Source organism: Shewanella sp. 10N.286.51.B2 (assembly GCF_041469265.1).
In the GTDB taxonomy this organism is placed as follows: Bacteria; Pseudomonadota; Gammaproteobacteria; order Enterobacterales; family Shewanellaceae; genus Shewanella.
Map to the genome: position 1 here is coordinate 115,343 of NZ_JBFRKH010000009.1, position 57,671 is coordinate 173,013.

A 57,671-nucleotide genomic window follows, 5' to 3' on the forward strand; every position below is an offset into this window, starting at 1 on the left:
CAATAAAGCATAAGTTAGCGTCAGTAACCGTTTTGCACCCTAGTAGTATGACTGCAGACGCTTATGCAACTGCAATGATGGTATTAGGTACGGAAGAGTCTTTAGCGTTAGCTGAGCGTGAGAAACTGCCAGTTATGCTGATTGAAAAAGACGACGATGATTATGACGTATTTTATAGTGAGTCGTTTGCACCTTACATTCGTTAATGGCATTTAAAGATTTATTTGATGACCAATTTAGCTTGGAGAATATGATGAGTACTTTTATCGCAGCATTTGTGGTGTTGTTATTATTTTTTTTATTAATGTCCGTGGGCTATATCGTGAAGCGCAAGGCGGTTGAAGGCAGTTGTGGTGGTTTAGGTGTTTTGGGTATTGAGAAAGCTTGTGATTGTGATGACCCATGCGATAAACGCAAACGCCGCATGGCTGAAGCTGAAAGAGAAGCAAAACTGAATCAAAACCGGATTATCTAGTGCGCCAGCATTAACTTTAAGCCCACTTTCAAGTGGGCTTTTTTACGACTGTTACAAAATTTACAAAACTAATTACAGCTAACATTTACCCTTACTAGTGTGATTATTGTCACTATTAAAAACCAGCAAAATTAGCTAGAGATGTGATTCTATTAAGAAATATTCAAACGTGAAAATGCTGAAGCGAGATAAGAACCTAAGTTATAATGATAATAGTTATCAATGACTAAGCTTATGATAATAAAGGGGAATTGTTTTTTGAAGTCACATGTACTATGCTGGTCGAAATTGATCCAGATCAATCTAGCATTTAAGGACTAAATCATGAAAGGCCATCCAAAAGTAATTAGTCAGCTTAATCGTGTACTGACATGTGAGCTCACTGCCATTAATCAATATTTTCTTCACGCGCGTATGTTCAAGCATTGGGGACTCGAAAACCTCAATGAGAAAGAATATAAAAAATCTATTCAAGATATGAAACATGCAGACAAGTTAATTGAGCGGGTATTGTTTTTGGAAGGTTTACCTAACCTTCAACAATTAGACAAGTTACGCATTGGTGAGCATTGCGAAGAAATGTTTGATTGTGATCAGCAAGCGGTAGTCGAGCAGTTGGTCGTTTTACGAGAGGCGATTAAGCTTTGTGAAACAGAGCGCGATTACGTTACTCGTGATTTATTAGAAGATTTACTTGAAGATGAAGAAGAGCATCTAGACTGGATTGAAACCCAAAAAGAGCTGATTAACCAAACCGGTATTCAGAACTATCTTCAATCACAAATTAAAGATTAATAGGACATTATCATGAAAGGTAATCCAGAAGTTATTGCAGCTTTAAATGCATTATTAACCGGTGAGTTGTCAGCGATGGATCAATACTTTGTACATGCACACATGTACGAAGATTGGGGATTTGATGAGCTTTATACGCGCATCTTACATGAGTCAGATGACGAAAAAGCCCATGCTGCTAAGTTAGTTCAGCGCATTCTTTTCTTGGAAGGCACGCCAGATGTTGCAAGTCGTGAAGCATTAAACATCGGTAAAGACGTAGAAGAGATGCTTAAAAATGACTTGAGCTACGAATATCAAGTTGCTGATCATTTACGTGAAGTCATCGCTTTATGCGAAGTAAAAGGCGACTTCCAAACCCGTGAAATCTTAGAAGTACTACTTGATGATACTGAATCTGATCACATGTATTGGTTAGAAAAACAAATTCGATTAATTGATCGCGTTGGTTTACAAAATTATCTGCAAACCAAAATGTAATCATTGAGTTTGCTTCAAAACAAAATGTAATCATTGAGTTTGCTACAAAACAAAAGCCTAACTGAGTTAGGCTTTTTTTATGGGATTTTTAAGCGTTATATGTATTGGTAACGCTATAGTTTGAACTGATTAATCATATTGGTTAGCTCCACATTGATTGTGGCAATATTATCCGTTTCATTTCGCTGCATAATGCCTTCATCATTTAAGGTTTCAACCATATCGTGAATTTGGTGCATGCTTCGATTAATTTCCTGAATAACAATATTTTGCTCATTTGCTGAAGTGGATATCTGGCTATTGAGGGCATTGATTTGAGCAACAATAGTACTCATGGTTTGTAAATTATCAGAAGTATTACTGACCTCAGTAACCGTGTCTGAGCAGGCTCGTTCAGTACTGCCAATGGCCGACACCACCGCAGTGGCTTCAGCTTTTAATTTTGCCAGCGCGATTTCAATTTCACTGGTACTTGTTTGGGTGCGACTGGCAAGGGCGCGCACTTCATCTGCAACCACAGCAAAACCACGCCCTTGCTCTCCGGCCCTTGCAGCTTCAATCGAGGCATTAAGCGCTAACAGGTTGGTTTGCTCTGCAATACTCCCAATCACATCAACAATGCTTTGAATACTGCTGGTTTCATTATTCATGTGCTCGACATTACCAGCAGTTTGATGGATTTCAGCAGCTAAACCTTGGATACCCACTTGGGTTAAGTTAATGGTCTTCAGTGATTGCTCGCCAGTAATATTAGCCTCATTAGTATGCTTGGCTGCGGTTTCGGTATTCTCAACCACAGTGACAGCGGTATTTGATAGCTCTTCAATGGCGGTCACAATTTGGGTTGTTTCATTGGTATGGGCTGTCAAAATTTGTTCGCTGTTTTGGCTATAGTGCTGCAGCTTATCAATACCGGTAGATAATTTAATTGTCGATTTATTGATGGCTAACAACATCGTTTGTAGTTGTGAAATAAAGGCGTTAATTCCGAGGGAAATTTTTCCGATATCGTCATCATTTTTGACTTCCAAACGACGGGTTAAATCACCATTACCTTGAGATAAGCCAGTGACTAAGTCACGTAGTTCATTAATCGGTTGATAGAGCTTATTCAGTAGTATTAATAACGCCACAACAGATAAGCCAAGTACCAATAATATGATGCCGCTGAGTTTTAATGTGGCATTAACAAGCGGTGCGAAAGCTGTTGCTTCATCGAGGGTGACAATCACATACCATTGGTTGTTATCAATTAAAGGGATTTTTTGACTAGCAATAATCGTGCTAACGTCATTTATATCACTGAGCGCCCATGAGCTATCCTGACCGAGAATACTTTGATAGATCTCGCTTAGTTGGCTATTGCTGCTGATATTGTCTTTTTGATTAGTTAAGGCTGAATTAGAGGCTAACACTAAGCCATTTTTATCAATAATAAAGCCAGTGGCACCTTCAATATCTGCTAATGCTTGTAGTTGCAGTTGCAAGTAGTCAAAACGTAAATCCGCCATGATGATCCCGCCATCAATTGGGTGCATAACCCCGACCATAGGTATACCGTCTGTACGGGTAAAAAACACTTCGCTGAGGGACAAGGTATTTTTTTGTTTGCCGTTTTGGTACCAAGGACGAGTGCGGGGATCATATTTATCGACTACACCGACGCCGTCAGGAAAAGACTCTGAAGCAATAGAGGCAAAGGATTGGCCATCATCAAACCCCATAATGACTTTAGAGACGCCACCTAATTTCGCTGTGTATTGAGTCATGGCGACATGGCCGGCATCCACATTGTTATGACGGTATAGACTCGCGAGTTCAGTTACCGCGGAAGTGGTGCGATTAAATGAGCTTTCTATTTCACTGACTTTGGTTTTTATTTGGTGGTGGATGTCGGTTGTCAGCTTGTCTGTTATTTGTTGTTTTAATAATTGGTGAGTGACCAGCCCGCTAATGATCAAGGCGAAAGCTAATAGAATTGTTAACGCAAATAGTAAACTCGCTTTAAAGCCAAACTTGTTCATAACTCACCTAATTGTATTATTATTTTTGTTTGATTGTACCTGCTTATAAATCAAAATATACCCTAAGCTCATAAAAAAGTTAGTGATTTGCATCATGTAATGTTGATTTTGTTTTTGTGTTGTCTGATGTTTAGTGTTCTTACTGTTATTTATTTGTATTGCAAATTAGCGCTATTTTGTAATTTGAAGCTTTCAACGCGACTGGTGATAAAGGTTTAATTTGAACACTGTTTTTATATACAGTATCATGATGTCATTCAGTGACTTCTTTATGAAAACGCCATGCGTAAAATTATCCACATTGATATGGATTGCTATTATGCCGCAGTTGAAATGCGTGATTTTCCACAATTGCGTGGTAAACCTATTGCTGTAGGTGGGCGCAGCGATCGCCGTGGTGTTATCAGTACCTGTAGTTATGAGGCGCGTAAATATGGCGTTCGTTCTGCTATGTCGAGTTATCAGGCATTAAAACTCTGCCCAGATTTGATATTGGTGCCAGGCAGGATGGAGGTTTACAAAGCGGTTTCGCTGCAAATCCGTGAAATATTCCATCGTTATACAGAATTAGTTGAGCCGTTATCATTGGACGAGGCGTATCTTGATGTTACTGATTGTGATGCATGTAAAGGTAGCGCCACCTTAATTGCTGAGCAGATCAGAGCTGAAATCTTTACGGTAACCGGGCTTACTGCTTCCGCGGGAGTCGCACCGATTAAGTTTTTAGCTAAAATAGCTTCTGACTTAAATAAGCCTAATGGTCAATATGTGATCACGCCTGCTGAGATCCCTTCGTTTATAAAATCATTATCCTTAAGTAAAATCCCTGGGGTGGGAAAAGTAACCTCGGCTAAGCTTGCAGCGCTCGGGCTTGAAACCTGTGAAGACGTGCAGCGCTACCCGAGTGACAAGCTCATCAGCGGTTTTGGTAAATTTGGCCGCGTGTTAATTGAGCGCACTCAAGGTATCGATACACGTCAAATAAGCCCAAATCGTATCAGAAAGTCGGTTGGGGTTGAGACCACCCTAGCCCAAGATATTTTTACTATAGAGCAATGCAGCAATGTCATGCCGCAGTTAATTCAAGAGCTTATTAGCCGGGTGCATCGCAGTGCTAAAGACCGGCAAATTCATAAACAGGTAGTAAAACTTAAATTTAACGATTTCAAGCAAACTACCATTGAGCATCGCAGTGATGAAATGTCGCTTAACTTATTCCAGACATTGTTAACTCAAGCACTAGAGCGGGCCAATGGCCGAGGTATAAGATTAATCGGTGTCAGTGTTGGTTTAGCTGATAATAGCCAGCCAGAAGTGGTTACAGATGATAATAGCGAGCAATTAGATTTGCAGTTCTAGTGATTATCGCTAGAAACAAAAAGGCTGCCTTTTCTTATATCAAGAATAGAGCAGCCTTTTTATTAAGCGCGTAATTTAATAGAGAGTTAAAGCTCAGCCTTTTGCTGGAATACGCTCTAGTACCGCAAGCAGTAGTTCCCAATATTGGCCAACAGTGGTGATGTTCACCATTTCGTCTGGGCTATGTGGGAAACGAATGGTTGGGCCAATAGAGACCATATCCATGGTTGGGTATGGTTCTTTAAATAGTCCACATTCAAGACCGGCATGGATAACCATAATCGTCGGGTCTTTCTTATAAATATCATTATACGTTTCACGGACAATGGCCATCACTGGTGAGCTATTATCAGGCTTCCAACCAGGGTAAGCGCCTGATAGATCAATGCTAGCACCTGAAAGGTTTGCTAATGCCGTTAATTGCGATTCAATTTGCACTCGGCCTGAGTCAATCAATGAGCGGATAAGACATAGCACTTCAACAGATTCGTTGTCAGTGTTAATCACTCCGACGTTAAGCGATGTTTCAGTCACACCTTCAACTTCATCGCTCATACGCATTACGCCGTTAGGGCAGGCGTGCAGTAAATCGATTAAGGTATTTTGCGCATCTTCACTCATGACTTTTGCTGGAGCGTCAATGGCTGCAAGTGTTAGCAACATGTCAGGGTCAGCAATTGCCAGCTCTTCACGAACAATCGCTTGATATTGAGCAATGGCTTGCTCAAGCTTGGCTTTATTTTCGCTTGGCAGCATAAAGTTGATGCTAGCTTCACGGGGGATAGCATTACGTAAAGAGCCGCCAGTGAAGTTAACTAATTCAATTTGTAAATCATCACCATAACTAAATAAGAAACGGGCTAATAATTTATTGGCATTGCCGCGACCTAAATGAATGTTGACGCCTGAATGGCCGCCCTTTAAACCTGAAAGGGTTAAGCTAAAGCTGGCATTGCTTTGCTCAGGTGCTTGCCATGACATAGGAACGCTTAGCTGTGCATCAACACCGCCAGCGCAACCCATGTAGATTTCGCCTTCTTGCTCTGAGTCAGTATTAATTAAAATATCAGCATCAAGGTAACCTGCTTCAAGGCCGAAAGCGCCAGTCATGCCCGCTTCTTCATCAATGGTAAGCAGCACTTCTAATGGACCATGTTTAATGTCGTCAGCGCCAAGAATTGCTAACGCTGAAGCCATACCAATACCGTTATCAGCACCTAAGGTGGTGCCCTTGGCTTTTAGCCATTCGCCATCTACATAGGCTTCAATAGGATCTTTTTCAAAATCATGCACTTTATCGGCATTTTTTTGTGGAACCATATCAATGTGGGCTTGTAATACCACAGTCTTGCGTTCTTCCATTCCAGCATACGCTGGCTTTTTAATGATCAAGTTACCGACTTTATCTTCGACGACAGGCAAACCTTTCGATTTAGCCCATTGCTGGATATGTTCACTAAGTGCTTGTTCAAACTTGGATGGATGCGGAATCGCACAAATTTGTTCAAACCATTGCCATAATGGCTGGGGATATAATTGATTAATGGCGGTCACGAAGACTCCCTAAATGCTATGAATGTGGGAATAGATGCGCTGAAGTTTACCATATTGTCGTTACTAAGTAGTGACCTAGAGCAAGTAGAGAGGCTGGATTAAATTAATTTTTGTAAATATATTTTAACTCTATCGTAAAGCTAAGCTTATATACTTTAACCACCATTGGTCGTTATGATTTGTGATTCAGCACCTGAAATTACTGATTAGCAAGCAATAATAACAATCTATTTAAAAAGGATGCCCCATGTTTCAAGTCAATATCGTTGATGTAGCAAATGATCAAGCCATTTTTGAAGGCCATGGCTGGGACGCCGTAGTGGTAGTCGCCACCGATTTAGCCGCCATTGCCCAAGATGAAATAAAAATACTCGCCAAGCATGCGAAACAAATCGATCAGCGCATTGGTCAGTCGGCAACATTGTTACTGGCGCCCGGACTTGCGGGTGGCAGACTGATTGTCGCCCCAGTTGTTAATGCCACTAATGAATACAGTGATGTGAGTGTGTTTGCCAAAGCAGCTAGAGAAGGCATTGTTATTGCTAAGGCTGCGGGAGCAAAACAACCGCTGTTGGTGGTAGAAACCAGCCAAGATAAGCGCTATCAATTTGCTAAACAGGTTGCTGCACTTGCCTGTGGTCAGGAACTATGGCAATCACTGGAGCTGCGAGAAGCCACAGCAATTACCCCAGCATTTAGCGCCATTGGTTTGCTTGGCAGCGACAATTGCAGTGGCCTGCTCAATGCTGTCGAAGCCGGTAAGATTTTGGCAAGGGATCTATGCGGCACTGAGCCAGAAAGAATGGCGGCGCCAGCATTTGCTGATTATTGCGTTGAGGCGCTAAAAGACAGTGGTTTAGCAATCAGAGTCATTGAAGAACGTGAAGAGTTAGAGCGCGATTACCCGCTGCTTTGCGCAGTAGGGAGAGCCTCATTTAATGTGCCTCGGCATCAACCTCGCGTGGTTAAACTGGAATATGTGGCAGAGGGCGCCATTGATCGCACCTACTTGTTTGCTGGTAAAGGAGTTATTTACGATACTGGCGGCGCAGATATTAAAGTCGCCGGTGGCATGGCGGGTATGAGCCGAGATAAAGGCGGCGCTGCAGCGGTGGCAGGCTTAATGAAAACCTTATCTATCTTAAAGCCCAAAGGCATTAGAGTGATAGCAGAGTTAGGTTTGGTGCGAAACAGTATTGGCAGCGATGCCTTTGTTCCTGATGAAATCATTACCAGCCATGGCGGTGTTAGAGTGCGTATTGGTAATACTGATGCCGAAGGGCGCTTAGTGCTGGCAGACTTATTATCTCACTTAAGACTTCAGGCAATGACAGCAATTAAGCCGCAAGTATTTTCTGTGGCAACCTTAACCGGCCATGTGGTGCGCTGTTATGGCGGCTATACCGCACTAGTCGAGAACAAAGTGGCACAACAAGCTGGTATGGGTCACACCCTAGCTGGCATTGCTGAGCAATGGGGCGAACCATTTGAGTTATCTAGCTTGCGTCATGATGATTTTGCCAAGGTACATAATATCTCTGGCCAAGGGGAGTTATTGTCATCTAATAACGGCCCTTCTGCCATTACTGCCAGAGGCCATCAATATCCCGCAGCATTTTTAATTAATGCTTCAGGCTTGGGCCAACATGGCACAGGCTCTGCCATGCCATTGCCTTTTGCGCATCTTGATATTGCCGGTAGTGCCACAGAAGGCCATAGTTTGTATGGGAAACCCACAGCCTCGCCTTTGGTAACTTTATTACAAAGCGTTTTGGGCGGCAATGTGTAGTTTGTTTTTTGCTCAACCACTATATATTGTGCTATTTAGTGGTTGATTGTTTACTAATGAGAACTCTAAATTCTTAATTTGTCATACAAGTGTGCTTTTATTTCATTTTTTGATTGAAATATAAAATAATTAAATAAATACTTGTAATAAAATTACACTTTGGTATTATTCCTCTCGTTGGACAGCGACGGTGCTTTCCAATTCTAGTTAATCCAGGATGGATATAGTCTCCAAGGAATCGAGTGATGAGTTGTCTCAATGGATTGAGAAAAGTTTGTTCCAAGGAACCGAGCCAAGCAAGACTAGGTTTTCGCAACTTTATTTGGAGTATGATTATGTCTTCTACAGACAGCTATACTATTTATGGACAAGGCACTTGGTTAAATCCAGCTGTTCTGTCTTTTGGCATTTATGCCATGACGTTTAAGGGCTAACCCTCCTTATTCATTGATTTACCGTATCAACCCTTTTTTCTGTCGCCTTTGGGCGGTTTTAGACAACAAGTAAATTGGTTCTCTATTGCCAATTTACTTTTTAAGTTTTATCACTTAATTGTGATGCAGTTTTCCTCTCCCCATACGGAAAACTTTTAACTTGTCTGCCTACTCTTTTGAGTAGGCATTTTTTTTGCCTGAAATTTATCAACCACTGGCTTTTCATTGAGTTAAATTGTCTTTCATACGAATATAAGTGTTTAGTTATCTAACATGGCTATAAACCTTATAAGTACCTATAATCCGAACGAATTAATTCACCTCTGATTTTGACTGTAATTAGCCAGTAGCGGCTATAGCAGCCAATTACACCCCCTTTTCAAGGAACAAGGCTTCATGTTAGAGAAACTGTTTAAACTCAAAGATAATCAAACGAATTTAAAACAAGAAGTTGTCGCGGGTCTCACTACCTTTCTCACCATGGCTTACATTATTTTTGTTAACCCTATGATGTTAGCTGATGCCGGCATGGATCATGGTGCAGTGTTTGTGGCCACTTGTTTAGCCGCGGCAGTGGGCTGTTTAGTGATGGGCTTAGTGGCCAATTACCCCATCGCATTAGCGCCGGGTATGGGGCTTAATGCTTTCTTCACTTATACCGTTGTCGGCGAAATGGGCTATAGCTGGGAAACTGCACTTGGCGCAGTATTTATGTCTGGTATTTGTTTCTTAATTTTATCTTTGGTGAAAATTAGAGAATGGATAGTTAACAGTATTCCAATGAGTCTGCGATTAGGTATTGCCGCGGGTATCGGTTTGTTCTTGGCCTTTATTGGCCTTAAAAGCGCCGGTATTGTGGTGGCAAGTCCGGCAACATTAGTCACTATGGGGGATATCACTTCATTCTCAGCTGTGATGGCTGCGGTGGGGTTTTTCTTGATCATTGCTATGGTACAGCGTGGCTACAAAGCGGCGGTGATATTAAGTATTTTCATTGTCACAGCCATTGCATTGTTAGCTGGTGAAGTGAGTTATAACGGCGTTATGTCGATGCCACCATCGATAGCACCGACATTCATGAAAATGGATTTATCCGCAGTGCTTGAAATCAGTATGATTTCAGTGATATTTGCCTTCTTGTTTGTGGATTTATTTGATACCTCAGGCACCTTGGTTGCAGTCGCGCAGCGTGGCGGATTTTTAGATGAACAAGGGCGTTTACCAAGAGTGAAACGCGCCTTAAGTGCAGACAGCTTAGCCACCATCGCAGGGGCGACGTTAGGAACATCAACGACCACTAGTTATATTGAAAGCACGGCAGGCGTTAGCGCCGGTGGCCGTACTGGCTTAACCGCTGTTGTCGTCGGTTTGTTGTTTATTGCTGCATTATTTTTTGCCCCACTTGCCGGCATGGTACCCGCTTATGCTACCAGTGGCGCCTTGTTTTATGTGGCGATTTTGATGATGTCTGGCTTAGTCAATGTTGAGTGGGAAGACTTAACAGAAGCGGCGCCTGTGGTCATTGTGTGTTTATTGATGCCATTAACCTTTTCAATTGCTAATGCCATAGGGTTTGGTTTTATCTCTTATGCGGTGATTAAACTACTTACTGGCCGTTTTAAAGAGTTAAATCTTGGTATCTTGTTTATTGCGGCACTATTTTTAGCTAAGTTTATTTGGGGTTAACCTTGGCTTTGCTCGCCATAACACCTGCTGGGTAAGCTCATGTGTGGGTTATCAAGCTGTAATTAAGCAGCAATGATAAATTAGTGATTTTTGTTAAGGGTTATGCAATGCATAGCCCTTTTTTATGCTGTATAACAAATAAATATAGTATTTGTTTACTCAATTATGGGCTTTACTATGAATTATTCGCTGAATTAGGTATAAAAATATTTCAGTCAATATTTTTGAGTTTGAAAAGGCAGTCATGACTTACAAGCGGGTCGTCGTAAAATTAGGTACCAGTGTCTTAACTTCGGGCAGTAACAAGCTCGATAAAGCACATATGGTGGAACTGGCCAGACAAATGTCTGTGCTTGTGCGTTCAGGTATTGAAGTCGTGCTATGCACATCAGGGGCAATAGCTGCAGGCCGTGAACATCTGCAATACCCCGCATTACCCGATACTATGCCCAATAAACAATTATTAGCCGCAGTAGGTCAAAGCCAACTTATTTTGGCCTGGTCAGAATTGTTCAGTATTTATGGTTTGCACGTGGGCCAGTTATTGTTAACCCGCGCCGACTTACATGATCGTGAACGCTATCTAAATGCTCGAGATACACTCAATGCATTGTTAGATAATAATATTATTCCGATTATTAATGAAAATGATGCCGTTGCCACCAATGAAATTAAAGTGGGCGACAATGACAATTTATCAGCTAGGGCCGCATTATTATGTGATGCTGACTTATTAGTGTTATTGACTGATCAAATCGGCTTATTTGATGCCGATCCACGCAATAACCCCGATGCCAAGTTAATTACTTCAGTGGTCAATATTGATGATAACTTACGCTTGTTAGCGGGTGGCGCAGTTTCAGGTTTAGGCACTGGCGGCATGGCGACTAAGTTAGAAGCGGCCGATGTGGCTAGGCGAGCAGGTGTTGAAGTGGTCATTGCTTCAGGTCATTTGCCTAATGTGATTTCACAAGTAGTCAGTAAAGAATCGGTCGGCACTCATTTTAGTGTCACTAAAAATCCCCTTGAAAGCCGAAAACAATGGATTTTAGCTGGCCCTGCAACAGAAGGGCGGCTGATATTAGATGATGGCGCCTGTAAAGCGGTCGTTGAAAATGGTCGCAGCTTATTGCCTAAAGGGATTGTCAGCGTAGAAGGGCAATTTGAACGTGGCGCAACTGTGTTGATTGCCGATAAATCAGGTCACGTGCTTGCTAAAGGCATGAGCCGTTATTGTGCTAAAGCATTAACGATAATTGCAGGAAAGCACTCCAACGAGATTGAAACATTACTTGGCTATGATTACGGCGTAGCAGCAATACATCGTAATGACATGGTGGTACTAGATAGTGAATAAATTAAAGGACGAAAACATGTCACAGCAGCAATATTTAACCACGCTAGGTAAGCAAGCAAAAGCAGCAAGCTTTGCCCTTGCTAATTTATCGAGCCAAAACAAAAACGCTTTGCTTCGTTGTATTAGCGAGCAACTAACGCTAAATACCGAAGCGATTTTAGCGGCGAACGACCAAGACGTGCAGGCAGCAAGAGCCAATGGTTTAACCGATGCGATGATCGATAGATTATTGCTAGATAGCGAGCGATTAGCTGGCATTATTGCTGATATTGAAAATGTGATTAATCTTGCCGATCCTGTGGGCAGTGAATCAGCTAGCCAGTTATTAGATAACGGTTTACGTTTAACTCAACGCAAAGTGCCACTGGGAGTTGTTGGGGTGATTTACGAAGCACGCCCTAACGTCACTGTTGATATTGCCGTACTAGCACTAAAAACCGGTAATGCAGTGATCCTTCGTGGCGGTAAAGAAACCTTAACCTCAAATAAAGTTTTAAGTGAGGTGATCCGCACAGCGCTGACATTACAAGGTTTACCTGAAGATGCTGTGCAGCTGATTAACTCTACCGATCGCGACTTAGTGACTGGCTTACTGCGCCTTGACCAATATGTGGATATGATTATTCCTCGCGGCGGCCAAACCTTACAACGCCTTTGCGCTGAAAAAGCCACTATTCCGGTGATTTTAGGCGGCATTGGTATTTGTCATTTATACCTTGATAAATCAGCGGATTTATCTCGCAGTGCTGAGGTGATCATTAATGCAAAAGTGCAGCGTCCAACAGTGTGTAATGCCTTAGATACCTTACTGGTTCACGAAGCTGTTGCGGCTGAGTTTTTAGCAGATTTGTTTACGCAGATGTCGGCATTAGGCGTGAGTTTTTATACTTGTGAAAAAACGCAGCAGTTATTTGCAGCAAGTCAGTTTGATATTCATCCTGCAACGGATGAAACCTTCAGTACTGAGTGGTTGTCATTAACACTTGGGGTTAAGATTGTGACTGATATTGACCAAGCGATTACCCATATTCGTCAACACTCTAGCGGTCACTCTGAAGCGATTTTATCTGACGATATTAATGCGACCTGCCACTTTATGAATCAAGTAGACTCAGCAGCGGTATATGTCAATGCCAGCACCCGTTTTACGGATGGCTCGCAATTTGGTTTAGGGGCTGAAGTGGCGGTCAGTACCCAAAAGCTACATGCTCGCGGACCAATGGCTCTTGATGCACTAACGACTTATAAGTGGTTGGCAACTGGTGATTATACTTCTCGCAGCTAAAATAAACTAACCCAAGCCAGATTTGAAGCTGACGATGCTGTGAGTGACAAACTGACTTGATTTGCGCTTAAAACTTAAAAAGCACCTCGGTGCTTTTTTTGTTTTTTTGAGCACTGAAATAGCAGCAGCTTTGAAATGTGCCGCTAGAGGTTATTGTCGCCAGAGGTTATTGCCGTTATAGGATTATTGCAGGTATAGCCCATGGCTGGAAATCGCAGGAGTAGATAAACGTATATAAGTGGTGTAACACCAAATCAAAAAGCTGCTCAGCGTCATAAATATGCTTACAAGCCTAGCTGCTTGAACATACTCCATGATAAGCGGGAAGTACTTTTCTTGTATGCTATTAGTGAAGTAGACCGCAGGAAAAACAAAAATACATATATACATGGCGGGGTATTGGGTTGAGATATCACCGTTGAGATATTCATAAAGCATAATAGCCGCGGTAAGCATTAAGCTATAGCTGCGAATTTTATTTTCTGTGGTGTCACTTAAATTCCATCTCGGCATTCCCATTGCCAATCTCCTCCTTGAAGCATCCTTTGTATCTTGTACACCGTATTAACTGCACACCTTATTAATAGCAACTAACTGCCATGTTGACAATAAAGTTTAAATTTTAATCGTTTAAATATCGTAAAATGCTTTAACCACTGCTACTTATTATGCTTATGGCTGATCTTTAAACTGGATTTTCTCAACAGCTGTGGGATTACCTTTTGCAATATTAACCCCGTTAAAATAAAGCATAGACCAATATAGGTACTGCTGGCGATTTGCTCTTTTAAGATTAGCGCGATAAACCCAACAGACAGCACAGGGGTTAAAAATACAAGCGTGGTGATGTTAGAGGTTTTCTCGGTGCTTTTAAGTGCCATAAGCCATAAAACAAAGGTGATACCCATTTCAAATAGCCCCACATACACTCCAGCAGTTAGCGCTTGCCAACTAAAGTCGCTTATGGGTTGATGGATTAGCATGGCAATAGTCACTAAAGGTAAACCAATTAAAAAGCTAAGTAATAAGCTTACAGTGGCATCGCCGTCATCCTTGGTATTGGTTACCCAATATAAGCACCAAATCACCGTACTGCTTAATACAAAAGCAATCCCTTTAGGGCTATCAAAGTTAAATGCGGTGATATTGCCGCCGGTTGCGATAATGTAAACGCCGCTATAGGCAATCAGTGCGGCAATGACATCAACCTTTGTGAGCTTATGACCCAGCAAAGGGACAGCTAAAATGGGCAATAAAATCGCCCAAGTGTAATTAAGGGATAAGGCTTGTTGAGCTGGAAGCAAATCGTAAGCTTCAAACAGCACAAAGTAATAAAGAAACGGATTCAGAATACCGCTAAGCAAATAAAATCCTGGGCGACGTTTAAATTGTCGCAGCATTAATGTGTGCTTTCTTTGCCATAGGATAATCACACTCAATGCAATAATAGAGGTGAGCACTGCAACAAATACCAATTGTAAGGGTGTATAAAAACTTAGCGCGACTTTAAATGCAGTCGCGACTGTCGACCAAAGTAAAACGGCAACTAAACCATAGATATAGGCAAGAGAAGTGTTTGGCAAAATCATTCCTAATAATAGTAATTATGCATAATATCCAAGGGGTGGATTAGCAAAGCAAGCAAGTATGGACAGATTGTATGCAATATACAAAATGAGGTCACGGCATATTTACTTAAGATATTTTTAATAATTTTTTTGATCAGCCCTTGTATTTTAGTTAGCTGTCCCAATATATGCAGTAAGGCTGATATGAGAGGCAAAAATTAGGACTTGAAAAATCAATTCCTGACCCCATATCAACAAACATAATCAAATTAGTTACATTAAAATTTTATATTTCGGAGATCCTCATGGGCAAAATTATTGGTATTGACTTAGGCACAACTAACTCTTGTGTGGCTGTCCTTGATGGCGGTACTGCTCGCGTAATCGAGAATGCTGAAGGCGAACGTACAACAGCATCTATCATCGCATATACCGATGACGAAACATTAGTAGGCTCACCTGCTAAGCGTCAAGCAGTTACAAACCCAACAAATACTTTTTTCGCGATTAAGCGTTTAATCGGTCGTCGTTTTAAAGATGACGAAGTTCAACGTGATGTTGACATCATGCCTTTCAAAATCATTGGTACTGACAATGGTGACGCATGGGTTGAAGCTCACGGCAAGAAAATGGCACCACCACAAGTATCTGCTGAAATCTTGAAAAAGATGAAGAAAACAGCTGAAGATTTCTTGGGTGAAGAAGTAACAGAAGCGGTTATTACTGTTCCTGCATACTTTAATGATTCACAACGTCAAGCAACTAAAGATGCTGGTCGTATTGCTGGTCTTGATGTTAAACGTATCATCAACGAGCCAACTGCTGCTGCACTAGCTTACGGTATCGACAAAAAACAAGGCGACAACGTTGTTGCAGTATACGATTTAGGTGGTGGTACTTTTGATATCTCTATCATTGAAATTGATAGCAACGATGGTGACCAAACTTTCGAAGTACTTGCTACTAACGGTGATACTCATTTAGGTGGTGAAGATTTCGATAACCGCCTAATTAACTACTTAGCTGACGAGTTCAAAAAAGAGCAAGGTCTAGACTTACGTAACGACCCGCTAGCAATGCAACGTGTTAAAGAAGCTGCAGAAAAAGCGAAAATTGAACTTTCAAGCACAACACAAACTGAAGTTAACCTGCCTTACATCACTGCTGATGCAACAGGTCCTAAGCATTTAGTGGTTAAAATCACTCGTGCTAAGTTAGAGTCTTTAGTTGACGACTTAATCCAACGTTCTTTAGAGCCATTAAAAGTTGCGCTAGCTGATGCAGACTTATCTGTTTCAGACATCAACGAAGTGATTTTAGTTGGTGGTCAAACTCGTATGCCTAAAGTACAGGCTGCAGTAACTGACTTCTTCGGTAAAGAGCCACGTAAAGACGTTAACCCAGATGAAGCCGTAGCCGTAGGCGCAGCAATTCAAGCTGGTGTACTTTCTGGCGACGTGAAAGACGTATTGCTACTTGACGTTACACCACTATCATTTGGTATCGAAACCATGGGTAGCGTAATGACTAAGCTTATCGAGAAGAACACCACTATCCCGACTAAAGCGAGTCAAACGTTCTCAACTGCTGAAGATAACCAAAGTGCAGTAACAATTCACGTACTTCAAGGTGAGCGTAAGCAAGCTAGCTACAACAAATCTCTAGGTCAATTCAACCTAGAAGGTATTGAACCAGCGCCACGTGGCATGCCACAAGTTGAAGTATCTTTCGACATCGATGCTGATGGTATCTTAAACGTATCAGCAACTGATAAGAAAACCGGTAAAGCGCAAAACATCACTATTAAAGCTAACTCAGGTCTAAGTGACGAAGAAGTAGAGCAAATGGTTCGTGATGCAGAAGCTCACGCTGATGAAGATGCTAAATTCGAAGAGCTAGTGACTGCACGTAACCAAGCTGATGGCATGGTTCACGCAACTAAGAAGCAAATCGAAGAAGCGGGTGAAGCATTACCAGCTGAAGAAAAAGAGAAAATTGAAGCAGCAATGGCTGACGTTGATACCGCAACTAAAGGTAACGACAAAGAAGCAATTGATAAAGCGACTCAAGCATTAATGGAAGCGTCTGCTAAGTTAATGGAAATCGCTCAAGCGAAAGCACAAGCGCAACAAGGTGAAGCTCCAGCACAAGATACGCAAGAAGCTAAGCCTGAAGATGACGTTGTTGATGCTGAGTTTGAAGAAGTAAAAGACGACAAAAAGTAAGCTAAATTAGTTAGTTAACTTTCAGGCGGGCGTTGGGAGAAATCTCTAACGCCCGTTCGTACAATACCTGCTTGAGAAAACTGAGATTATGTCAAAGCGAGATTATTACGAAGTTCTAAGTGTCGGTCGCGATGCCAGTGAACGAGAAATCAAAAAAGCCTATAAGCGTCTAGCGATGAAATATCATCCTGACCGTAACCCAGGCGACAAAGAAGCTGAAGTTAACTTTAAAGAAGCTAAAGAAGCTTATGAAATTTTAACTGACGCGAATAAGAAAGCGGCTTATGACCAATTTGGTCATGCAGGCGTTGATCCTAATCGTGGCGGCGGTCAAGGTGGCGGCGGTGATTTCGGTGATATCTTTGGTGACGTGTTTGGCGATATCTTTGGCGGCGGTCGTCGTGGCGGTGGACAACGTCAAGCGGCTCGCGGTAGTGACTTACGTTACAACTTAGACTTATCACTTGAAGAAGCGGTTCGTGGCCTTACTAAAGAGTTACGTATTCCTACCTTAGCATCGTGTGATAGCTGTGATGGCAGCGGCGCTAAGAAAGGCTCGTCAGCAACCACTTGTGGTACCTGTCATGGTCAAGGCCAAGTACAAATGCGTCAAGGCTTCTTTGCTGTTCAGCAGGCGTGTCCGACTTGTCATGGCCGCGGCAAGATCATTAAAGATCCTTGTAAGAAGTGTCATGGCGAAGGCCGTGTTGAAAAGAGCAAAACCTTATCAGTTAAAATACCAGCTGGTGTTGATACTGGCGATCGTGTTCGCTTAACCGGTGAAGGTGAAGCGGGTGAGTTTGGCGCGCCTCCGGGTGACTTATATGTACAGGTGAGCGTTCGTGAACATAATATTTTTGTTCGTGATGGTAATAACCTCTACTGCGAAGTGCCAATTTCATTCAGCAAAGCTGCATTAGGTGGCGAGATTGAAGTGCCAACACTTGATGGTAAAGTGAATTTGAAAATACCTGCAGAAAGCCAAACTGGCCGTATGTTCCGCTTGCGCGGTAAAGGTGTTAAATCGGTTCGCAGCCACGCCGTTGGTGACTTACTTTGTAAAGTCGTCATGGAAACACCAGTTAAACTTAACGAAAAGCAAAAAGAGCTACTTCGTGAGTTTGAAGCGACCTTAACCGGTGAGTCAAAGAAGCACAGCCCTAAAGCTGAAGGGTTCTTTGATGGCGTAAAAAAGTTTTTTCACGATTTAAATAGCTAAATTTATTTATTAAATTTAGCTATTAGCGAGTCGATTAAAAGGTTAATTACTGCAAAGTAATTAGCCTTTTTTATTGGCAAGTTTTTAAAGCACTTTGCAGGCTATTAAACAAACACAGCTTAAGACAATGACGTCAGTGTGCGGTAGACTGCATCTCATTGCTTCTTTGGATCACTATTTCGATGTCTTTTTTACAGTTAAACCTCAATCCAAGCCTTATCTCAGCTTTACCTAAGCAATTAACAGCGGCCACTAAAATTCAAGCGCTGGCCATTCCTGCTGTGTTATCAGGTAAAGATGTATTGGCTTTAGCACAAACAGGGAGCGGTAAAACTTACGCCTTTGGTTTGCCTATGCTGCAAGCTATTGATCTAGATAAAGCTGACCCTGTTCAAGCGCTAGTAATTGCGCCGACTCGTGAGCTGGCTAATCAGGTTTATCAAACGCTTAATCAGGTTGCGAAGCCTTTAGGCATAAAGGTGCAGCTTTTATGTGGCGGCATTGATGTTGAAGCCCAAGTCGCTGATTTGAAGAGACCGCCGCAGATTATCATCGCCACCCCATCAAGGTTAGTGCAGTTTATAAAGCTGGAACATGTGTCTTTATCAGCGCTGAAGTTGTTAGTACTTGATGAAGCAGACCGGTTATTAGATATGGGCTTTTGGGCAGACATTAAAACCATAGTGCAGCAAACGCCGGTAAATAAGCAGACACTATTATTTTCAGCCACCATAGATGACACAGTAGCTAAACAAGTTAGTGTGATTTTGAAACATGATCTGATCCGTATTGAAGCTGATAAAGCCAATTCAGTGGTAGATCACATTGAAGAGCAGCTTTATTTGGTCAATAAAGGCAGTAAAGCACAAGCACTGATTGCGCTAATAAAGCAGCATCAATGGCAGCAAGTGTTGGTGTTTAGCAATACTAAAGATAGCGCAGATGCACTAACCAAAAAGCTGGTAAAAGCTGGAGTTAATGCGGCAGCATTGCATGGCGATAAAGAGCAAGCGATACGCACTAAAACCTTAAAGGACTTCAAATCAAAGGCGTTAACCGTATTAGTGGCAACTGATGTGTTAGCCCGCGGTATAGACATTGATGCATTACCTGTGATTATTAATGTGGATTTACCCGCAAGCGCAGCAGTGTATGTGCACCGCATTGGCCGCACGGCAAGGGCGGGTGCTAATGGTTTGGCGCTATCGTTAGTGTGTCATGGTGAATCTGATGCACTACAAGCTATCAGAACCTTAACTGAGCGCGCGCTGCCAACACTCGTCTTAGCAGATTTCCCAGTGACGGATAAACCGAGTTCGGGTAACAGTCAACGGCCAAAAAAAGATAAGCAAGCAAATCGCCGCAGTCAGAAAAAGCGCAGTATTAAGGACTTTAAAGGTAAATAAACACCAAGGTAAGCTGCTGTTTTTAGTGATTGCTGAGCTAAAAATGACTTACAATAGCGCGCAATAGGTTCATTTGTAATCAATCTATTGAGTACTAAATATATGATGAACTATTGCCAACGATCACAAAATAATAAAAGGATAATTATTATGAAAGCCGTTTTTTGGGGGCTATTTGCCACCATTATTATCTCAGGTTGCGCAACCCACAAATCCCCAACTGGCCGCAGCCAAATGCTGTTATTTGATGAGTCTCAAATGTCGCAAATGGGGGCGCAATCATTCGATGCGATGAAAAAAACGGAAAAAATCAGTACCGATAAACAGCAAACCGCCTATGTGAACTGTGTTGCCAATCGCATTACTGCAGTATTACCTGATCAAAGCTTAAACTGGGAAGTTGTGTTATTTGATTCAGATCAGATAAATGCTTTTGCACTGCCTGGTGGACATATTGGCGTGTACACAGGATTACTTAAGGTGGCGAGCGATCAAGACCAGTTAGCGACAGTAATAGGTCATGAAGTAGCCCATGTGCTAGCAAGGCATGGTAATGAGCAAGTTTCGCGTTCACAAATGACCAATGCAGGTATGCAAATGGCTGATATAGCCCTAGGTGCTGGCGGCGTGGCCAATAAAGATCTTTATATGGCGGGCTTAGGCTTAGGTGCGCAAGTCGGTATTTTATTACCCTTTGGCCGCGATCAAGAAAGTGAATCCGATGAGCTTGGTTTAGAGTTAATGGCTAAAGCGGGTTTTAATCCTGCTAAAAGCGTTACGCTTTGGCAAAATATGGCCAAAGCCGGTGGTGAACAAGGCCCTGAGCTATTTTCAACCCATCCATCTCATTCGACACGTATTGCCGATTTAAAAGCCCTTCAAGCTAAAGTGACACCAGTGTATCAAGCAGCTCTAAAGAAGACGCTTGCCAAGTGTCATTAAGGCTACTGAAAAATAGTCATAATCGAGGTAGATTAGCACCCATCAGCAACGAAAGTGTGGTAAACTGCCCCGCAAATTTTAACCGATGAATTAAGAGTAAATACGATATGTCAGAGTTCAACACAATGGAACAGCAAGCAAGTTACGGTGTAGGTCGTCAAATGGGTGAGCAATTAGCTGCTAACCCTTTCGAAGGCATCGATATCCCTGCTGTACAAGCTGGTCTAGCTGATGCATTCGCTGGTAAAGAAAGTGCTGTAGCTATGGAAGACTTACAAGTTGCTTTCACTGAAATCAGCCGTCGTTTACAAGCTGTTCAAGAAGAAGCTGCTGCTGCAGCATCTGCTGAAGGTGAAACATTCCTAGCTGAAAATGCTAAGCGTGAAGACATTATTGTTACTGAGTCAGGACTTCAATACGAAGTTATCACTCAAGGTGAAGGCGAAAAGCCAACGCTTGAATCAACTATTCGTGCACATTACCACGGTACTTTCATCAACGGTGAAGTATTCGATAGCTCTGTAGCTCGTGGCGAGCCTGCTGAATTCCCAGTTTCTGGTGTTATCGCTGGTTGGACTGAAGCATTACAACTAATGCCTGTTGGCACTAAGCTTAAACTATTCGTTCCACAACACTTAGCTTATGGCGAACGTGGTGCTGGCGCTTCTATCCCGCCATTCTCGGCGTTGGTATTTGAAGTCGAATTATTAGCAATCGTTTAATGAAAAGCGCCTAAGTTTACTTAGGCGTTTTTGTATCACTGGGAGAAGTAAATGACTGCAAAAGTAAGAGTCGCTGTTGTTGGTGCCAGTGGCCGTATGGGTCGCACACTGATTGAAGCTGCAAAGCAACATGAGGTCATATATTTGGGTGCTGCTATTGAGCGTACAGGTTCAACACTGATTGGTGTTGATGCTGGTGAGCTTGCTGGTGTTGGTACTATGAATGTCGCGATTACAGATTCATTAGATATTGCATCAGAACATTTTGATGTATTAATTGATTTTACCTCTCCAGAGTCGTCGTTAGTTCACCTTGATTGGTGCGCTAAAAACCATAAGGCGATTGTGATTGGTACTACTGGGTTCAATCATGCTCAAAAAGAGTTGATTGGTGCTTATGCTGAGCAAACACCGGTTGTGTTTGCACCGAATATGTCAGTAGGCGTTAACTTAACGCTGAAACTATTAGAGTTAACGGCAAAAGTAATGGGTGATTACACCGATATCGAAATCACCGAAGGCCATCATCGCTTTAAGAAAGACGCCCCTTCAGGGACGGCATTAAAGATGGGCGAAGTTATCGCTGAAACTTTAGGTCGTGATCTTGAAGAGTGCGCTGTATATGGTCGTGAAGGTATGACAGGCGAACGTGATAGAAATACCATTGGTTTTTCTACTATTCGTGCCGGTGATATTGTTGGCGACCATACGGTGATGTTTGCCGATATTGGTGAGCGAGTTGAAATAACGCATAAAGCCACCAGTCGCATGACCTTTGCAAATGGCGCAATGCGCGCCGCCTATTGGCTGTCCGATCAAGATGCTGGTCTTTATGACATGCAGCAAGTATTGGGACTCAATTAATATTTAAAGAAAACCACCGTTGGTGGTTTTTTTTTGGGAAAATATTGTTCCCAAAAAAACATAAATCAAGCATAGACGCTTATACATAATTCATATAGAATCGCCGGAATTTGCCAAATTTTCGTAATTTTGTAAATCTGTAGAAATTAAAAATAAATAATTTCAGTGGTTTGACTCTTATTTTTGGAGGTCACGTTGACACAGTCTGCCTTACTTGTACTCGAAGATGGAACCGTATTCTCTGGCACAGCAATTGGTGCCGATGGACTAACTGTTGGTGAAGTTGTATTTAATACTTCAATGACAGGTTATCAAGAGATTTTAACGGATCCGTCATATTCTCGCCAGATTGTCACTTTGACTTACCCGCACATTGGTAACACCGGAACAAACGATGAAGATACCGAATCTGATTCAGTTCATGCCTGTGGTCTAATCATCCGAGATCTCCCTCTATTAGCAAGCAACTTCCGTAATCAACAATCCTTAAGCGATTATTTAAAAGCGAATAATGTTGTTGGTATCGCTGATATCGATACCCGTAAATTAACTCGTATTTTACGTGAAAAGGGTGCCCAAGCCGGTTGTATTATGGTCGGCGATATCGATGAAGCTAAAGCATTAGCAGCAGCCAAAGCATTCCCTGGTTTGAAAGGCATGGATTTGGCTAAAGAAGTGACCACAGAGTCGACCTACCAATGGCGCAAAGGCACTTGGCGCTTAGTGGGTGGTTTACCGGACGAAACTCCAGCGTCAGAGCTTAAGTTTAAAATTGTTGCTTTTGATTATGGTATCAAGCGCAATATTTTACGCATGCTAGTTGACCGCGGTTGTGATGTTACAGTTGTCCCTGCACAAACACCGGCAGCTGAAGTATTAGCAATGAATCCTGATGGGATTTTCCTATCAAATGGCCCAGGCGACCCAGAGCCATGTGATTATGCGATTACGGCTATCCAAGAAATTTTAAAAACTGAAATCCCAGTATTTGGTATTTGTCTTGGTCACCAATTACTTGCATTAGCATCTGGGGCAAAAACTTTGAAAATGAAGTTTGGTCATCATGGCGCTAACCACCCGGTAAGTAATATTGAAAAAGGTAATGTGATGATCACCAGTCAAAACCACGGTTTTGCTGCTGATGAAGCGACGTTGCCTGCGAACATCAAAGTGACTCACAAATCGTTATTTGATGGGTCTTTGCAAGGTATTCACCTTACTGATAAACCAGCGTTTAGTTTCCAAGGTCACCCAGAAGCAAGCCCTGGACCGACCGATGCGTCACCACTGTTTGATCACTTTATTGAGTTGATTGAACAATATCGTCAAAACGCTAAATAGTTAGGTCATTCGGAGAATAGATAAGCAATGCCAAAACGTACTGATATTAAAAGTATTCTGATCCTAGGCGCTGGCCCAATTGTGATTGGTCAAGCCTGTGAATTTGACTATTCTGGCGCACAAGCGTGTAAAGCGCTGCGTGAAGAAGGTTATCGAGTTATCTTAGTTAACTCTAACCCTGCAACCATTATGACTGATCCAGAAATGGCTGATGCGACATACATCGAGCCAATTCACTGGGAAGTTGTGCGTAACATTATCGCTAAAGAAAAACCTGATGCGATTTTGCCAACTATGGGTGGCCAAACCGCACTTAACTGTGCACTGCAGCTAGAAGCTGAAGGTGTACTAGAAGAGTTTAACGTTGAAATGATTGGCGCGACAGCTGACGCAATTGATAAAGCTGAAGACCGTAGTCGTTTTGATACAGCAATGAAGTCAATTGGACTTGACTGTCCTCGTGCTGGTATTGCCCATACAATGGAAGAAGCTTACGGTGTTTTAGACCAAGTTGGCTTTCCGTGTATTATTCGTCCATCTTTCACCATGGGTGGCAGTGGCGGTGGTATTGCGTATAACAAAGAAGAGTTTGAAGACATTTGTTCTCAAGGCCTTGAGTTATCGCCAACTAGCGAGCTGCTAATCGATGAGTCACTAATCGGTTGGAAAGAGTACGAAATGGAAGTGGTTCGTGACCGCAATGATAACTGCATCATTGTGTGTGCCATTGAAAACTTCGATGCCATGGGCGTGCATACCGGTGATTCAATCACTGTTGCACCAGCGCAAACACTGACCGATAAAGAATACCAATTAATGCGTAACGCTTCTTTAGCGGTACTGCGTGAAATTGGTGTTGAAACCGGTGGTTCAAACGTTCAGTTTGGTATTTGTCCAAACACTGGCCGTATGGTCATTATTGAAATGAACCCGCGTGTTTCTCGCTCTTCTGCGTTAGCTTCTAAAGCAACCGGTTTCCCGATTGCTAAAATCGCCGCGAAATTAGCGGTAGGTTTCACCTTAGATGAGCTAATGAATGATATTACTGGTGGTCGCACCCCAGCATCATTCGAGCCTGCAATTGATTACGTTGTGACTAAAGTACCGCGCTTTAACTTTGAAAAATTTGCTGGCGCTAATGACCGTTTGACGACGCAAATGAAGTCAGTGGGTGAAGTCATGGCCATTGGCCGTACTTTCCAAGAGTCATTACAAAAAGCATTACGTGGACTTGAAGTTAACCGTAACGGTTTTGACCCGATTGTTGACCTTGCATCGCCTGAAGCAATGCAAACAATTCGTCATGAGTTAAAAGAGCCTGGTTGTGACCGTATTTGGTACATTGCTGATGCCTTCCGCGCTGGTCTAAGTCGTGATGATATCTTCAAGCTAACTAATGTTGATCATTGGTTCTTAGTCCAAATTGAAGATCTTATCGCCCAAGAAGCTAAAGTGGCTGAAGTGGGGATGTCAGGTCTTAACGAAGCCTTCTTACTGCAACTTAAGCGTAAAGGTTTCTCTGATGCACGTTTAGCACACATCTTAGGTGTCAGTGATAGCGAAGTGCGTAAAATTCGTGACCGCTTTGATATGCACCCAGTGTATAAGCGTGTCGATACCTGTGCGGCAGAATTTGCCACAGACACTGCTTACATGTACTCAACTTACGAAGAAGAATGTGAAGCCGCGCCATCAACCCGTGAAAAAATCATGATTCTTGGTGGCGGCCCTAACCGTATTGGTCAAGGTATTGAGTTTGATTACTGTTGTGTTCATGCGGCATTAGCATTGCGTGAAGACGGTTACGAGACCATTATGGTTAACTGTAACCCTGAGACAGTTTCGACCGATTATGACACCTCAGATCGCTTGTACTTTGAGCCAGTGACCTTTGAAGATGTGCTTGAAATCGTTCGTATTGAGAAGCCAAAAGGCGTTATCGTACAGTACGGTGGTCAAACACCGCTAAAACTGGCACGTGAACTAGAAGCGGCAGGTGTACCGATTATTGGTACAAGCCCCGATGCCATTGACCGCGCTGAAGACCGTGAGCGTTTCCAGCAAGCGATTCAACGTCTTGAAATGAAGCAACCTGAAAACGATACCGTAACAACGGTTGAAGGTGCGGTACTTTCTGCTGCCCGTATCGGTTACCCGTTAGTGGTTCGTCCATCTTATGTATTAGGTGGACGCGCAATGGAAATCGTTTATGACGAGCAAGACTTACGTCGCTACTTCAATGAAGCAGTAAGCGTATCTAACTCATCACCAGTATTGCTTGACCGTTTCCTCGATAATGCCATTGAAATCGATATCGATGCAGTTTGTGACGGCGAAATCGTGGTTGTGGGTTCTATCATGGAGCACATTGAACAAGCGGGGGTTCACTCAGGTGACTCAGGTTGTTCGTTGCCGCCATACAGCTTAAGCGAAGATGTTCAAAACCGTATGCGTGAGCAAGTGGCTAAATTAGCCATGGAGCTGGGCGTAATTGGTTTGATGAACGTTCAGTTTGCGGTTAAAGATGACGAAATCTACATGATTGAAGTCAATCCACGTGCTGCGCGTACAGTGCCATTTGTCTCTAAAGCAACCGGTATCCCGCTAGCGAAGATTGCTGCACGTGTAATGGCTGGTCAAAGCTTAGCATCGCAGAACTTCACTAAAGAAGTGATCCCACCATACTTCTCAGTAAAAGAAGTGGTATTGCCGTTTAACAAGTTCCCAGGTGTTGACCCAATGCTTGGCCCTGAAATGCGCTCTACAGGTGAAGTTATGGGTGTGGGTGAAACCTTTGCTGAAGCTTATGCTAAAGCCCAGCTTGGCGCCACAGCTGAAGTACCTAAGTCTGGCCGTGCATTAATTTCTGTGCGTAACAGTGATAAAGCGCGTGTGGCTGAACTTGCAGCTGAACTGATTGAGCTAGGTTATCAAATTGATGCAACTCATGGCACTGCAGTTATTCTAGGTGAAGCAGGTATTAATCCGCGCCTAGTTAACAAGGTACATGAAGGCCGTCCACATATTCTCGACCGTATTAAAAATGGTGAATACACTTACATCATTAATACCACTGAGGGGCGTCAAGCGATTGAAGATTCTCGTCAAATTCGTCGTGGTGCACTGCGTTATAAAGTGAACTACACCACAACATTGAATGCTGCATTTGCTACCTGTATGGCGCATTCAGCAGATGACCGTAATAACGTCAATTCAGTACAAGAATTGCATGAACGAATCGCTAAAAGTTAATAATATTTAATTTAACGTCGATTCGGTTAAAAAGGCTGCAGTCATGCAGCCTTTTTTATTACTATTTTTTGACACTCACTAGTAACTACTCGCAAGCTTATGTAAGCTTAGCTATCATCATTTGCTAGCCCTTCAGCGCGCGAGACTGTTTTGTTGCCACATGTCGCTATAAGTGAATGTGAGCATGACGACTCGACGTTTAATAATATAGATTTTACTGTGTTGATATGCGTGTCGACACGGGGTGCTTTTGTTTTTAAAGGAGACATAAGACATTATGAATACCGTCCCTATGACGATCATCGGAGCTGAACAGCTGCGTAAAGAATTAGATGAATTAAAATTTGTGCGTCGTCCAAGCATTACTGAAGCTATTGCTTCTGCACGTGAATTAGGCGACTTGAAAGAAAATGCTGAATATCATGCAGCCCGTGAAGAACAAGGTATTTGTGAAGCACGTATTCGTGATATTGAAGGCAAGTTATCAAATGCACAAATCATTGATGTGACATCAATGCCAAACAATGGCCGAGTGATTTTTGGCACAACAGTGACCATTGTCAATGTTGATACCGATGCAGAGTCAACTTACCGTATCGTCGGTGATGATGAAGCAAACATTAAAGAAAATCTTATTTCAGTGAATTCACCGATAGCGCGGGGATTAATTGGTAAGAACCTTGATGATGAAGTTGCCATTACCACACCTGGTGGCACCGCAGAATATGAAATTATCGCTGTAGAATACGTTTAATAAGTTACGACTTAAGACTGGTTTGCTATAGCGATAAAAAAACCACTGCATGGCAGTGGTTTTTTTAGGTCATATTCAATACCAGTTAATCAACAATCGACTAATATTAAGTAACCAGATGTTTGACGAAATTATTTTGCTTTTGGAACGGCAATTTTCATTTCAGCAGACTGACGGAAAATAACTAAGGTGTGACCGATAAGCTGTACTTTGGTAGATTGAGTTTCGCGAATAATCGCGTCAACTACAGCATTTTTAAGCTCTCTATCAGAAGAGCCTACTTTCACTTTAATTAGTTCATGATGAGTGAGTGCACTATCAATTTCAGCCAGTACACCTTCGGTCAAACCATTAGCACCAAGCAGCACTACAGGCTTTAAATTATGCGCCAGGCCTTTTAAATGCTGTTTTTGTTTGGTTGTTAAGTTCATTTGTACCAACTTTTTAAATGTTACTGTTGAAAAACGGCTATTCTACCCTTATATAAGCATGATGTAACTCCAAATCGTTACGGAATTTAAATGGCAACGAAGAAACGCTCGGCAAGTTCAAGCCGATGGATGCAAGAACATTTTGATGATCACTATGTAAAACTGTCTCAAAAGCGAGGTTTACGCTCTCGAGCTGCATTCAAGTTGGAAGAAATCCAACAAAAAGACAAATTAATTAAACCTGGTATGACAGTAGTAGACTTAGGCGCAGCGCCTGGCGGTTGGTCTCAAATTGCAGTTAAACTAGTGGGAGAAAAAGGTAAATTAGTCGCATGTGATATTTTACCTATGGACCCCATCGTGGGCGTCGACTTTTTACAGGGCGATTTCCGTGAAGAAAAAGTACTTGATGCTTTACTTGACCGCGTTGGTGAAGATAAAGTTGATGTAGTACTATCAGATATGGCGCCTAATATGAGTGGTTCAGATGGTGTGGATCAACCAAGGGCAATGTATTTAGTAGAATTAGCATTAGATATGTGCCATCAAGTTTTGGCATCTAATGGTAGTTTTGCAGTCAAAGTTTTTCAGGGGGAAGGCTTTGATGAATATATGAAAGCAGTGCGACAAGCTTTTACAACAGTGAAAACACGCAAACCAGATTCATCACGACCACGTTCACGTGAAGTTTATATAGTGGCGACTGGTTACAAGTTATAGTAGTCTAACGATTAATTATCGTGGGTCTTCAAGAGGTCTAACAATTTGAGTGACATGGCAAAAAATTTAATTCTCTGGGTTGTCATCGCCGTCGTGTTGATGTCAGTGTTTCAGGGCTATTCCCCCTCTTCTTCGTCAACGCAGAAGATGGATTATTCCGTATTCTTAGATAGTGTCCGAAACGGCAATATCAATTCGGTAGAAATTAAAAGTGATCAACGTACCATTGAAGGAGTAAGACGCTCTGGAGAGAAGTTCACTACAATCATGCCAATGTATGACCAAGATTTAATCAATGATCTTGATCGTAAAGGGATTTCAATGAAGGGCCAAGAAGCTGAAGAGTCAGGCTTCCTAACCCAAATCTTTATCTCTTGGTTCCCGATGCTGTTATTAATTGGTGTGTGGATATTCTTCATGCGCCAAATGCAAGGCGGTGGCGGTAAAGGCGCGATGTCATTTGGTAAGAGTAAAGCCAAATTGATGAGCGAAGACCAAATTAAAACCACTTTTGGTGATGTTGCAGGTTGTGACGAAGCAAAAGAAGACGTAAAAGAATTGGTTGATTACCTAAAAGAGCCAACCCGTTTCCAAAAGCTTGGTGGCCGCATTCCTACCGGTGTTCTTTTAGTTGGCCCACCGGGTACGGGTAAAACCTTACTTGCAAAAGCCATTGCTGGTGAAGCTAAAGTTCCGTTTTTCACTATTTCTGGTTCTGACTTTGTTGAAATGTTTGTCGGTGTCGGTGCATCACGTGTACGTGACATGTTTGAGCAAGCTAAAAAGTCTGCACCATGTATCATCTTTATCGATGAAATTGATGCTGTAGGTCGCCAACGTGGCGCTGGTGTTGGTGGCGGTCACGATGAGCGTGAGCAAACCTTGAACCAAATGCTGGTTGAAATGGATGGTTTTGAAGGTAACGAAGGTATTATTGTTATTGCTGCGACCAACAGACCAGATGTGTTGGATGCTGCATTGCTACGTCCAGGTCGTTTTGACCGTCAAGTGGTTGTTGGCTTACCGGATGTTCGTGGTCGTGAACAAATTTTAAAAGTTCATATGCGTAAAGTACCGTTAGCAGATGGTGTCAAAGCCAGCGTTATTGCTCGTGGTACCCCAGGGTTCTCAGGTGCTGATTTAGCAAACTTGGTGAATGAAGCTGCGCTATTTGCTGCTCGGGGTAATCGCCGCGTAGTGAGCATGGAAGAGTTTGAAAGTGCTAAAGACAAAATCATGATGGGTGCTGAGCGCCGCACTATGGTGATGTCTGAAGATGAAAAAGAAATGACCGCATACCATGAAGCAGGTCATGCGATTGTTGGTTGTTTAGTGCCTGAGCATGATCCTGTGCATAAGGTTACTATTATTCCACGTGGCCGTGCATTAGGTGTGACTTTCTTCTTACCTGAAGCTGATGCAATTAGTCAAAGTCGCCGTAAACTTGAAAGCCAAATTTCAGTTGCCTACGGCGGACGTTTAGCGGAAGAGATGATCTACGGTACAGAGCGCGTATCGACAGGTGCTTCACAAGACATTAAATATGCAACGTCAATTGCACGCAACATGGTGACCCAGTGGGGCTTCTCTGAAAAATTAGGCCCGGTACTTTATGCTGAAGATGAAAACGAAGTATTCCTAGGACGCAGTATGGGTAAAACCCAACATATGTCCGACGATACCGCCCGTATCATCGATGCCGAAGTAAAACACTTAATTGATTCAAATTACGATCGTGCGCATACTTACTTAAATGACAACATGGATATCCTCCATGCCATGAAAGATGCGTTAATGAAATTTGAAACCATCGATGCCGATCAAATTGATGATTTAATGAATCGTCGCGAAGTTCGTCAGCCAGCCGATTGGGATGCTGATGACTCAATTGATGATAAAGATAAAGGCACGCCTGCAAACACGACAGAGACTAAAGCTGACTCTGAAGCAGCAGACGCAGATAAAGCAGATGATAAATCAGAATCGACACCAGATACTGATGCGCCTGCTAAATAACGCTGAGTTAAATTAACGTAAAAAACCCCGAAAGGGGTTTTTTTATATTTATTGCTTTGTGAACAAAAGTATTTTAATTCAGCTAATAGAGTTAAATATTATCTAACTCATTAAATTGAGTATAAGTGAGGTTGTGTGTTTGAACTTAAATCGGGAGATAAAACCCTCTCGCTAGCCAGTCCGATTGTTATGGCTATCATTAATGTAACCCCAGATTCTTTTTCTGATGGCGGTCAACATGCCACGTTTGAAAGTGCTTGTCAGCAAGTTGATAAAGTCATCAGTCAAGGGGCTAAAATAGTTGATATTGGCGGCGAGTCAACCAGACCAGGTGCTACAGCAGTTACTTTAGAAGAAGAGCTCGCTAGAGTTATTCCTGTCATCGAATATACTGCCCAAAACCATGATGTGTGGATTTCAATCGATACCAGTAAGCCGCAAGTCATGGAAAAAGCAGTTGCTGCAGGCGCCCATATTATTAATGATGTTCGTGCGCTACAAGAGCCCGGCGCGCTGGCAATGGCAACTATGCTCGATGTGCCCGTATGTTTAATGCATATGCAAGGGCAACCAAAAGATATGCAAGACTCACCAGAATACGACGATGTTATCCAACAAGTTAATGACTTTTTGTCGCTAAGGGTAGATTATTGTTTAGCAGCAGGTATGTCTCGAGAAAATATCATTTTAGATCCAGGCTTTGGCTTTGGTAAAACTCTTGAGCATAATTATCAGCTGTTAGCCAAGTTACCGGAACTACATAGTTTGCATTTTCCCGTGCTGGTAGGTTTATCAAGAAAAAGCATGATCGGGGATTTATTACAGCGTGATATTAATAATCGCTTAGCGGGTAGTCTTGCTGGGGCGATGATTGCGGCGCAGCAAGGGGCGCAAATTATACGGGTACATGATGTTGAAGAAACCGTGGATGCACTCACTGTGATGTCAGCGACAATGGCAAGTTTACATAACTAACCTTTTCAGTCATTTTAAACATGCATTTTTTGCCTAGGTTACGTTATCAAGTGGTATGAATTCACTTTGAGAGGTACACATGCAGCAAAGACAATTTTTTGGAACTGATGGTATTAGGGGCAAGGTCGGCGCGGGTAAAATGACCCCCGAGCTTGCTCTTAAGCTTGGCTGGGCAGCGGGAAGGGTGCTTTCACGCAGTGGCACCAAGAAAGTGATTATCGGTAAAGACACACGGATTTCGGGTTACCTGTTTGAATCCGTACTGGAAGCCGGCTTATCTGCCGCTGGCTTAAATGTATTATTGGTTGGGCCTATGCCGACGCCAGCTATTGCTTATTTAACCCGAACTTTTAGGGCCGAAGCTGGCATTGTTATTAGTGCCTCCCATAATCCCTATTACGATAATGGTATTAAGTTTTTTTCAGCTGACGGCAGTAAGTTAGATGATGCGCTTGAATTAGAAATAGAGCATGAACTTACCAAAGACTTAGTTTGTGTTGAGTCTCATTTATTGGGCAAAGCGGCAAGAATTGATGATGCAGCAGGGCGCTACATTGAATATTGTAAAGGTCATTTCCCTGCTGAGCTGACTTTAGCTGGGCTTAAAATTGTGGTTGATTGCGCTCACGGCGCAACATATCACATTGCTCCTAGTGTTTTTAAAGAGCTTGGCGCAGAAGTGATCACCATTGGTGATAAACCTAATGGATTAAATATTAATGACAATGTTGGCGCGACATCCATGGCGTCAATATGCGAGCAAGTGCTGCTAGAACAGGCTGATGTCGGCATTGCCTTAGATGGCGATGGTGATAGGATCATGATGGTGGATCACCAAGGTAATGTGATTGATGGCGATCAAATTCTTTATGTGCTTGCCGCTAATGCACTTAATAATGGCACTTTGAAGGGCGGGGTTGTTGGCACCTTGATGTCAAATTTAGGCTTGGAGTTGGCATTTAAGAGATTGAATATCCCCTTTATGCGCTCAAAAGTAGGTGACCGTTATGTCATGGCGTTGATGCGTCAACACCACTGGCGTATTGGCGGCGAAAGCTCTGGACATATACTCGATTTAGATCACGGCACGACAGGGGACGGTATCGTGGCGGGAATTTTAGTGTTAGCGGCAATGCAGCAGCAACAATTATCGTTAGCACAGTTGGTTAAACCGCTAAAAATGTTGCCTCAAGTATTAATTAATGTCACTTTTAATAGTGAGACTGATCCATTATCAGCGTCAGCGGTCATCACTACCCTGCAGCATGTAGAGCAGCTATTAGGTAAAACCGGTCGAGTTTTACTTAGAAAATCCGGCACTGAGCCCTTAATAAGGGTGATGGTTGAAGGTGAAGATGTGGCATTGGTCACATCTTTTGCACAACAGATTGCTGATGCAGTGCAACGCGTTAGTAAATCCTAAATGTTATATATTAATTGTTTATTTATTAATACTTAATCGTACCGAGCAAAAAAACAACACTCTGACACGTTATAGTAATTATTCCTAACTTAGGTATTGTAACTTGTTTGGTGGTTCGTTATTATTCACGCCGCTTTGAAAGGAGACAGTAATGGCACTCAGACGTCCTATGGTAGCTGGCAACTGGAAAATGAATGGCAGTTCGGCTTTAGCCCAAGAGTTATTCAGCAAGTTCGCTACAAAGCTCCAAAATGATTCTGCTGAAGTAGTTTTGTGTCCACCTTCAATTTACCTTGAAAGTGTAAGACAACTACTTGAAGCAAATAAGCAAACCTTAGATGGCGCGCTTGTAAGAATGGGCGCACAAAACCTTAGTCAGCATGACTTTGGAGCCTACACTGGTGAAGTTTCCGGTAAAATGCTAAAAGATTCAGGATGTCGATATGTGATTATCGGCCATTCCGAACGCCGTCGTATGTATGGCGAAACAAGTAATATCGTTGCAGAGAAATTTGCTGCAGCACAGAAACATGGTTTAACGCCGATTCTTTGTGTTGGTGAATCTGGTCCAGCTCGTGAAGCAAGACGTACTTTTGAAGTGATTGCCGAAGAGTTAGACATTGTGATTGAAAAGAATGGCACCATGGCTTTTGATAATGCCATTATTGCTTACGAGCCTTTATGGGCTGTAGGTACTGGTAAGAGTGCAACTCCAGAGCAGGCACAAGAAGTCCATGCGTTTATTCGTCAAAGACTTTCTGAAGTGTCGCCGTTCATCGGAGAAAATATTCGTATTTTGTACGGTGGTAGTGTTACGCCTTCAAATGCAGCCGATATTTTTGCACAGCCAGATGTTGATGGTGGACTGATTGGCGGTGCTAGCTTAAACTCTAGCGAGTTTTTAAGTTTATGTTCCATAGCGATGAGCGCTTAATATTATGTATGAAGTTTTAATTGTAGTTTACTTGGTTGTTGCGATTGGTCTTGTTGGCCTAATCCTTCTTCAGCAAGGTAAAGGTGCTGATATGGGGTCTTCTTTTGGTGCTGGTGCATCAGGAACTCTATTTGGCTCAGGCGGTTCAGGTAATTTCCTGACACGTAGCACAGCTGTGCTAGCGATTGGTTTTTTCACTTTAAGCCTAGTATTAGGTAACTTAAGTGCTAACCATTCAAAGCAAGATGATGCATGGAATGATTTAGGTTCTGCAGTAGAGCAAGTTGAACAAGCTCCTACTCAAACTGAAACAAAGATTCCAGACTAAACAACAAATTGAGGCAACATAGTTTTTTGCTTCGATTAAGTCTTGTCTCTATTAGCTAAGTTAAGTTTCCCTCTCTCAAACTTAACCTCAGATTAGCTAATAGAAAATAGTAACAGTTACATATGCGGATGTGGCGGAATTGGTAGACGCGCCATCTTGAGGGGGTGGTGAGCTATGCTCGTGTGGGTTCAAGTCCCACCATCCGCACCAAATTTGATTAATCAAAGTTAATTGGATTAATCATTGCAAGAGAAGACGTAAGTTAATATAATTGCGCAAGTTGACGCGGGGTGGAGCAGTTTGGTAGCTCGTCGGGCTCATAACCCGAAGGTCGTCGGTTCAAATCCGGCCCCCGCAACCAGCTTATTGTCGATTGATTTTACGAAATTGCGTAAAACATTCTTCAATTAAAAGGTTCTATATTAAGACCTCGTCATTACGGGGTTTTTTGTTATATGGAGCTTGGTAACTCCGTGATTATACGGACTTTTTTGGGGCTTATGCCCTTTTTTTCGTTTTTGGGGGTCATTTTTGGCAACATTAGAAACTAAACTGACAGAAATGCTGACAGTACCTGTTGAGGCTATTGGTTTTCAACTTTGGGGTATTGAGTTTGTCCATGCTGGGCGTCATTCAATATTACGTGTATTTATTGATGGTGAAAGTGGTGTCAATATCGAAGATTGTGCCGAAGCCAGCCGTCAAGTTAGTGCTGTTCTAGATGTTGAAGACCCAATCTCGACAGAATACACATTAGAAGTTTCTTCGCCTGGGGTTGATAGACCTTTATTTACTGCAGCGCAATACGCTGCATATATTGGCGAAGATGCAAAAGTACAATTGACGATGCCAGTAGCGGGTAGTCGTAATTTAAAAGGTGTCATCACGGCAATCGAAGGGCAAATGCTAACGATAAACGTAGATGGTGAAGATTTGATAGTGGCTTTAGATAATGTACGCAAAGGCAACATTATTGCGAAGTTTTGATAGTTTCAAGGTGAACGAGGCAAGACATAATGAATAAAGAGATTCTGCTAGTCGCAGAGGCGGTATCAAATGAAAAAGCCGTCCCGCGTGAAAAAATATTCGAAGCGCTAGAAATTGCTCTAGCCACTGCAACTAAGAAAAAGTATGAAGGCGAAATTGAAGTTCGCGTTGCTATCGACCGTAAAACTGGCCACTACGACACTTTCCGTCGTTGGATGGTTGTCGATGATCAAGGTGAAGCTTTAGAAAACCCTTACAGCGAAATCACACTTGAAGCTGCGCGATATGAAAATCCAGAAATTCAACCTGGTGAGTTCATCGAAGATGAAATCGATTCAGTTGTGTTTGACCGTATTACGACGCAAACCGCGAAGCAAGTTATCGTACAAAAAGTACGTGAAGCTGAACGCGCTCAAATCGTTGAACAGTTCATTGAACGTGAAGGCGAGATTGTTACTGGTGTCGTTAAGAAAAGCACCCGTGAAAGCGTTGTTGTTGATCTAGGTAATAATGCTGATGGTGTTATTTACAAAGAAGACATCATTAGCCGTGAATCATTCCGTCCTGGTGACCGTGTACGTGCTTTACTTTATGCAGTTCGCCCAGAAGCTCGCGGTGCGCAGTTATTTTTAACGCGTAGCAAGCCTGAAATGATCATTGAGTTATTCAGAGTAGAAGTACCTGAAATCTTAGATGAAGTGATTGAAATCATGGGTGCAGCACGTGACCCAGGCGCTCGCGCTAAAATCGCCGTGAAAACCAATGACAAACGTATCGATCCTATCGGTGCTTGTGTTGGTATGCGTGGCGCACGTGTTCAAGCTGTTTCAAATGAGTTAAGTGGTGAGCGTGTTGATATCGTTATGTGGGATGACAATCCAGCACAATACGTTATTAACGCAATGGCACCTGCTGATGTTGCTTCAATTATTGTTGATGAAGACAACCACTCAATGGACATTGCTGTTGAAGCAGACAGCCTAGCACAAGCGATTGGTCGTAATGGTCAAAACGTACGTTTAGCGACTCAGTTAACAGGCTGGGAATTAAACGTAATGACTGTTGAAGACCTTAACAAGAAGCATCAGGCTGAAAGCGCTAAAATCGTTAACTTATTTGTTGAAACACTTGAAGTTGACGAAGATTTTGCAACAGTACTTGCAGAAGAAGGCTTTACGTCTTTAGAAGAAATTGTTTACGTACCTGAAACAGAATTATTAGACATTGATGGTTTTGACGAAGACATCGTAACTGCGCTACGCGAACGTGCAAAAGCGGCGATTTCAACTAGAGCATTAGCGTCAGAAGAAGCACTTGATGGTGCTGAACCGGCTGCAGATTTATTAGCGTTAGATGGTTTAGAAAAGCATTTAGCATATGTTCTTGCAAGTAAGGGTGTAATTACCTTAGAAGACTTAGCGGAACAAGGCATTGACGATTTAATTGATATTGAAGAATTGACAGAAGAAAAAGCAGGTGAGCTCATCATGGCTGCCCGTAATATCTGTTGGTTTGGCGAAGAAGCATAAGTCGATCAACAGGGGGATTTAATTGATGGCAGATACAAGTATAGATAAATTGGCCGCGGAAGTGGGCAAAAATGTAGACAGACTGATTGAACAGTTTGCCGACGCAGGGATCAAGAAAACCAAAGCTGATTCAGTTTCAGAAGCTGAAAAGCAAACATTGCTTGATCACTTGAAAAAGCAACACGGTGGCGATCAAGCGCCGCAAAAAATGACATTACAACGCAAAACCGTTTCAACACTCAGTGTTAATGCCGGTGGCGGGCAATCTAAAGACGTTAAAGTTGAAGTACGTAAAAAACGTACTTTTGTTAAACGTGACGATAGCGATGCAGCGAAAGAAGCTGAACTAGCAGCGCAAAAGCAGCAAGAAGCAGAAGCTGCGGCGAAAGCTGCTGCAGAAGCTAAGGCTAAAGCGGACGCAGAAGCGAAAGCGAAAAAAGATGCAGAAGCTAAAGCGAAGAAAGAAGCTGAAGCGGCTAAAGCCAAAGCAGCTAAAGCTGAAGATCCTGAGTCTGCTGCTGCGCAAGTAGAAGCTGATCGCCTTAAAGCGGTTCAAGAAGCGACATTAAAGAAAAAGCAAGAAGAAGAAGCGGCATTAGCTGCTGAAACTGCTCGCAAGTTAGCTGAAGAAAACTCAAAGCGTTGGGCTGAAGAAGAGCGTCAACGTATTGAAGCTGAAAAGAACGGTGATCACCATGTGACTACCTCTAAAGCGGCGCGTGCTGCTGAAGATACTTCAGATGCTAACGATGAAAAACGTGGCCGTCGTGCACGTAACAAGAATGCTAACAAGAAACGTGGTGGCAAAGGCGGTCGTGATAACCGTAGCAATGCTGCACGTAACAAGAGCACTGCTCCTGAATCTATGGCACATGGTTTCAACAAACCTGTTGCTGTGGTTAAAGGCGAAGTACGTATCGGTGAAACAGTATCTGTTGCTGAACTTGCTCAACGTATGTCTCTTAAAGCCACTGAAATCATCAAGCAGATGATGAAAATGGGCTCTATGGTTACCATTAACCAAATCTTAGACCAAGAAACAGCACAAATGGTTGCTGAAGAAATGGGTCATAAGGTTATTCTTCTTCGTGAAAACGAATTAGAGCATCAAGTACTTGGTGATCGTGATGAAGAAAATGTGGTACTAGAGACTCGTGCTCCAGTCGTTACCATCATGGGTCACGTTGACCACGGTAAGACTTCATTACTTGATTACATTCGTCGTGCCAAAGTTGCTGACGGTGAAGCCGGTGGTATTACCCAGCATATTGGTGCATACCATGTAGAAACTGAAAATGGCATGATCACTTTCTTAGATACTCCTGGTCACGCGGCGTTTACGTCAATGCGTGCTCGTGGTGCTAAAGCAACTGATATTGTTATTTTGGTTGTGGCTGCAGACGATGGTGCTATGCCGCAAACTATCGAAGCGATTCAACATGCTAAAGCTGGTAACGTGCCGTTAATCGTTGCAGTGAACAAAATGGATAAGCCAGAAGCTGACCCAGAGCGTGTTAAGAGTGAATTAGCTCAACACGGTGTTATGTCTGAAGATTGGGGCGGCGAACACATGTTCGTAAACGTTTCGGCTAAAGCGGGTACCGGTATTGACGAATTACTTGAAGGCATTTTACTTCAGTCTGAAGTATTAGAGCTTAAAGCTGACCGTTCAGGTATGGCTGCTGGTGTTGTTATTGAATCTAAATTGGATAAAGGTCGTGGCCCAGTTGCTACTGTACTTGTTCAAGAAGGTACTTTACGCCAAGGCGATATCGTTCTATGTGGTCTTGAGTACGGTAAAATCCGTGCAATGAAAGACGAGAACGGTAAAGCAATTACTGAAGCTGGTCCATCAATCCCTGTAGAGATCTTAGGTCTTTCAGGTGTACCTTCAGCTGGTGATGAAGCAACAGTTGTTCGTGATGAGCGTAAAGCACGTGAAGTTGCACTTTATCGTCAAGGTAAATTCCGTGATGTTAAACTAGCACGTCAGCAAAAATCTAAGCTTGAAAACATGTTCGCGAACATGACCGAAGGCGAAGTGCAAGAACTTAACATCGTTCTTAAAGCAGACGTTCAAGGCTCACTTGAAGCAATTTGTGAATCATTAGCTAAACTGTCTACTGATGAAGTTAAAGTTAATATCATCGCTCGTGGCGTTGGTGCATTAACTGAAACTGATGCTACGCTAGCTGCAGCTTCAAATGCCATCATGGTTGGTTTCAACGTGCGTGCAGATGCACAAGCGCGTAAGACTATCGATTCTGAAAGTGTTGATTTACGCTACTACAGCGTTATCTACGACTTGATTGATGAAGTTAAAGCGGCGATGACGGGCATGCTTGCTCCTGAATTCAAGCAACAAATCATTGGTCTGGCAGAAGTTCGTGATGTATTTAAGTCGCCTAAGATTGGTGCAATTGCCGGTTGTATGGTTACCGAAGGTACCATCAAGCGTAGCGCTCCTATCCGTGTACTACGTGACAACGTGGTTATATACGAAGGTGAGCTTGAATCATTACGACGCTTTAAAGATGACGTTGCTGATGTTCGTAACGGCATGGAATGTGGTATCGGTGTGAAGAACTACAATGACGTCCGAGTGGGCGATCAGATTGAAGTCTTCGAGACGGTCGAAGTGGCCCGAACGCTGTAACACAGAAAGGGCGGCGTAAGCCGCCTTTTTTATTTATATAAGGCTATGGTAACAATATTATGGCAAAAGAATTTAGTCGTACTCGTCGAATCGCGCAGCAGCTGCAACAAGAGCTTGCTATGGTGTTACAGCGCGATATGAAAGACCCTCGCATCGGTTTTGTTACAGTAAACGATGTTGATGTGTCACGAGATTTAAGCTACGCAAAAGTATTTGTGACCTTCTTTGAAGAAGATCGTGAATTAGTCGATCAAAAAGTCGAAGCACTTGCTGCAGCAGCTCCTTACATCAGAACACTAATTGCTGGCCGCATGAAGCTACGTGTTATGCCTGAACTACGTTTTGTCTATGACAGTTCATTAGTTGAAGGTATGCGTATGTCTAACTTAGTAAGCCAAGTGATTACGAGTGATAAGGCAAAGCAAGAAAAGTTTGGTTCTGAAGAATCAACTGACGCTGAAGAAAATACAGAAGGAAAAGACTAATGGCTCGTCGTCGCAAAGGGCGTTTTATTGATGGCATAGTGCTATTAGATAAAGGAACTGGCATCAGTTCTAACCATGCTTTGCAACGTGTCAAACGTCTCTACCAAGCTAACAAAGCCGGCCATACTGGCGCTTTGGATCCATTGGCAACCGGGATGCTACCTATTTGTTTAGGTGAAGCAACCAAGTTTTCTCAACATTTACTTGATGCTGATAAACGTTATTTAGTGACGGCCAAGTTAGGTGAAAGAACTGATACCAGTGATTCTGACGGTGAAGTTGTGCAGATAAGACCTGTCAATTTTACCCAAGAAAAGCTTGAAGTGTCACTTGAACACTTTCGTGGTAAAACCATGCAAGTTCCTTCTATGTATTCGGCATTAAAGTATCAAGGTCAGCCTTTATACAAATATGCACGTGAAGGCATTGAAGTCCCCCGTGAAGCCCGACCAATTAATGTGTTTGAGTTGCTATACGTCGGCTTAGAAGGTGATGAGTTAACCTTAGACATTCATTGTTCTAAAGGTACTTATATTCGCACCATCGTTGATGATTTAGGGGAAATGCTAGGCTGTGGGGCTCATGTCATTATGCTTAGACGTACTCAAGTTGCTGACTATCCATATGAAAAAATGGTGACCTTAGAGCAATTGATGGCGATGGTAGATGAGGCTGAAAAGTCTGAAATACCTTCAAGTGATGTATTAGACCCATTACTATTACCAATGGATACCGCGGTCGCGAACTTTGCTGAAGTAAATTTACCTGAGACCAGTGCTCAGTATATTTTACAAGGCCAACCTGTTCAGGCTGAAGGTGTGCTAGATGATCAACTTCTACGGATCACTTTAGGTGAGTCAAGAAAGTTTATTGGCATTGGCTTTAAAAATGATGATGGCTTACTCGCACCCAAAAGATTAGTGGTTGACCACAGTCAAGAGTAGTGGCTCTAACTTGTTAGTTTAATCTATATCAATCTGTATATTTTACTGTGGCAAGATTGCCGCAGTCGGATATGCAGATTTTTTATTGCGGTAAGCTGCGCTTTCGGTTAATATATTGCGCCCTCAGGCTGAGTTAGTGATCGGCTTGAGATAATTTAATTTTTTCTGGAGATATTTATGTCACTAAGTAATGAACAAAAAGCTAAAATCGTAGCTGAATTCGCACGTTGTGAAAACGACACTGGTTCAACTGAAGTACAAGTAGCTTTATTGACTGCACAGATTAACCATCTACAAGGTCATTTCAAAGAGCACATCCATGATCACCATTCACGTCGTGGTCTACTACGTATGGTTAGCGCACGTCGTAAGCTTACTGCTTACCTTAAGCGTACTGACGTAGCTCGTTATACTGCTCTAATCCAGAAGTTAGGTTTACGTCGTTAATAACGACGTTTAATTTGCTTATTGCTTGCGGTAAGTAGATCAAACCGTAAAAAAGGAGGCTATGCCTCCTTTTTTATTGGCTAAAATAAATGTAGTTTAACTAGCATTCTTGTTTACGCCTGCTCTACCTTTACCTGCTGCTCACCAAAATAGCGCGCTTCAAACTCGTCTTGTGGTAAAGGTTTACTAAATAGAAACCCCTGACCAACTTGGCAATGATGTTGTTGTAGCCATGCCAGCTGCGCTTGGTTTTCAATCCCTTCTGCAACAATATCCAGATTTAGCTGTTGCCCTAGCATTAGAATAGTGGAGGCGATGGCGCCATCATGGGGTAAGTCAGAGACAAAGCAGCGGTCGATTTTCATTGTGGTAATAGGCAAACGGCGTAAATAAGACAAAGATGAATAGCCGGTACCAAAATCATCCACGGCAATACCAAAACCGGCACTTTTAAGTTGTTCGAGTTTAGCGATGGCTTGAGTGATATCATTCATCAGTGATGTTTCGGTTATTTCGATTTCCAATAACTCGGGGCGAATTTGATAACGTAGCGCCAATTGTTTGATATCGGATACCAAGCTTGCATCAGCAAACTGCTGTGAAGCGACATTTACCGCAATGGGAATGACGCGGTTGTATTTTTTCTCCCACTCACGGAGCAGCTTACAACTTTGCTCAATAACCCATCTGCCGATGGGAATGATAATGCCAGTTTCTTCAGCGATAGGAATAAACGCCATGGGTGGCACAAGTTTGCCGTCTTTTTGCCAGCGGATTAAGGCTTCACAGCCGACAATTTCATTAGTTTTAAGATCTAATTTGGGCTGAAAATAAAGCCTAAATTCATTTCGCTTAAGCGCATTGTGTAAAGAGGCCTCGGTTTTTAATCTAAGTGCGGCATGTTCGGTCATTTGCTGCTTGAAAAAGGCCCACTGGTTTGAACCCGCGGCTTTAGCGCTATACATGGCAATATCGGCGTGCCGGATAAGCTCCTCAGCGCCTTGGCCATCTTCAGGGTATATCGCAATACCAATCGAGGCCGCAGGGTGAATCGTATGCTCATTCAGCTGTATTGGCATATTGAGTTGCTTTAACAGCTGTTCAACGAAATCAGCGGCGTGTTGCGGGGTTTTTATATCATCTGCAACGATAACAAACTCATCACCTCCTAGGCGGGCCACGCTGCCTTTATCAGCGATGCCCGATTCTAAAATTCGGGCTATTCTTACAAGGAATTGATCACCGATAGTATGCCCTAAAGAGTCATTTACATTTTTAAATCTATCGAGGTCAATAAATAATAGTGCGAATTGGCGTTTGTGAACGCGCGCACGTTGTATGGTGACACTTAATGTTTCAAGTAGTAGGGTTCTATTGGGCAAATTAGTGAGAGGATCTCGGGTGGCCATTTTTCGTAATTTGTTTTGAGCCTGACTGAACTGCAATAAGATTTGATTTAATTTTGTGGAGACAAGTCCAAGCTCGTCATCTTTATGGGCACAGGTTATGGGAATGAGGTTTTCATGCGGTAATTCAGGATCAATGTTATCAATGGCTTCGCTGATCTGCGCGATTGGCTGAGTGAGGAATCGGTGAAACACAATCGTGAGCACTAAAGTGAGCAATAAGGCTCTGGCTAAGGTGGCGATAAAACTTAACTGAAGTCGGTTAAACAAATTATTGGTCATTGCTTGAATATCGTAATGGATAGATAAGGTGCCAATTTGTTGCTGTTTTTTATCGCCCTCAAAATAGTGCGGTCGATACAAAGGTCGTGAGATTTCCTTTAACTCATCAAAGAGCAAGTAACTCAAACTGTCATAGTAAGTTGGATATCGTTTGGCCTGATGACTTGCTTCAACATACAAGGAATTGTCATCTAAGGTGATGATAGCAGAACGAATATCATCAATTTTTACAATACCTTCTAAGTTTTGCTGGGTCTGTTTGTCATCTAAAGCCCACACCACATTAGATATGGTTTGTTCAACAGAATTGACGAGTTCTTGCTGGGAGGCCTGGATTTGCTGTTTGGTGGTAATAACAACCAGTGCAAGCTCGACAATAAAAATAGCAATAGCAAAAAATAATGCTGTGAACACCACTAAATTTGTTTGCTTCCATGTCAAAGACTTAAACTGTGGCGGCATTATTTTATTTCCATTTGCAATAACGTTGAGCTTACTTTTGTTGGCGGGCTAACAAAATCTTAAATTACCTAAAAAACCTGCTTGTTATTGTTAGGTATTTTCTACCTTTCACTGTAGATAAATTTGTTCAAAAAGTCATTAAGTATAGCGTTTAGCCCAAGGATTAAAGCCTATTTTTCGGCCAGGGCATTGTTATTATCATTTTATATTGCCATGAGATATGAATTCATATAACCATATCGACCTTAAAAGGCAAAATATAAATTATTTTTTAGACTGATATGGCGATGACCTTTAACTATTATAAAAAATTGAAGTATACTTGTGCGCGTAATTTAAAGGTCAATAATTAAGGAATGGGTCACGTGAATCCAATTGTAAAGAGTTTTGAGTATGGTCAACATACTGTCACCTTAGAAACAGGTGTTATTGCACGTCAAGCTGATGCTGCAGTACTAGCGAGCATGGGCGATACAACTGTCCTTGTTACTGTAGTTGGTAAAAAAGTTGCGGATTTAAGCCGTGATTTCTTCCCACTAACAGTTAACTACCAAGAGAAGACTTACGCTGCTGGTAAGATCCCTGGTGGTTTCTTTAAGCGTGAAGGTCGTCCAAATGAAGACGAAACGCTTATTGCTCGTTTAATCGACCGTCCAATTCGTCCTTTATTTCCTAACGGTTTTAAAAACGAAGTCCAAGTCATTATTACTGTTGTTTCTGTAGACCAACAAATTGAGCCAGACATTGTGGCTATGATTGGTACTTCAGCAGCGCTGGCTATTTCTGGTATTCCATTCAATGGACCATTAGGTGCTGCACGTGTTGGTTATATCAACGGTGAATACTTACTTAACCCATCAGTAGATCAAGTTGCTGAAAGCGACTTAAATCTTGTTGTTGCAGGTACTAAAAGCGCTGTATTGATGGTTGAATCTGAAGCTAAGTCACTTGCTGAAGAAATCATGCTAGGCGCGGTAACTTACGGTCACGATCAACAACAAGTTGTGGTTGATGCGATTGCTGAGTTTAAAGCTGAAGCGGGCAAGCCTACTTGGGATTGGACTGCTCCTGTTCAAGATCAAGACTTAGTTGCTAAAATTAAAGATTTAGCTGAAGTTGGCATGACTGAAGCTTACCAAATTGAAGTTAAGCAAGATCGTTATGCGCAAGTTGGTGTTGTTAAAGCAGCAGCAAAAGCGGCATTAGTTGCTGAAAACGCAGATGTTGATCAACGTGAAGTTGATAACTTACTTGGTAGCTTAGAGAAGAACATTGTTCGTGGTCGTATTATCAGTGGCAAGCCACGTATCGACGGTCGTGAACCAGATATGATCCGCGCATTGAATGTACTTGCTGGTGTACTTCCACGTACTCACGGTAGCTCATTATTCACTCGTGGTGAAACTCAAGCGTTAGTTACTTGTACTTTAGGTACAGAACGTGATGCACAGAAAATTGATAGCATCATGGGCGAGCGTACTAACCGCTTCATGCTTCATTACAACTTCCCTCCATACTCAGTTGGTGAAACTGGCATGGTAGGTTCACCTAAGCGTCGCGAAATCGGTCACGGTAAGCTAGCTTGGCGTGGTATGAATGCCGTTATGCCTTCAGCTGAAGAATTCCCATACAGCATCCGCGTTGTTTCAGAAATTACTGAATCAAACGGCTCAAGCTCTATGGCTTCTGTTTGTGGTACTTCATTAGCATTAATGGATGCGGGTGTACCAATCAAGAGTTCAGTTGCTGGTATCGCAATGGGTCTAGTTAAAGAAGGCGACGACTTTGTTGTTCTTTCTGACATTTTAGGTGATGAAGATCACTTAGGTGACATGGACTTTAAAGTAGCTGGTACCCGTGATGGTATTACTGCTCTGCAGATGGATATCAAGATTGAAGGTATCACTCAAGAGATCATGGATATCGCTCTGCAACAAGCATACGGCGCTCGTGTTCATATTCTTAACGTGATGGACCAAGCAATTGGTGGCGCACGTGAAGATATCTCTGATCACGCTCCACGTATTACGACTATCAAGATTAATCCTGAAAAAATTCGTGACGTTATCGGTAAAGGTGGTGCAACTATTCGTGCACTTACTGAAGAAACCGGTACAACAATTGAATTAGATGACAACGGTACTGTTAAAATTGCTTCTTCAAATGGTGAAGCAACTAAAGAAGCTATCCGTCGCATCGAAGAGATTACTGCTGAAGTTGAAGTCGGCCGTATCTACAAAGGTAAAGTTATCCGTATCGTTGATTTTGGCGCATTCGTTAACATCTTACCTGGTAAAGATGGCTTAGTTCATATTTCTCAAATCAGTGAAGAGCGTGTTGCTAACGTTTCTGACCACCTTGAGATGAACCAAGAAGTTGACGTTAAAGTGATGGAAGTTGACCGTCAAGGTCGTGTAAGACTTTCTATCAAAGAAGCTGTTACTAAAGCAGAACCTGCTGCAGAATAGTTGTTAGATTAACTCAGTTAATCTAATCGATAAAGGAGAGCTAAGGCTCTCCTTTTTTATTGGCAAAATTTAGCCAATGATAAATTTATCTTTAACTGCGTAGCCCTTGGCGCTATTGGTTGATATGATGCAAACTAACTATAGAACCTGATAAGGTATTTAAATGGAACATAAATTACGGACCACTGTGGTAGCATTATGTGTCGGTGCCAGTATGTTATTGTCAGGTTGTGCTTCACTTTCAGGCAATGATAATAGCGCAGCGTCAGGCAAAGTGATGGTTTCTCCCAAAGTGCCTGATTACAAGTTAGAAGTCACTTTAGCTAAGCTCAATGACATTTTAGCCTCTATGGAATTAACCACTGAGCAACGAGCACGCTTTCATTATGACCGTGGTGTTATCTACGATAGTGTTGGCCTACGACTACTAGCTAAAATTGATTTTCACCAAGCGATAAAATTACAACCTAATCTTGCTGATGCATATAATTTCTTAGGGATTTATTACACCCAAGAAGGCGAGTTTGAACCTGCTTATGAGTCTTTTGATGGGGTCTTAGAGTTATCACCCCAATATGATTATGCTTATCTCAACCGTGGTATTGCTTTGTATTACGGTGAACGCTATGAGTTAGCCACTGAAGATATGCGCACATTTTTGGCCCAAGCACCTGCTGATGGTTATCGTGCTTTGTGGTTATACCTAGTGCAAGTGCCGACAGATCAGCAAGCAGCGCAAGCCGAGCTATTAACTAACCGCCAATCGCTTAACGATCAGGCGTGGTCTTCAGTCATCATTGATTATTACCTTGGTAAGCTGACTAAAGAGCAAGTTTTTGATGCAGCTAAAGTCAACCTGACTCAACCTCAGGAGTATGCTGAGCGTCTGTGTGAAGCCTATTTCTACCTAGCTAAAAAAGCGGTGGAGCAAAAAGATTATCAACTGGCAGCGGATTATTATCGCTTAAGCTTGGCAACAAATATTTATGATTTTGTTGAACATCGTTATGCCAGAATAGAGCTAGCCCAAGCGCTGCAAATACTTGAACAATCTACAGTCGCTAATTAATAATAATTGTTAGCTCAGCACAAAGGCTAATGCATCGGCATTAGCCTTTTGGGTTTTTGGGTTTTTGGGTTTTTTAAACCATCACCATTTGGGTTTAAGTGAGTTTACCTAGCCAACCTAGATGGGAAACGCTATAATTTGCGCCTTTTTATTATGCTAGGGCAAGTAAACCATGTCAGTTCAAACAGTAGAGGTCGATAAACGTCGTACCTTCGCGATTATTTCGCATCCTGATGCCGGTAAGACCACTATTACTGAGAAAGTACTTTTATTCGGACAAGCAATTCAAACTGCAGGTACCGTTAAAGGTCGTGGCTCTAAACAGCATGCAAAATCTGACTGGATGGAAATGGAAAAAGACCGTGGTATTTCTATTACTACTTCGGTAATGCAATTTCCTTACAGTGATTGCCTAGTAAACCTACTTGATACTCCAGGTCACGAAGACTTCTCTGAAGATACTTACCGTACCTTAACCGCTGTTGACTCATGTCTTATGGTGATCGACGCGGCCAAAGGTGTCGAAGACCGAACCCGTAAACTAATGGAAGTTACCCGTTTACGTGACACACCAATCGTGACATTCATGAATAAATGTGACCGTGATATTCGCGATCCTATGGAAGTGATGGACGAAGTTGAAACTGAGCTAAAAATCGCATGTGCGCCAATCACTTGGCCGATTGGCTGTGGTAAGTCGTTTAAAGGGGTTTATCATATCCATCGCGACGAAGCAATTTTATACCAGTCAGGTTTAGGGCATAAAATTCAAGAAGTGCGTACAGTGAAAGGCCTTGATAATCCTGAACTTGATGTAGCAATTGGTGCTGAACTTGCTGAGTTATTACGTGAAGAATTAGAACTTGTGATCGGTGCATCACATGAGTTCGATTTAGAGGCGTTTCTAGCCGGTAAACTTTCACCTGTCTATTTTGGTACCGCATTAGGTAACTTTGGTGTTGATCATATACTTGACGGTTTAACTGAGTGGGCACCTAAGCCTCAACCTCGCGCCACTGAAGTACGTGATATTCATGCTGAAGAAGAAAAGTTCTCTGGCTTTATCTTCAAAATCCAAGCGAACATGGATCCTAAGCATCGTGACCGCGTCGCATTTATGCGTATTGTGTCTGGTAAGTACGAGAAAGGCATGAAAATGCATCATGTACGTGTCGGTAAAGATGTGCGTATTTCTGATGCGTTAACCTTCGTTGCTGGTGATCGTGAGCAAGTTGAAGAAGCCTACCCAGGTGATATTATCGGTTTACATAACCATGGCACCATTCAAATTGGTGATACTTTCAGCCAAGGTGAAAAAGTTAAGTTTACTGGTATTCCTAACTTTGCCCCTGAAATGTTCCGCCGTATTCGCTTAAAAGATCCGTTAAAGCAAAAGCAATTGCTTAAAGGTCTCGTACAGCTTGCCGAAGAAGGCGCTGTTCAAGTCTTTAGACCGCTAGATACCAACGACTTAATTGTGGGCGCAGTTGGCGTACTGCAGTTTGAAGTGGTTGTTGGACGCCTTAAGAGTGAATATAACGTCGAAGCGATTTATGAAGGCATTAGTGTTTCAACCGCCCGCTGGGTTTACTGTAAAGATGAGCGTAAACTCGAAGAGTTCCGTCGTAAGTGCAGCAGCAATTTAGCCTTAGATGGTGGTAATAACCTAACTTATATTGCACCGACTATGGTAAATCTGAATTTATCCATGGAACGTTACCCTGATGTAGAGTTCGCTAAAACTCGCGAAAACTAATCACTGGGGTGTTTGATGTTAAAAGGCGGTCTAACCGCCTTTTTTATTGGCTGTGATTTAAGCTTGAGGCTAATTTTATTCTATAGTGGCAAGATGAGTAACGTAAAAAGTGCTAAGCAGGTTTGCTGCATTAGCTGTGATTTGCAGTAAAGTTATTTGTTTGAGGGAAAGTGATGATAGATACCCATGCCCACCTTGATCTTGTGGATTTTGACCACGATAGAGCTGCTTTGTTTGCAAAGATGCGCGCAAACGGGATCGACAACGTCATTATTCCAGGGGTGAGTGAGTCATCTTGGGCTAAACAGCTAGAGGTTACCAGCGAGTTTGACTGCTATTTTGCCTTAGGTATCCACCCTTGGTATGTACCTGCTGACATTTCTCAAGCAGTGGCGGCGTTAAATAATCTCATCGCTAAACATAGGCCTAATCCAAGGTTTGTTGCCCTGGGGGAATGTGGTTTAGATAAGCTTCGACATTGGTCTAAATCACAGTTGGATTTACTCGAGGCTCAATTAGCATCAGCAATTGATTGGCAATTACCGGTGATTTTACATGCCGTAAAAGCTCATCCACAGCTATTAGCCATGTTGAAAAAATACCCTAACCCTAAAGGTGGGGTTATTCATGGCTTTTATGGCGCCCCAGAGTTGGCAAAATCTTATATTGAACTGGGCTATAAACTGGGAATAGGTGGGTTAATCATGAACCCTAGCGCCAAAAAGTTACAAAAAACGGTTACAGAAGTTGATATTAAACACTTCCTAATAGAAACCGACTCTCCCAGCATGGCGCCCTATAATTCACCAGATAAACGAAATACTCCGCTTCAGATAATAAGTTTTGTTGAACAGATAGCAAAATTACAAAAAAAAACCACTGTTTTAATTGTGGAACAGTTGGGGGTAAATGCTCGACAACTGTTTGAGCTGTAATTCTTTTTTTTTAAACACCGTAGTTGATGGGCGTTGCTGTGGGATAAGATCCTGAAATTAAACTCTAAAACTATGAACTAATCCACGATTTTCATCCGCTCGTCAGTTATAATCACTAACTGAAAATAGGTGAGTTAACAACAATTATACATATCGTTAACAAATTAAAAAAGGGTCGTGATTAATGGATATACTAATGAGTCTAGTAGGTGTGGTTACCATACTAGCAATCGGTTATGCACTATCAAATAACAGAAAAGCAATTAATGTGCGTACTGTTGGTGGTGCTTTAGCTATTCAAGCATTCTTTGCAGGTTTCGTTTTATACGTACCAGTGGGGAAAGATATCTTACAAGGTATGTCAGATGCCGTATCTAGTGTAATTAGTTATGCACAATCGGGCATTAACTTCGTATTTGGCGACTTAGCTCAATTCAAAGTTGGCTTTATTTTCGCGGTAAATGTTTTACCCGTTATCGTGTTCTTCTCTTCATTAATCGCAGTGCTTTACTACTTAGGCATTATGCAGTGGATCATCCGTCTCATCGGTGGTGGCTTGCAAAAAGCATTAGGTACTAGCCGTACTGAGTCTATGTCAGCGACAGCGAATATTTTCGTTGGTCAAACTGAAGCGCCACTAGTTGTTCGTCCATTTATTGCGACTATGACTAACTCTGAATTATTCGCAATCATGGTTGGTGGTTTAGCATCAATCGCGGGGTCAGTATTAGCCGGTTACGCGCAAATGGGTGTACCAATTGAATACTTAGTTGCTGCATCATTCATGGCGGCTCCTGGTGGTTTGATGATGGCTAAACTAATGCATCCTGAAACTGAAGAAGCTAAAAATGACATGTCAGATCTTCCTGAAGATCCTGATAAACCAGCTAACGTATTAGACGCTGCTGCTGGCGGTGCTTCATCTGGTATGCATTTAGCACTAAACGTGGGTGCAATGTTAATTGCCTTCGTTGGTTTAATTGCAATGGTCAACGGTATCATCGGTGGTGTAACTGGTTGGTTTGGTCTTGAAGGTATTACTTTAGAACTTATTCTTGGTTACATTTTCATGCCATTAGCATTCTTAATCGGTGTACCTTGGAACGAAGCGCTTGTAGCGGGTTCATTCATCGGCCAAAAGATTGTTGTAAACGAATTTGTTGCTTACCTAAACTTTGCTCCTTACTTACTTGATGCTTCTGCAGAAGGTTTCAAAGTAGTTGCTGAGACTGGCATGATGATGTCTGATAGAACCAAAGCTATCATTTCATTCGCATTATGTGGATTCGCTAACTTATCGTCTATTGCTATTCTATTAGGTGGTTTAGGTTCAATGGCTCCTAGTCGTCGCCATGACCTTGCTAAGCTTGGTATCCGTGCTGTTATTGCTGGTTCACTAGCTAACTTAATGAGTGCAACATTAGCGGGTCTATTCTTAGCGATTTAATATTCGCTATGGTTTAAACCTAGTTAATAAAAAGGCCGTTATTATTTATTAATAGCGGCCTTTTTTGTGTCTAAAAATAGTGGTTATCCTTGCATTGGCATTATGTGGCGCTGCTCACTTATCCGCTATGGCTATGGCTATGGCTATGGCTATGCTAATAGCTGGATTAGCTGGATTAGCTGGATTAGCTGGATTAGCTGGATTAGCTGGATTAGCTGGATTAGCTGGATTAGCTGGTTCCTACTGGTCACCATGAACTTGCTAAGTTTGATATACGTGCCGTTATTGATAGCTCGCTTGTTAACTTCTTAAGTTCAACATTTACGGGTCAATTTTTAGCGATGTTATAACTCCCATGATGTAAACATTACCAATAAAAAGGTCGTTATCATTTAGTAACTACGGCTTTTTTTTGTCTTTAAAAACAGGAATTCTCAGTGAATTTTACTTAATCAACTTTTGCTACAGCTGTTTATGGTGTGTTACTTGCTAGGGTTTTATATAATGATATTGGGCATATAAATAGTTTTATAGATTATTTAATTATTGGTTGTTAGTTAAAAGTAGCGACATTGTTCACGTTTTAGGATTAAGTATTCGTATTTTGTCTTTTTTGTATTGAGCTTTTGGCCGAAATAGGTACAATGCGAACGTTTATAAAAAACGCCATCCATGTAGGTGGTTAAAAACAAATATCAATGGGGTTGATAATGAAAAACGTTAAAACTTTAGCTTTAGCTGCAACAACTGTTGCTGCAATGTCTGCACCAGCAATGGCTGCTGACCGTACCGATTTACGTTCTGGCGATTACAGCTGGATGCAGTTCAACGCAATGTACGCAGTAAATGAGCTTCCACGCGATGGTTCTACTGATAATGGCCATGACTACTTAGAAATGGAATTTGGTGGTCGCGCTGGTATTGTTGATCTGTATGGCTATGTGGATGTTTTCAACTTAGCAAATAAAAACTACGGTGACAAAGGCGCTGGTGCTAGCAAGATGTTCATGAAGTTTGCTCCACGTTTTTCTCTTGATGCAATCACTGGCAAAGACCTTTCTTTTGGCCCAGTCCAAGAAGTTTACATCTCGACTTTATTTAACTTCGGTGGCGGTGCGATCACAGGCGAATACACAACTTTTGATAAAGATGGTAATGAAGTTGTACTTGATGCTGATGGTGACGTAAACAATGCTTCAATTGGTATCGGTGCTGACGTTATGGTTCCATGGTTAGGTAAAACTGGCATGAACTTATACGGTTTTTACGACCTAAATACTAAAGAGTGGAACGGTTACCAGTTCTCTATGAACTGGTTTAAGCCTGTGGTTAACTTTGATAACGGTACTTTTATTTCTTTCCAGGGCTATGTTGATTACCAGTTCGGTGCAGATGAAGTTAATGCGTATGATGAGGATGGTTCATACGAAAACACTACTTTCACCTCTAACGGTGGCGCGGCATATTTCGGTTTACATTGGCATTCAGACAACTACGCACTAGGTTACGGCTTAAAAGCGTATAAAGACGTTTACCTTCTTAAAGATGAAGGTACATTCGGTCTAGAAACTACCGGTTTCGCACATTACTTCACAGCAACTTACAAGTTCTAAGATTGCTTGAAAGTATAGAGCCACACTTGTGTGGCTCTATTTTTTTATTAATTTATGTTAGTATTTACTTAAATATACCGTAGAATTTGCTAAAGTGTATTTAGATAAATATTAAGGTCCAAATAAGTGATATTAGCTTGTCATTAATTTGGATTGATTTGCGCGCTAAAACGGATTTTTCGCGGAATGGATGAAACAATAATCTTTGTTTCACCTCTTCCGGTCTTCAAGGATTCAAGTCGTGGTACTCGTTATCAGATTGAATACTTAGTTCAGTAATTTATGAATTTATTTACTGGCAATGCTCGAAGGCCCGGCCCCATCAACACCCTAATGCCAGCTTAATTGCATTGCCATAACAAGATTAATTTATTTTTTGTTTTGGAGAGCACACATGAGTGATTTAAAAAAAGCAGCACAACTTGGCATTTCATTAATGGATTTAACCACATTAAATGATGATGATACTGACCAAAAGGTCATAGATTTATGTCATAAAGCGAATACTGCTGCTGGACATACCGCTGCAATTTGTATTTACCCTCGTTTTATCCCTATCGCTCGTAAAACCTTAAACGAACTTGATTGTGAAGACATCAAAATCGCCACAGTGACTAACTTCCCACACGGTAATGACGATATTGCTATCGCAGTATTAGAAACCCGTGCGGCTGTAGCTTACGGCGCAGACGAAGTTGATGTGGTATTTCCATACCGCTCATTAATGGCTGGCAACGAAAGCTTAGGTTTTGAGCTAGTCAAAGCGTGTAAAGAAGCCTGTGGCGATCAAGCTATCTTAAAAGTGATTATCGAATCAGGTGAGTTAAAAGATGCAGCGTTAATTCGTAAAGCATCTGAGCTTTCAATTGATGCAGGTGCTGACTTTATCAAAACATCAACCGGTAAAGTACCGGTTAATGCCACACTTGAAGCGGCTGAAATCATGTTAACCGTGATTAGCGAAAAGAACACCAATGTTGGTTTTAAACCAGCCGGTGGTGTACGTGACGCGGCTAAAACTGCCGAGTTTTTAGGTTTAGCTGAACGCATTCTAGGTGCTGACTGGGTTACTCCGGCACACTTTAGATTCGGCGCTTCAAGCTTATTAACTAGCTTACTTCATACTCTTGAGTTAGCCGATGCGCCTGCTGGTGCACAAGGTTACTAATCAAAGTTAGTATTGTACGGTTTTGACATAACGATTTAGCATGCACCGAATGGATCATTTTAGCCCATTCGGTGCCTTATTGTTGTAGCAAGATGGCTCAATAAATTCATCTTGCTGGAGGAAGTAGCATGTTTCTCGCTCAAGAAATTATTCGTAAAAAACGTAATGGTGATGCATTAAGCGCAGCTGAAATTCAATTTTTTGTTGATGGCATTACTCAAAATACCATTTCAGAAGGCCAAATAGCCGCTTTTGGTATGGCTGTTTATTTTCAAGATATGAACATGGATGAACGTATTGCCTTAACCACAGGTATGCGTGACTCAGGTACTGTATTAAACTGGGATGCACTGTCACTTGACGGCCCCATTATTGATAAGCACAGTACCGGCGGTGTTGGTGATGTCATTAGCCTGATGCTTGGCCCAATGGCGGCGGCATGTGGTGGTTATGTCCCGATGATTTCGGGTCGCGGCCTTGGTCATACTGGCGGCACCTTAGATAAATTTGATGCCATTCCTGGTTACCAAACCGAGCCATCAAGTGAGTTGTTTCGCAAAGTAGTTAAAGAAGCTGGCGTTGCCATTATTGGCCAAACCGGTGATTTAGTCCCAGCCGATAAGCGTTTCTATTCAATCCGTGATAATACCGCAACCGTTGAGTCTATCTCGTTAATTACTGCTTCAATTCTTTCTAAAAAGCTCGCAGCTGGGCTAGATGCTTTAGCAATGGACGTCAAAGTCGGTAGCGGCGCATTCATGCCTACTTATGAAGCCTCTGAAGAACTTGCTCGCAGTATTACAGCAGTGGCAAACGGTGCTGGCACTAAAACTACCGCTTTATTAACTGACATGAACCAAGTATTGGCATCATGTGCCGGTAACGCGGTTGAAGTGCGTGAAGCGATTAACTTTTTAACTGGCGCTTACCGTAACCCACGTCTTTACGAAGTCACTATGGGCCTATGTGCTGAAATGCTCGTACTTGGCGGCATTGCGCAAAATGATGCTGACGCACGTACAAAATTAAATACTGTTTTAAATAATGGTAAAGCGGCTGAAATTTTTGGCCGTATGGTATCAGGCCTTGGCGGGCCAGCAGATTTTGTTGAGTCTTATGACAAATATTTGCCACAGGCGAAAATTATTCGTCCTGTGTATGCCAACAAACAGGGTTTTGCTCATAGCATGGATACCCGAGAGTTAGGTTTAGCGGTAGTGACCTTAGGTGGTGGCCGCAGAAAGCCTGGCGACGCATTAGATTATAGCGTTGGATTAACAGAAGTATGTGCATTAGGTGATGAGATATCAGCTGATAAGCCTATCGCCATGGTACATGCTCAATCTGAAGCCGCTTTCGAAGAAGCCTCTGCTGCCGTTCAGCAGGCGATTAACATTGAAGATTCTGCGCCAGAAAAGACGCCTGAAATCTACCGTTATATCCGCGCTTCAGATTTATAATGGAGTAAAAATTATGAAACGTACATTTATTTTAATGTTGGATTCTTTTGGTGTTGGTGCTGCCACTGATGCTGAAAAATTCGGAGATACAGGTTCAGATACCTTTGGTCATATTGCTAAAGCCTGTGCTGAAGGCCGAGCCGATATTGGCCGAAAAGGACCATTAACACTGCCAAACCTGGCAAAGCTCGGTCTAGGCCATTTAGGTTTTGAAAGTACGGGTAAATTCGCCGATGGTTTCGCTGATAATATCGACGTGATTGGCGCTTATGGCCATGCGGATGAATTAAGCTCAGGTAAAGATACGCCTAGTGGACACTGGGAAATGGCTGGCGTGCCAGTATTGTATGAATGGGGTTACTTTTCTGATTTAACCAACTCTTTTCCAAAAGAGCTTACGGATAAAATCCTCAAACGTGCGGGCTTAACCGACTTTTTGGGTAATTGCCATGCTTCAGGTACAACAATTTTAGAAGAACTTGGCGAAGAACACATGCGCAGCGGTAAGCCAATTTTTTATACTTCAGCTGATTCAGTTTTTCAAATTGCCTGTCATGAAGAATCATTTGGTTTAGAAAACCTATACCGTTTGTGCGAAATTACCCGTGAAGAGCTAGAGCCTTACAATATTGGCCGCGTGATTGCGCGTCCATTTGTGGGCTCGGGTCCTGAAGATTTTGCCCGTACAGGTAATCGACATGATTATGCGGTATTACCGCCAGCGCCAACGGTATTAGATAAGCTTAAAGATGCCGGTGGTGAAGTGGTGAGTATTGGTAAAATTGCCGATATTTATGCTAACAGCGGTATTACCCAGAAATTTAAGGCAACAGGTCTTGAAGAGTTATTCGATGCAACCCTTGAGCAAATCAAGCGTGCTGAAGATAACACCATTGTATTTACTAACTTTGTTGACTTTGATTCCCACTACGGACACCGTCGTGATATTGCCGGTTACGCCAAAGCTTTAGAATACTTTGACCAACGTTTGCCAGAGTTATTAGCCTTACTTAACCCTGATGACTTGTTATTACTGACAGCCGATCATGGTTGCGATCCAAGCTGGGTTGGCACCGAGCATACCCGCGAACGTGTTCCTGTGATTGCTTTAGGCGCGGGGTTAGCTGCCGGTTCATTAGGCCGTAGAAACAGTTTTGCCGACATTGGGCAGTCTATTGCGACGTATTTTAAGCTTGAACCTATGGATTATGGCGAATCATTCATTAATTGATGATTCAAATGCTATCTACTAAGGTTAATCTGTTAATAAATATAGTAGAATCACGTCCGGCAGCGAAGGGGATGACTTTGCTGCCCACATATAAAGATATACGATAAAAATATAGGGGTTTTTCCATGGCTACACCACATATTAATGCTGTTGACGGTGCATTTGCTGAAACAGTTTTATTCCCAGGCGATCCATTACGTGCAAAATATATTGCTGAAACATTTTTAGAAAATGTAGAGCAAGTTACTGATGTACGTAACATGCTTGGTTTTACTGGAACATATAAAGGTACTCGCGTATCTGTAATGGGTTCTGGTATGGGTATTCCATCATGTTCTATTTATGCGCATGAGCTTATTTCTGATTACGGCGTTAAAAACCTAATCCGTGTTGGTTCTTGTGGCGCAATTAGCACTGACGTAAAAGTGCGTGATGTGATTATCGGAATGGGCGCTTGTACTGACTCGCAAGCAAACCGTTTACGTTTTAAAGGTCAAGATTTTGCTGCGATTGCAGATTATGGCTTAATGAACGCAGTGATCGAATCAGCTAAAACGCACGAAACTAAAGTGCGTGTAGGTAACGTTTTCTCTGCTGATTTATTCTACACTCCAGATCCTTCTATGTTCGATACCATGGAAAAAATGGGTGTACTTGGGGTCGAAATGGAAGCGGCAGGCCTTTACGGTGTTGCACACGAACTTGGCGCTAAAGCATTATGCGTAGTGACAGTTTCTGACCACATCAGAACCGGAGAAAAAACCACTTCTGATGAACGTCAAAATACTTTCAACGAAATGATTATCATGACATTAGATGCAGTAGTTACTCTGTAATTTAACGTTTATTATTTCGTAAAAAAGCGTAACTGATTTATCAGTTACGCTTTTTTTTAATGGTTAATTGGGTTTACTTTTATCATCAAGTCTGAGGTTTTCGGCTTCTAGTATCTCTTGTTTAAAAGTCAT

Annotated in this window: 48 protein-coding genes and 2 tRNA genes (2 of these 50 running past the window's edge); 43 read left to right on the plus strand and 7 right to left on the minus strand. The window is 42.2% G+C overall.

Annotated elements, in window-relative coordinates; genetic code table 11:
- The 4 genes from AB4140_RS02305 to bfr (AB4140_RS02320) all read left to right on the plus strand — a co-directional run.
- A protein-coding gene (locus AB4140_RS02305) for an FAD:protein FMN transferase (RefSeq protein ID WP_371999639.1) crosses the window boundary here: on the plus strand, positions 1–206 show its end. The gene continues 808 nt to the left of window position 1, outside the view; only the last 206 of its 1,014 coding nucleotides appear in the window; its start codon lies off the left edge, out of view; the stop codon is at positions 204–206.
- Positions 207–253: 47 nt separating this feature from the next.
- The gene (gene nqrM, locus AB4140_RS02310; protein WP_076542875.1) at positions 254–475 is read left to right on the plus strand and encodes a (Na+)-NQR maturation NqrM; all 222 of its coding nucleotides are present in this window, start codon (positions 254–256) and stop codon (positions 473–475) included.
- Between the two features lie 324 nt (positions 476–799).
- On the plus strand, positions 800–1,270 hold the full coding sequence (bfr, locus tag AB4140_RS02315) for a bacterioferritin (RefSeq protein WP_102520116.1): 471 nt from the start codon (positions 800–802) through the stop codon (positions 1,268–1,270).
- Between the two features lie 12 nt (positions 1,271–1,282).
- The gene (bfr, locus tag AB4140_RS02320) at positions 1,283–1,750 is read left to right on the plus strand and encodes a bacterioferritin (protein WP_102437953.1); all 468 of its coding nucleotides are present in this window, start codon (positions 1,283–1,285) and stop codon (positions 1,748–1,750) included.
- A 113-nt stretch (positions 1,751–1,863) separates the two neighbouring features.
- Here bfr (AB4140_RS02320) and AB4140_RS02325 read toward each other — a convergent pair whose 3' ends face one another.
- Positions 1,864–3,774 (minus strand): methyl-accepting chemotaxis protein, encoded by a 1,911-nt coding sequence (locus tag AB4140_RS02325; protein WP_371999642.1) that lies wholly within the window; start codon positions 3,772–3,774, stop codon positions 1,864–1,866.
- A 282-nt stretch (positions 3,775–4,056) separates the two neighbouring features.
- Here AB4140_RS02325 and dinB point away from each other — a divergent pair, with 282 nt between their 5' ends.
- Positions 4,057–5,133, plus strand: coding sequence for a DNA polymerase IV (gene dinB, locus AB4140_RS02330; protein WP_102437949.1), 1,077 nt, complete (start codon positions 4,057–4,059; stop codon positions 5,131–5,133).
- Between the two features lie 93 nt (positions 5,134–5,226).
- On the opposite strand, the gene AB4140_RS02335 is transcribed toward dinB, so the two are convergent.
- The gene (locus AB4140_RS02335) at positions 5,227–6,687 is read right to left on the minus strand and encodes an aminoacyl-histidine dipeptidase (protein WP_371999644.1); all 1,461 of its coding nucleotides are present in this window, start codon (positions 6,685–6,687) and stop codon (positions 5,227–5,229) included.
- Between the two features lie 247 nt (positions 6,688–6,934).
- On the opposite strand from AB4140_RS02335, the gene AB4140_RS02340 reads away from it, so the two are divergent.
- The 4 genes from AB4140_RS02340 to AB4140_RS02355 all read left to right on the plus strand — a co-directional run bounded on the left by AB4140_RS02340 (position 6,935) and on the right by AB4140_RS02355 (position 13,238).
- Complete coding sequence (locus AB4140_RS02340) at positions 6,935–8,476, plus strand: leucyl aminopeptidase family protein (protein WP_303445766.1); 1,542 nt, start codon at positions 6,935–6,937, stop codon at positions 8,474–8,476.
- 830 nt (positions 8,477–9,306) lie between these two features.
- Entirely contained in the window at positions 9,307–10,596 is a 1,290-nt protein-coding gene (locus AB4140_RS02345; protein ID WP_076542805.1) for an NCS2 family permease, read from the plus strand.
- Positions 10,597–10,840: 244 nt separating this feature from the next.
- A complete protein-coding gene (gene proB / locus AB4140_RS02350) occupies positions 10,841–11,953 on the plus strand; it encodes a glutamate 5-kinase (protein ID WP_371999646.1) in 1,113 nt (370 codons plus the stop codon).
- Positions 11,954–11,969: 16 nt separating this feature from the next.
- Positions 11,970–13,238: a glutamate-5-semialdehyde dehydrogenase gene (locus AB4140_RS02355; protein WP_102477152.1), complete on the plus strand. Its 1,269-nt coding sequence runs from the start codon at positions 11,970–11,972 to the stop codon at positions 13,236–13,238.
- A gap of 183 nt (positions 13,239–13,421) precedes the next feature.
- On the opposite strand, the gene AB4140_RS02360 is transcribed toward AB4140_RS02355, so the two are convergent.
- On the minus strand, positions 13,422–13,757 hold the full coding sequence (locus tag AB4140_RS02360) for a hypothetical protein (protein WP_241901041.1): 336 nt from the start codon (positions 13,755–13,757) through the stop codon (positions 13,422–13,424).
- 140 nt (positions 13,758–13,897) lie between these two features.
- Positions 13,898–14,821, minus strand: coding sequence for a DMT family transporter (locus tag AB4140_RS02365; RefSeq protein ID WP_303460054.1), 924 nt, complete (start codon positions 14,819–14,821; stop codon positions 13,898–13,900).
- A gap of 290 nt (positions 14,822–15,111) precedes the next feature.
- Here AB4140_RS02365 and dnaK point away from each other — a divergent pair, with 290 nt between their 5' ends.
- The 9 genes from dnaK (at position 15,112) to greA (ending at position 27,531) form a co-directional block, all read left to right on the plus strand.
- Entirely contained in the window at positions 15,112–17,031 is a 1,920-nt protein-coding gene (dnaK, locus tag AB4140_RS02370; protein ID WP_371999649.1) for a molecular chaperone DnaK, read from the plus strand.
- An 88-nt stretch (positions 17,032–17,119) separates the two neighbouring features.
- A complete protein-coding gene (dnaJ, locus tag AB4140_RS02375) occupies positions 17,120–18,250 on the plus strand; it encodes a molecular chaperone DnaJ (RefSeq protein WP_102437931.1) in 1,131 nt (376 codons plus the stop codon).
- Between the two features lie 182 nt (positions 18,251–18,432).
- A complete protein-coding gene (locus tag AB4140_RS02380) occupies positions 18,433–19,656 on the plus strand; it encodes a DEAD/DEAH box helicase (RefSeq protein ID WP_102477154.1) in 1,224 nt (407 codons plus the stop codon).
- A gap of 150 nt (positions 19,657–19,806) precedes the next feature.
- On the plus strand, positions 19,807–20,598 hold the full coding sequence (locus tag AB4140_RS02385) for a M48 family metallopeptidase (protein ID WP_102477155.1): 792 nt from the start codon (positions 19,807–19,809) through the stop codon (positions 20,596–20,598).
- A gap of 107 nt (positions 20,599–20,705) precedes the next feature.
- Entirely contained in the window at positions 20,706–21,320 is a 615-nt protein-coding gene (locus AB4140_RS02390; protein ID WP_102437925.1) for an FKBP-type peptidyl-prolyl cis-trans isomerase, read from the plus strand.
- A gap of 51 nt (positions 21,321–21,371) precedes the next feature.
- A complete protein-coding gene (gene dapB / locus AB4140_RS02395; protein ID WP_303412135.1) occupies positions 21,372–22,184 on the plus strand; it encodes a 4-hydroxy-tetrahydrodipicolinate reductase in 813 nt (270 codons plus the stop codon).
- A 183-nt stretch (positions 22,185–22,367) separates the two neighbouring features.
- Positions 22,368–23,525 carry a glutamine-hydrolyzing carbamoyl-phosphate synthase small subunit gene (gene carA / locus AB4140_RS02400; RefSeq protein ID WP_102437921.1) on the plus strand — a complete coding sequence of 386 codons (1,158 nt, stop codon included), beginning with the start codon at positions 22,368–22,370 and terminating at the stop codon, positions 23,523–23,525.
- Between the two features lie 27 nt (positions 23,526–23,552).
- Positions 23,553–26,777: a carbamoyl-phosphate synthase large subunit gene (carB, locus tag AB4140_RS02405; protein WP_102477158.1), complete on the plus strand. Its 3,225-nt coding sequence runs from the start codon at positions 23,553–23,555 to the stop codon at positions 26,775–26,777.
- A 277-nt stretch (positions 26,778–27,054) separates the two neighbouring features.
- The gene (greA, locus tag AB4140_RS02410; protein WP_076542843.1) at positions 27,055–27,531 is read left to right on the plus strand and encodes a transcription elongation factor GreA; all 477 of its coding nucleotides are present in this window, start codon (positions 27,055–27,057) and stop codon (positions 27,529–27,531) included.
- 131 nt (positions 27,532–27,662) lie between these two features.
- Here greA and yhbY read toward each other — a convergent pair whose 3' ends face one another.
- Complete coding sequence (yhbY, locus tag AB4140_RS02415) at positions 27,663–27,962, minus strand: ribosome assembly RNA-binding protein YhbY (protein ID WP_076542846.1); 300 nt, start codon at positions 27,960–27,962, stop codon at positions 27,663–27,665.
- Between the two features lie 90 nt (positions 27,963–28,052).
- Here yhbY and rlmE point away from each other — a divergent pair, with 90 nt between their 5' ends.
- The 14 genes from rlmE to rpsO all read left to right on the plus strand — a co-directional run bounded on the left by rlmE (position 28,053) and on the right by rpsO (position 41,406).
- A complete protein-coding gene (rlmE, locus tag AB4140_RS02420; RefSeq protein ID WP_055023704.1) occupies positions 28,053–28,682 on the plus strand; it encodes a 23S rRNA (uridine(2552)-2'-O)-methyltransferase RlmE in 630 nt (209 codons plus the stop codon).
- Positions 28,683–28,736: 54 nt separating this feature from the next.
- Positions 28,737–30,698 (plus strand): ATP-dependent zinc metalloprotease FtsH, encoded by a 1,962-nt coding sequence (gene ftsH, locus AB4140_RS02425; protein WP_241901040.1) that lies wholly within the window; start codon positions 28,737–28,739, stop codon positions 30,696–30,698.
- A gap of 135 nt (positions 30,699–30,833) precedes the next feature.
- A complete protein-coding gene (gene folP / locus AB4140_RS02430; protein ID WP_102437915.1) occupies positions 30,834–31,673 on the plus strand; it encodes a dihydropteroate synthase in 840 nt (279 codons plus the stop codon).
- A gap of 79 nt (positions 31,674–31,752) precedes the next feature.
- Complete coding sequence (glmM, locus tag AB4140_RS02435) at positions 31,753–33,096, plus strand: phosphoglucosamine mutase (RefSeq protein WP_102520106.1); 1,344 nt, start codon at positions 31,753–31,755, stop codon at positions 33,094–33,096.
- Between the two features lie 151 nt (positions 33,097–33,247).
- Positions 33,248–34,030, plus strand: coding sequence for a triose-phosphate isomerase (tpiA, locus tag AB4140_RS02440; RefSeq protein WP_076542857.1), 783 nt, complete (start codon positions 33,248–33,250; stop codon positions 34,028–34,030).
- A gap of 4 nt (positions 34,031–34,034) precedes the next feature.
- Complete coding sequence (gene secG, locus AB4140_RS02445; protein ID WP_076542859.1) at positions 34,035–34,358, plus strand: preprotein translocase subunit SecG; 324 nt, start codon at positions 34,035–34,037, stop codon at positions 34,356–34,358.
- A gap of 124 nt (positions 34,359–34,482) precedes the next feature.
- Positions 34,483–34,568: transfer RNA gene (locus AB4140_RS02450), tRNA-Leu, on the plus strand.
- 74 nt (positions 34,569–34,642) lie between these two features.
- Positions 34,643–34,719 (plus strand) — tRNA-Met (locus AB4140_RS02455).
- A 170-nt stretch (positions 34,720–34,889) separates the two neighbouring features.
- A complete protein-coding gene (gene rimP, locus AB4140_RS02460) occupies positions 34,890–35,345 on the plus strand; it encodes a ribosome maturation factor RimP (protein ID WP_076542862.1) in 456 nt (151 codons plus the stop codon).
- Between the two features lie 29 nt (positions 35,346–35,374).
- The gene (gene nusA / locus AB4140_RS02465; protein WP_076542863.1) at positions 35,375–36,874 is read left to right on the plus strand and encodes a transcription termination factor NusA; all 1,500 of its coding nucleotides are present in this window, start codon (positions 35,375–35,377) and stop codon (positions 36,872–36,874) included.
- 25 nt (positions 36,875–36,899) lie between these two features.
- The gene (gene infB, locus AB4140_RS02470) at positions 36,900–39,530 is read left to right on the plus strand and encodes a translation initiation factor IF-2 (RefSeq protein WP_102477160.1); all 2,631 of its coding nucleotides are present in this window, start codon (positions 36,900–36,902) and stop codon (positions 39,528–39,530) included.
- A gap of 59 nt (positions 39,531–39,589) precedes the next feature.
- The gene (gene rbfA, locus AB4140_RS02475; RefSeq protein ID WP_102439559.1) at positions 39,590–40,015 is read left to right on the plus strand and encodes a 30S ribosome-binding factor RbfA; all 426 of its coding nucleotides are present in this window, start codon (positions 39,590–39,592) and stop codon (positions 40,013–40,015) included.
- A complete protein-coding gene (truB, locus tag AB4140_RS02480) occupies positions 40,015–40,959 on the plus strand; it encodes a tRNA pseudouridine(55) synthase TruB (RefSeq protein WP_102520105.1) in 945 nt (314 codons plus the stop codon). The genes rbfA and truB overlap by 1 nt, the downstream gene beginning before the upstream one ends.
- Positions 40,960–41,136: 177 nt before the next feature.
- Positions 41,137–41,406: a 30S ribosomal protein S15 gene (gene rpsO, locus AB4140_RS02485; protein ID WP_076542867.1), complete on the plus strand. Its 270-nt coding sequence runs from the start codon at positions 41,137–41,139 to the stop codon at positions 41,404–41,406.
- Positions 41,407–41,519: 113 nt separating this feature from the next.
- Here rpsO and AB4140_RS02490 read toward each other — a convergent pair whose 3' ends face one another.
- Positions 41,520–43,556 carry a putative bifunctional diguanylate cyclase/phosphodiesterase gene (locus AB4140_RS02490; protein WP_371999656.1) on the minus strand — a complete coding sequence of 679 codons (2,037 nt, stop codon included), beginning with the start codon at positions 43,554–43,556 and terminating at the stop codon, positions 41,520–41,522.
- Positions 43,557–43,921: 365 nt separating this feature from the next.
- Between AB4140_RS02490 and pnp the strand changes: the two genes are divergently transcribed.
- The 11 genes from pnp (at position 43,922) to deoD (ending at position 57,539) form a co-directional block, all read left to right on the plus strand.
- A complete protein-coding gene (pnp, locus tag AB4140_RS02495; protein ID WP_102439556.1) occupies positions 43,922–46,024 on the plus strand; it encodes a polyribonucleotide nucleotidyltransferase in 2,103 nt (700 codons plus the stop codon).
- Between the two features lie 163 nt (positions 46,025–46,187).
- On the plus strand, positions 46,188–47,093 hold the full coding sequence (nlpI, locus tag AB4140_RS02500; RefSeq protein ID WP_102439555.1) for a lipoprotein NlpI: 906 nt from the start codon (positions 46,188–46,190) through the stop codon (positions 47,091–47,093).
- Between the two features lie 172 nt (positions 47,094–47,265).
- On the plus strand, positions 47,266–48,849 hold the full coding sequence (prfC, locus tag AB4140_RS02505) for a peptide chain release factor 3 (protein WP_076542871.1): 1,584 nt from the start codon (positions 47,266–47,268) through the stop codon (positions 48,847–48,849).
- Between the two features lie 173 nt (positions 48,850–49,022).
- Positions 49,023–49,784 (plus strand): TatD family hydrolase, encoded by a 762-nt coding sequence (locus AB4140_RS02510; RefSeq protein ID WP_371999659.1) that lies wholly within the window; start codon positions 49,023–49,025, stop codon positions 49,782–49,784.
- A 184-nt stretch (positions 49,785–49,968) separates the two neighbouring features.
- Entirely contained in the window at positions 49,969–51,231 is a 1,263-nt protein-coding gene (locus AB4140_RS02515) for a NupC/NupG family nucleoside CNT transporter (protein WP_102439553.1), read from the plus strand.
- A gap of 66 nt (positions 51,232–51,297) precedes the next feature.
- The gene (locus AB4140_RS02520; RefSeq protein ID WP_371999661.1) at positions 51,298–51,543 is read left to right on the plus strand and encodes a hypothetical protein; all 246 of its coding nucleotides are present in this window, start codon (positions 51,298–51,300) and stop codon (positions 51,541–51,543) included.
- A gap of 398 nt (positions 51,544–51,941) precedes the next feature.
- Complete coding sequence (locus AB4140_RS02525) at positions 51,942–52,844, plus strand: outer membrane protein OmpK (protein WP_371999663.1); 903 nt, start codon at positions 51,942–51,944, stop codon at positions 52,842–52,844.
- A gap of 394 nt (positions 52,845–53,238) precedes the next feature.
- Positions 53,239–54,012 carry a deoxyribose-phosphate aldolase gene (gene deoC, locus AB4140_RS02530; RefSeq protein WP_076543290.1) on the plus strand — a complete coding sequence of 258 codons (774 nt, stop codon included), beginning with the start codon at positions 53,239–53,241 and terminating at the stop codon, positions 54,010–54,012.
- Between the two features lie 128 nt (positions 54,013–54,140).
- Positions 54,141–55,472 carry a thymidine phosphorylase gene (deoA, locus tag AB4140_RS02535; RefSeq protein ID WP_371999665.1) on the plus strand — a complete coding sequence of 444 codons (1,332 nt, stop codon included), beginning with the start codon at positions 54,141–54,143 and terminating at the stop codon, positions 55,470–55,472.
- Positions 55,473–55,485: 13 nt separating this feature from the next.
- A complete protein-coding gene (locus tag AB4140_RS02540) occupies positions 55,486–56,703 on the plus strand; it encodes a phosphopentomutase (protein WP_102436196.1) in 1,218 nt (405 codons plus the stop codon).
- A 125-nt stretch (positions 56,704–56,828) separates the two neighbouring features.
- Positions 56,829–57,539: a purine-nucleoside phosphorylase gene (gene deoD / locus AB4140_RS02545; RefSeq protein WP_076543293.1), complete on the plus strand. Its 711-nt coding sequence runs from the start codon at positions 56,829–56,831 to the stop codon at positions 57,537–57,539.
- A 63-nt stretch (positions 57,540–57,602) separates the two neighbouring features.
- Here deoD and AB4140_RS02550 read toward each other — a convergent pair whose 3' ends face one another.
- On the minus strand, positions 57,603–57,671 hold the end of the coding sequence (locus AB4140_RS02550) for an AhpA/YtjB family protein (RefSeq protein ID WP_102436194.1). The gene runs 750 nt beyond the window's last position; only the last 69 of its 819 coding nucleotides appear in the window; the start codon falls outside the window, past its right edge; its stop codon occupies positions 57,603–57,605.

Coding starts and splice junctions, on each gene's coding strand:
- nqrM (WP_076542875.1), top strand. CDS start 254: ATGAGTACTTTTATCGCAGCATTTGTGGTGTTGTTATTATTTTTTTTA.
- tpiA (WP_076542857.1), top strand. CDS start 33,248: ATGGCACTCAGACGTCCTATGGTAGCTGGCAACTGGAAAATGAATGGC.
- AB4140_RS02540 (WP_102436196.1), top strand. CDS start 55,486: ATGAAACGTACATTTATTTTAATGTTGGATTCTTTTGGTGTTGGTGCT.
- ftsH (WP_241901040.1), top strand. CDS start 28,737: ATGGCAAAAAATTTAATTCTCTGGGTTGTCATCGCCGTCGTGTTGATG.
- secG (WP_076542859.1), top strand. CDS start 34,035: ATGTATGAAGTTTTAATTGTAGTTTACTTGGTTGTTGCGATTGGTCTT.
- nusA (WP_076542863.1), top strand. CDS start 35,375: ATGAATAAAGAGATTCTGCTAGTCGCAGAGGCGGTATCAAATGAAAAA.
- deoC (WP_076543290.1), top strand. CDS start 53,239: ATGAGTGATTTAAAAAAAGCAGCACAACTTGGCATTTCATTAATGGAT.
- glmM (WP_102520106.1), top strand. CDS start 31,753: ATGCAGCAAAGACAATTTTTTGGAACTGATGGTATTAGGGGCAAGGTC.
- prfC (WP_076542871.1), top strand. CDS start 47,266: ATGTCAGTTCAAACAGTAGAGGTCGATAAACGTCGTACCTTCGCGATT.
- proB (WP_371999646.1), top strand. CDS start 10,841: ATGACTTACAAGCGGGTCGTCGTAAAATTAGGTACCAGTGTCTTAACT.
- AB4140_RS02355 (WP_102477152.1), top strand. CDS start 11,970: ATGTCACAGCAGCAATATTTAACCACGCTAGGTAAGCAAGCAAAAGCA.
- dapB (WP_303412135.1), top strand. CDS start 21,372: ATGACTGCAAAAGTAAGAGTCGCTGTTGTTGGTGCCAGTGGCCGTATG.
- yhbY (WP_076542846.1), bottom strand. CDS start 27,962: ATGAACTTAACAACCAAACAAAAACAGCATTTAAAAGGCCTGGCGCAT.
- AB4140_RS02525 (WP_371999663.1), top strand. CDS start 51,942: ATGAAAAACGTTAAAACTTTAGCTTTAGCTGCAACAACTGTTGCTGCA.
- AB4140_RS02380 (WP_102477154.1), top strand. CDS start 18,433: ATGTCTTTTTTACAGTTAAACCTCAATCCAAGCCTTATCTCAGCTTTA.
- AB4140_RS02360 (WP_241901041.1), bottom strand. CDS start 13,757: ATGGGAATGCCGAGATGGAATTTAAGTGACACCACAGAAAATAAAATT.
- dinB (WP_102437949.1), top strand. CDS start 4,057: ATGCGTAAAATTATCCACATTGATATGGATTGCTATTATGCCGCAGTT.
- AB4140_RS02385 (WP_102477155.1), top strand. CDS start 19,807: ATGAAAGCCGTTTTTTGGGGGCTATTTGCCACCATTATTATCTCAGGT.
- infB (WP_102477160.1), top strand. CDS start 36,900: ATGGCAGATACAAGTATAGATAAATTGGCCGCGGAAGTGGGCAAAAAT.
- deoD (WP_076543293.1), top strand. CDS start 56,829: ATGGCTACACCACATATTAATGCTGTTGACGGTGCATTTGCTGAAACA.
- rpsO (WP_076542867.1), top strand. CDS start 41,137: ATGTCACTAAGTAATGAACAAAAAGCTAAAATCGTAGCTGAATTCGCA.
- bfr (WP_102520116.1), top strand. CDS start 800: ATGAAAGGCCATCCAAAAGTAATTAGTCAGCTTAATCGTGTACTGACA.
- AB4140_RS02345 (WP_076542805.1), top strand. CDS start 9,307: ATGTTAGAGAAACTGTTTAAACTCAAAGATAATCAAACGAATTTAAAA.
- AB4140_RS02515 (WP_102439553.1), top strand. CDS start 49,969: ATGGATATACTAATGAGTCTAGTAGGTGTGGTTACCATACTAGCAATC.
- bfr (WP_102437953.1), top strand. CDS start 1,283: ATGAAAGGTAATCCAGAAGTTATTGCAGCTTTAAATGCATTATTAACC.
- dnaJ (WP_102437931.1), top strand. CDS start 17,120: ATGTCAAAGCGAGATTATTACGAAGTTCTAAGTGTCGGTCGCGATGCC.
- AB4140_RS02390 (WP_102437925.1), top strand. CDS start 20,706: ATGTCAGAGTTCAACACAATGGAACAGCAAGCAAGTTACGGTGTAGGT.
- AB4140_RS02490 (WP_371999656.1), bottom strand. CDS start 43,556: ATGCCGCCACAGTTTAAGTCTTTGACATGGAAGCAAACAAATTTAGTG.
- AB4140_RS02340 (WP_303445766.1), top strand. CDS start 6,935: ATGTTTCAAGTCAATATCGTTGATGTAGCAAATGATCAAGCCATTTTT.
- deoA (WP_371999665.1), top strand. CDS start 54,141: ATGTTTCTCGCTCAAGAAATTATTCGTAAAAAACGTAATGGTGATGCA.
- greA (WP_076542843.1), top strand. CDS start 27,055: ATGAATACCGTCCCTATGACGATCATCGGAGCTGAACAGCTGCGTAAA.
- AB4140_RS02510 (WP_371999659.1), top strand. CDS start 49,023: ATGATAGATACCCATGCCCACCTTGATCTTGTGGATTTTGACCACGAT.
- nlpI (WP_102439555.1), top strand. CDS start 46,188: ATGGAACATAAATTACGGACCACTGTGGTAGCATTATGTGTCGGTGCC.
- rlmE (WP_055023704.1), top strand. CDS start 28,053: ATGGCAACGAAGAAACGCTCGGCAAGTTCAAGCCGATGGATGCAAGAA.
- truB (WP_102520105.1), top strand. CDS start 40,015: ATGGCTCGTCGTCGCAAAGGGCGTTTTATTGATGGCATAGTGCTATTA.
- carB (WP_102477158.1), top strand. CDS start 23,553: ATGCCAAAACGTACTGATATTAAAAGTATTCTGATCCTAGGCGCTGGC.
- dnaK (WP_371999649.1), top strand. CDS start 15,112: ATGGGCAAAATTATTGGTATTGACTTAGGCACAACTAACTCTTGTGTG.
- AB4140_RS02325 (WP_371999642.1), bottom strand. CDS start 3,774: ATGAACAAGTTTGGCTTTAAAGCGAGTTTACTATTTGCGTTAACAATT.
- rbfA (WP_102439559.1), top strand. CDS start 39,590: ATGGCAAAAGAATTTAGTCGTACTCGTCGAATCGCGCAGCAGCTGCAA.